General features: G+C 68.5%; 53 protein-coding genes (2 of these 53 cut by a window edge). 27 read left to right on the top strand and 26 right to left on the bottom strand.

The window, feature by feature from the left end:
• Positions 1–39, bottom strand: partial view of a pantoate--beta-alanine ligase gene (gene panC, locus G1H10_RS01565; RefSeq protein ID WP_163731638.1) — the beginning only. The gene continues 864 nt to the left of window position 1, outside the view; only the first 39 of its 903 coding nucleotides appear in the window; the start codon lies at positions 37–39; its stop codon lies beyond the left edge, outside the window.
• Between the two features lie 300 nt (positions 40–339).
• On the opposite strand from panC, the gene G1H10_RS01560 reads away from it, so the two are divergent.
• From G1H10_RS01560 to G1H10_RS01550, 3 genes are read left to right on the top strand one after another with little or no spacing between them, the layout of a single operon-like run.
• The gene (locus G1H10_RS01560; RefSeq protein ID WP_163732083.1) at positions 340–1,107 is read left to right on the top strand and encodes an ABC transporter permease; all 768 of its coding nucleotides are present in this window, start codon (positions 340–342) and stop codon (positions 1,105–1,107) included.
• Complete coding sequence (locus tag G1H10_RS01555) at positions 1,100–1,903, top strand: ABC transporter permease (RefSeq protein WP_163731635.1); 804 nt, start codon at positions 1,100–1,102, stop codon at positions 1,901–1,903. The genes G1H10_RS01560 and G1H10_RS01555 overlap by 8 nt, the downstream gene beginning before the upstream one ends.
• Positions 1,904–1,936: 33 nt before the next feature.
• Positions 1,937–2,929 carry an ABC transporter ATP-binding protein gene (locus tag G1H10_RS01550; protein ID WP_163731632.1) on the top strand — a complete coding sequence of 331 codons (993 nt, stop codon included), beginning with the start codon at positions 1,937–1,939 and terminating at the stop codon, positions 2,927–2,929.
• Between the two features lie 84 nt (positions 2,930–3,013).
• Here G1H10_RS01550 and G1H10_RS34365 read toward each other — a convergent pair whose 3' ends face one another.
• Both G1H10_RS34365 and G1H10_RS01540 read right to left on the bottom strand, forming a co-directional pair.
• The gene (locus G1H10_RS34365; protein WP_163731629.1) at positions 3,014–3,916 is read right to left on the bottom strand and encodes a Rossmann-like and DUF2520 domain-containing protein; all 903 of its coding nucleotides are present in this window, start codon (positions 3,914–3,916) and stop codon (positions 3,014–3,016) included.
• Positions 3,913–4,992, bottom strand: coding sequence for a LacI family DNA-binding transcriptional regulator (locus G1H10_RS01540; RefSeq protein ID WP_216852777.1), 1,080 nt, complete (start codon positions 4,990–4,992; stop codon positions 3,913–3,915). The genes G1H10_RS34365 and G1H10_RS01540 overlap by 4 nt, the downstream gene beginning before the upstream one ends.
• 211 nt (positions 4,993–5,203) lie before the next feature.
• Between G1H10_RS01540 and G1H10_RS01535 the strand changes: the two genes are divergently transcribed.
• Complete coding sequence (locus G1H10_RS01535; RefSeq protein WP_163731624.1) at positions 5,204–6,439, top strand: MFS transporter; 1,236 nt, start codon at positions 5,204–5,206, stop codon at positions 6,437–6,439.
• Between the two features lie 286 nt (positions 6,440–6,725).
• Positions 6,726–7,364 carry a lipoprotein gene (locus G1H10_RS33720; RefSeq protein ID WP_163731621.1) on the top strand — a complete coding sequence of 213 codons (639 nt, stop codon included), beginning with the start codon at positions 6,726–6,728 and terminating at the stop codon, positions 7,362–7,364.
• Here the strand turns inward: G1H10_RS33720 and G1H10_RS01525 are convergent.
• The 9 genes from G1H10_RS01525 to G1H10_RS01485 all read right to left on the bottom strand — a co-directional run bounded on the left by G1H10_RS01525 (position 7,354) and on the right by G1H10_RS01485 (position 14,009).
• Positions 7,354–7,755, bottom strand: a complete 402-nt coding sequence (locus tag G1H10_RS01525; protein WP_163732081.1) for a hypothetical protein — start codon at positions 7,753–7,755, stop codon at positions 7,354–7,356. The two genes, G1H10_RS33720 and G1H10_RS01525, sit on opposite strands and share 11 nt — an antisense overlap.
• Positions 7,756–7,882: 127 nt before the next feature.
• Positions 7,883–8,251 (bottom strand): hypothetical protein, encoded by a 369-nt coding sequence (locus G1H10_RS01520; RefSeq protein ID WP_163731618.1) that lies wholly within the window; start codon positions 8,249–8,251, stop codon positions 7,883–7,885.
• Positions 8,252–8,391: 140 nt separating this feature from the next.
• Positions 8,392–8,817 (bottom strand): aspartate 1-decarboxylase, encoded by a 426-nt coding sequence (gene panD / locus G1H10_RS01515; RefSeq protein WP_163732080.1) that lies wholly within the window; start codon positions 8,815–8,817, stop codon positions 8,392–8,394.
• A 42-nt stretch (positions 8,818–8,859) separates the two neighbouring features.
• Positions 8,860–10,242, bottom strand: coding sequence for a PH domain-containing protein (locus G1H10_RS01510; RefSeq protein ID WP_163731615.1), 1,383 nt, complete (start codon positions 10,240–10,242; stop codon positions 8,860–8,862).
• Positions 10,239–10,727: a PH domain-containing protein gene (locus G1H10_RS34360; protein ID WP_163731612.1), complete on the bottom strand. Its 489-nt coding sequence runs from the start codon at positions 10,725–10,727 to the stop codon at positions 10,239–10,241. The genes G1H10_RS01510 and G1H10_RS34360 overlap by 4 nt, the downstream gene beginning before the upstream one ends.
• Before the next feature lie 102 nt (positions 10,728–10,829).
• The gene (locus tag G1H10_RS01500) at positions 10,830–11,399 is read right to left on the bottom strand and encodes a DUF1684 domain-containing protein (RefSeq protein ID WP_216852775.1); all 570 of its coding nucleotides are present in this window, start codon (positions 11,397–11,399) and stop codon (positions 10,830–10,832) included.
• 41 nt (positions 11,400–11,440) lie between these two features.
• The gene (locus G1H10_RS01495; RefSeq protein ID WP_163731609.1) at positions 11,441–12,406 is read right to left on the bottom strand and encodes an ABC transporter substrate-binding protein; all 966 of its coding nucleotides are present in this window, start codon (positions 12,404–12,406) and stop codon (positions 11,441–11,443) included.
• Between the two features lie 151 nt (positions 12,407–12,557).
• Positions 12,558–13,304, bottom strand: a complete 747-nt coding sequence (locus tag G1H10_RS01490; protein WP_163731606.1) for an ABC transporter permease — start codon at positions 13,302–13,304, stop codon at positions 12,558–12,560.
• Positions 13,305–13,307: 3 nt separating this feature from the next.
• The gene (locus tag G1H10_RS01485; protein ID WP_163731603.1) at positions 13,308–14,009 is read right to left on the bottom strand and encodes an ABC transporter permease; all 702 of its coding nucleotides are present in this window, start codon (positions 14,007–14,009) and stop codon (positions 13,308–13,310) included.
• A gap of 24 nt (positions 14,010–14,033) precedes the next feature.
• Here G1H10_RS01485 and G1H10_RS01480 point away from each other — a divergent pair, with 24 nt between their 5' ends.
• Positions 14,034–15,188: an ABC transporter ATP-binding protein gene (locus tag G1H10_RS01480; protein WP_163731600.1), complete on the top strand. Its 1,155-nt coding sequence runs from the start codon at positions 14,034–14,036 to the stop codon at positions 15,186–15,188.
• A 16-nt stretch (positions 15,189–15,204) separates the two neighbouring features.
• On the opposite strand, the gene G1H10_RS01475 is transcribed toward G1H10_RS01480, so the two are convergent.
• Positions 15,205–15,783, bottom strand: coding sequence for a hypothetical protein (locus G1H10_RS01475; RefSeq protein WP_163731597.1), 579 nt, complete (start codon positions 15,781–15,783; stop codon positions 15,205–15,207).
• Between the two features lie 114 nt (positions 15,784–15,897).
• Here G1H10_RS01475 and G1H10_RS01470 point away from each other — a divergent pair, with 114 nt between their 5' ends.
• From G1H10_RS01470 to G1H10_RS01460, 3 genes are all read left to right on the top strand, one after another.
• Entirely contained in the window at positions 15,898–17,424 is a 1,527-nt protein-coding gene (locus G1H10_RS01470; protein ID WP_163731595.1) for a helix-turn-helix domain-containing protein, read from the top strand.
• A gap of 148 nt (positions 17,425–17,572) precedes the next feature.
• Positions 17,573–19,057, top strand: coding sequence for an AlkA N-terminal domain-containing protein (locus G1H10_RS01465; RefSeq protein ID WP_163732073.1), 1,485 nt, complete (start codon positions 17,573–17,575; stop codon positions 19,055–19,057).
• A complete protein-coding gene (locus G1H10_RS01460; protein ID WP_163731592.1) occupies positions 19,054–19,548 on the top strand; it encodes a methylated-DNA--[protein]-cysteine S-methyltransferase in 495 nt (164 codons plus the stop codon). Before G1H10_RS01465 ends, G1H10_RS01460 begins: the two co-directional genes overlap by 4 nt.
• Positions 19,549–19,639: 91 nt before the next feature.
• On the opposite strand, the gene G1H10_RS01455 is transcribed toward G1H10_RS01460, so the two are convergent.
• Positions 19,640–19,957, bottom strand: coding sequence for a hypothetical protein (locus G1H10_RS01455; protein WP_163731590.1), 318 nt, complete (start codon positions 19,955–19,957; stop codon positions 19,640–19,642).
• 182 nt (positions 19,958–20,139) lie between these two features.
• On the opposite strand from G1H10_RS01455, the gene G1H10_RS01450 reads away from it, so the two are divergent.
• Positions 20,140–20,658 carry a mycothiol transferase gene (locus tag G1H10_RS01450; protein WP_163731587.1) on the top strand — a complete coding sequence of 173 codons (519 nt, stop codon included), beginning with the start codon at positions 20,140–20,142 and terminating at the stop codon, positions 20,656–20,658.
• A gap of 6 nt (positions 20,659–20,664) precedes the next feature.
• Here G1H10_RS01450 and G1H10_RS01445 read toward each other — a convergent pair whose 3' ends face one another.
• Positions 20,665–21,357, bottom strand: a complete 693-nt coding sequence (locus G1H10_RS01445; RefSeq protein WP_163731585.1) for an EcsC family protein — start codon at positions 21,355–21,357, stop codon at positions 20,665–20,667.
• A gap of 99 nt (positions 21,358–21,456) precedes the next feature.
• On the opposite strand from G1H10_RS01445, the gene aat reads away from it, so the two are divergent.
• The 6 genes from aat (at position 21,457) to araA (ending at position 28,133) form a co-directional block, all read left to right on the top strand.
• Positions 21,457–22,170 (top strand): leucyl/phenylalanyl-tRNA--protein transferase, encoded by a 714-nt coding sequence (aat, locus tag G1H10_RS01440; RefSeq protein WP_163731582.1) that lies wholly within the window; start codon positions 21,457–21,459, stop codon positions 22,168–22,170.
• A gap of 7 nt (positions 22,171–22,177) precedes the next feature.
• Positions 22,178–23,041 (top strand): Fpg/Nei family DNA glycosylase, encoded by an 864-nt coding sequence (locus G1H10_RS01435; protein ID WP_163731579.1) that lies wholly within the window; start codon positions 22,178–22,180, stop codon positions 23,039–23,041.
• 26 nt (positions 23,042–23,067) lie between these two features.
• Positions 23,068–24,108, top strand: a complete 1,041-nt coding sequence (locus tag G1H10_RS01430) for a LacI family DNA-binding transcriptional regulator (RefSeq protein WP_216852774.1) — start codon at positions 23,068–23,070, stop codon at positions 24,106–24,108.
• A 91-nt stretch (positions 24,109–24,199) separates the two neighbouring features.
• Positions 24,200–25,897 carry a ribulokinase gene (gene araB, locus G1H10_RS01425; RefSeq protein ID WP_163731577.1) on the top strand — a complete coding sequence of 566 codons (1,698 nt, stop codon included), beginning with the start codon at positions 24,200–24,202 and terminating at the stop codon, positions 25,895–25,897.
• A gap of 4 nt (positions 25,898–25,901) precedes the next feature.
• Complete coding sequence (locus tag G1H10_RS01420; RefSeq protein ID WP_163731574.1) at positions 25,902–26,600, top strand: L-ribulose-5-phosphate 4-epimerase; 699 nt, start codon at positions 25,902–25,904, stop codon at positions 26,598–26,600.
• Between the two features lie 24 nt (positions 26,601–26,624).
• On the top strand, positions 26,625–28,133 hold the full coding sequence (gene araA, locus G1H10_RS01415; protein WP_163731571.1) for an L-arabinose isomerase: 1,509 nt from the start codon (positions 26,625–26,627) through the stop codon (positions 28,131–28,133).
• Between the two features lie 129 nt (positions 28,134–28,262).
• On the opposite strand, the gene G1H10_RS01410 is transcribed toward araA, so the two are convergent.
• Positions 28,263–28,664, bottom strand: coding sequence for a pilus assembly protein CpaE (locus G1H10_RS01410; protein ID WP_163731568.1), 402 nt, complete (start codon positions 28,662–28,664; stop codon positions 28,263–28,265).
• Between the two features lie 152 nt (positions 28,665–28,816).
• On the opposite strand from G1H10_RS01410, the gene G1H10_RS01405 reads away from it, so the two are divergent.
• A complete protein-coding gene (locus tag G1H10_RS01405; RefSeq protein ID WP_163731564.1) occupies positions 28,817–29,443 on the top strand; it encodes a GNAT family N-acetyltransferase in 627 nt (208 codons plus the stop codon).
• Positions 29,444–29,455: 12 nt separating this feature from the next.
• Here the strand turns inward: G1H10_RS01405 and G1H10_RS01400 are convergent, their stop codons facing one another.
• Complete coding sequence (locus G1H10_RS01400; protein WP_163731561.1) at positions 29,456–30,070, bottom strand: PadR family transcriptional regulator; 615 nt, start codon at positions 30,068–30,070, stop codon at positions 29,456–29,458.
• A gap of 209 nt (positions 30,071–30,279) precedes the next feature.
• Here G1H10_RS01400 and G1H10_RS01395 point away from each other — a divergent pair, with 209 nt between their 5' ends.
• The 3 genes from G1H10_RS01395 to arfA all read left to right on the top strand — a co-directional run bounded on the left by G1H10_RS01395 (position 30,280) and on the right by arfA (position 33,998).
• A complete protein-coding gene (locus G1H10_RS01395) occupies positions 30,280–31,266 on the top strand; it encodes an ATP-binding cassette domain-containing protein (protein ID WP_216852772.1) in 987 nt (328 codons plus the stop codon).
• Positions 31,263–32,138, top strand: coding sequence for an ABC transporter permease (locus G1H10_RS01390; protein WP_163731555.1), 876 nt, complete (start codon positions 31,263–31,265; stop codon positions 32,136–32,138). Before G1H10_RS01395 ends, G1H10_RS01390 begins: the two co-directional genes overlap by 4 nt.
• A gap of 345 nt (positions 32,139–32,483) precedes the next feature.
• The gene (gene arfA / locus G1H10_RS01385; RefSeq protein ID WP_163731552.1) at positions 32,484–33,998 is read left to right on the top strand and encodes an arabinosylfuranosidase ArfA; all 1,515 of its coding nucleotides are present in this window, start codon (positions 32,484–32,486) and stop codon (positions 33,996–33,998) included.
• A 30-nt stretch (positions 33,999–34,028) separates the two neighbouring features.
• Here the strand turns inward: arfA and G1H10_RS01380 are convergent, their stop codons facing one another.
• The 4 genes from G1H10_RS01380 to G1H10_RS01365 are packed head-to-tail and all read right to left on the bottom strand — an operon-like array spanning position 34,029 to position 39,608.
• A complete protein-coding gene (locus G1H10_RS01380; protein WP_163731549.1) occupies positions 34,029–36,440 on the bottom strand; it encodes a glycosyl hydrolase family 95 catalytic domain-containing protein in 2,412 nt (803 codons plus the stop codon).
• Positions 36,401–37,327: a carbohydrate ABC transporter permease gene (locus G1H10_RS34355; RefSeq protein WP_216852771.1), complete on the bottom strand. Its 927-nt coding sequence runs from the start codon at positions 37,325–37,327 to the stop codon at positions 36,401–36,403. The genes G1H10_RS01380 and G1H10_RS34355 overlap by 40 nt, the downstream gene beginning before the upstream one ends.
• Entirely contained in the window at positions 37,324–38,277 is a 954-nt protein-coding gene (locus G1H10_RS01370; protein ID WP_163731546.1) for a carbohydrate ABC transporter permease, read from the bottom strand. The genes G1H10_RS34355 and G1H10_RS01370 overlap by 4 nt, the downstream gene beginning before the upstream one ends.
• A complete protein-coding gene (locus G1H10_RS01365; RefSeq protein ID WP_163731543.1) occupies positions 38,274–39,608 on the bottom strand; it encodes an ABC transporter substrate-binding protein in 1,335 nt (444 codons plus the stop codon). Before G1H10_RS01365 ends, G1H10_RS01370 begins: the two co-directional genes overlap by 4 nt.
• A 345-nt stretch (positions 39,609–39,953) precedes the next feature.
• Here G1H10_RS01365 and G1H10_RS01360 point away from each other — a divergent pair, with 345 nt between their 5' ends.
• Entirely contained in the window at positions 39,954–41,150 is a 1,197-nt protein-coding gene (locus G1H10_RS01360; protein ID WP_163731540.1) for an ATP-binding protein, read from the top strand.
• A gap of 127 nt (positions 41,151–41,277) precedes the next feature.
• Here the strand turns inward: G1H10_RS01360 and G1H10_RS01355 are convergent, their stop codons facing one another.
• Complete coding sequence (locus tag G1H10_RS01355) at positions 41,278–42,408, bottom strand: globin domain-containing protein (RefSeq protein ID WP_163731537.1); 1,131 nt, start codon at positions 42,406–42,408, stop codon at positions 41,278–41,280.
• Between the two features lie 844 nt (positions 42,409–43,252).
• Here G1H10_RS01355 and G1H10_RS01350 point away from each other — a divergent pair.
• Together G1H10_RS01350 and G1H10_RS01345 are read left to right on the top strand one after the other, a co-directional pair.
• Entirely contained in the window at positions 43,253–43,711 is a 459-nt protein-coding gene (locus G1H10_RS01350; protein WP_163731534.1) for an ATP-binding protein, read from the top strand.
• 11 nt (positions 43,712–43,722) lie between these two features.
• The gene (locus G1H10_RS01345; protein ID WP_163731531.1) at positions 43,723–44,643 is read left to right on the top strand and encodes a DUF5926 family protein; all 921 of its coding nucleotides are present in this window, start codon (positions 43,723–43,725) and stop codon (positions 44,641–44,643) included.
• A 105-nt stretch (positions 44,644–44,748) separates the two neighbouring features.
• Here the strand turns inward: G1H10_RS01345 and G1H10_RS01340 are convergent, their stop codons facing one another.
• Positions 44,749–45,984: an arginine deiminase gene (locus G1H10_RS01340; protein WP_163731529.1), complete on the bottom strand. Its 1,236-nt coding sequence runs from the start codon at positions 45,982–45,984 to the stop codon at positions 44,749–44,751.
• 250 nt (positions 45,985–46,234) lie between these two features.
• Between G1H10_RS01340 and G1H10_RS01335 the strand changes: the two genes are divergently transcribed.
• Positions 46,235–46,987 carry a glycosyltransferase family 2 protein gene (locus G1H10_RS01335; RefSeq protein ID WP_216852770.1) on the top strand — a complete coding sequence of 251 codons (753 nt, stop codon included), beginning with the start codon at positions 46,235–46,237 and terminating at the stop codon, positions 46,985–46,987.
• Here the strand turns inward: G1H10_RS01335 and G1H10_RS01330 are convergent.
• Positions 46,970–49,291, bottom strand: a complete 2,322-nt coding sequence (locus tag G1H10_RS01330; protein ID WP_163731527.1) for a cytochrome d ubiquinol oxidase subunit II — start codon at positions 49,289–49,291, stop codon at positions 46,970–46,972. The two genes, G1H10_RS01335 and G1H10_RS01330, sit on opposite strands and share 18 nt — an antisense overlap.
• Positions 49,292–49,465: 174 nt before the next feature.
• Between G1H10_RS01330 and G1H10_RS01325 the strand changes: the two genes are divergently transcribed.
• On the top strand, positions 49,466–50,122 hold the full coding sequence (locus G1H10_RS01325; protein ID WP_163731525.1) for a class I SAM-dependent methyltransferase: 657 nt from the start codon (positions 49,466–49,468) through the stop codon (positions 50,120–50,122).
• On the opposite strand, the gene G1H10_RS01320 is transcribed toward G1H10_RS01325, so the two are convergent.
• Positions 50,119–51,978: an acyl-CoA dehydrogenase gene (locus G1H10_RS01320; RefSeq protein ID WP_163731522.1), complete on the bottom strand. Its 1,860-nt coding sequence runs from the start codon at positions 51,976–51,978 to the stop codon at positions 50,119–50,121. The two genes, G1H10_RS01325 and G1H10_RS01320, sit on opposite strands and share 4 nt — an antisense overlap.
• Positions 51,979–52,187: 209 nt before the next feature.
• On the opposite strand from G1H10_RS01320, the gene G1H10_RS01315 reads away from it, so the two are divergent.
• Positions 52,188–55,202, top strand: a complete 3,015-nt coding sequence (locus G1H10_RS01315; protein ID WP_163731519.1) for a hypothetical protein — start codon at positions 52,188–52,190, stop codon at positions 55,200–55,202.
• 91 nt (positions 55,203–55,293) lie between these two features.
• Positions 55,294–55,881 carry an META domain-containing protein gene (locus G1H10_RS01310; RefSeq protein ID WP_163731516.1) on the top strand — a complete coding sequence of 196 codons (588 nt, stop codon included), beginning with the start codon at positions 55,294–55,296 and terminating at the stop codon, positions 55,879–55,881.
• Between the two features lie 90 nt (positions 55,882–55,971).
• Here G1H10_RS01310 and G1H10_RS01305 read toward each other — a convergent pair whose 3' ends face one another.
• Positions 55,972–57,671, bottom strand: the 3' portion of a protein-coding gene (locus tag G1H10_RS01305; RefSeq protein WP_163731513.1) for an ABC transporter permease. The gene runs 940 nt beyond the window's last position; only the last 1,700 of its 2,640 coding nucleotides appear in the window; its start codon lies beyond the right edge, outside the window; its stop codon occupies positions 55,972–55,974.

The following is a 57,671-nucleotide window of genomic DNA, read 5'->3' as shown; positions in this document are numbered from 1 at the left end:
AACCCTCTCGTGCTCGCCGTACGTGTTCGTCGAACCCATGAGTCTCCCGCTCTGCCGTCCCGGACGCCAGATGTCCGGCCCCGCAGCCGGCAGGCCGGTTGACGCAGAGGACGCGTGCCAGTAGTATCACGTCCCCATCGCGACCGGACCGGGCGCACGACTCGGGCCGTCGGAATGTGCATCATCTTCCGCCGAGCCCGAGGAGGTTTGCTACGCGTGTGCGCTGCGCACCACACACTCGATGTCCCGGATTCCGCCCGTCGTTCCTTCCGTCGCCGCACCACCGCCACCGCTCGACGCGTCGTCGAACGATGGCGGCTGTTCGCCGCGTACGTCGCCATGGGGTTTCGCCGATGGTCGACATACCGTTTGGCGATGGCCGCCGGGGCCTTCACCAACACGGTCTTCGGACTGATCAAGGCCTACATCACGGTCGGCGCGATCGGCGCGGCCGGGGGTGCCGTAGGCGGGTACGACGCCGCCACCGGCGCCACCTATGCCTGGCTGGCGCAGGCCCTGATCGGCCCGGTGAACGTCTTCGGCTGGCGTGATCTCGCGGAGCGCATCCGCACCGGCGACGTCGCCGTCGACCTCGCCCGCCCGATCGACCCTCAATTCGCCTTTCTCGCCACGGACCTCGGCCGAGCTGCGTACACCTTCATCCCGCGCGGTGGCCCGCCGCTGCTGGTCGGTGCGCTGGTGACTGGACTGGCACTGCCGTCGTCTCCGCTGCCGTACCTCCTCGGGACGGTGAGCATCGCGCTGGCGGTCATGGCGTCGTTCGCCGGCTGGTGGCTGCTCAACCTCGCCGCATTCTGGCTGCTCGACCTGCGTGGCGCGACGACGCTCTACCTAGTCGCCTCCAATGTCTTGAGTGGAATGATCATCCCGGTGCACTGGTTCCCCGACTGGCTGTGGACCGTCGCGTCGTGTACCCCGTTTCCGTCGTTGATTCAGACGCCGATCGACGTCGTCATGGGTCATGTGACCGGAACGGAGGCGCTGAGCGTGATCGGCGTCCAGTGCGGCTGGCTGGCCGGAATGCTGCTCACGGGGCAACTGCTCTTCCGGGCCGGAGCGCGGAGGCTGGTGGTGCAGGGTGGCTGAGCGCCTTCGCCCGTATCGGGTGCTACTCGGCTCGCAGATCCGGTCACAGACGGCGTACCGGCGTTCGTTCGTCATGGAGCTGCTCGGAAGCGTCGCCATCGGCGTGCTGGAGTTCACCGAGGTGTATGTGATCTTCGCCAACGTGGAGTTCCTGGGCGAGCTGGACTTCGCTGCGGCGGCGTTACTCTTCGCGATCGCGAACATCGCGTTCAGCCTGGCCGACCTGGTGGTGGGGCACGTCGACCGGATCCCGATCTATCTGCGCATGGGAACCCTGGACGCGTTCCTGCTCCGCCCGCTTCCGGTTCTCGCGCAGCTCATCACCAGCGATATCTCGCTCCGGCGGCTCGGCCGCACCGCGCTCGGCGTCGCGGTGCTGGCGGTCGCGCTGCCCCTGAACGACATCGCGTGGTCGCCGGCGAAAGTGCTCCTGCTGGTGGTGGCGACGGCCGCGGGCGCGGCGATCTTCGCCGCCCTGTTCGTATGCGCGGCGGCACTGCAGTTCTGGTTGGTGGAAGGATCCGAGTTCGCCAACTCGTTCACCTACGGCGGTGCCTACGCGTCGCAGTACCCGGCCAGCATTTTCGCGCTTCCGGTGCGGGTGCTCTTCGCATTCGTCGTACCGGCGGCCTTCGTCGCTTACCTACCCACGCTCGCGCTGCTGGATATCCCCGGCCCGCCGGGGCTTCCGGCGTGGCTGGGCTGGTGTGGTCCGCTGATGGCGACGGCGATCTGGGGCGTCGCGCTGCTCAGCTGGCGCGCCGGCGTCCGCCACTACACCGGGACCGGTTCATGACAGCCGACGACATCATTGGAGTGCGACTCGCTCATGAGTGAATCCATCATCGACGTCCGCGACCTGCGTCGCGAGTTCACCGTCCGCTCACCCTCCGGACGAGTGCGCCGGACCAAGCGCAGCGTGCACGCCGTGGACGGGCTGACGTTCAGCATGCCCGCCGGCGCGGCCATCGGATATATCGGCGCCAACGGTGCCGGCAAGTCGACCACCATCAAGATGCTCACCGGCATCCTGGTGCCCTCATCCGGCACCGTCCGGACGTGCGGGCTGGAGCCGATCCGTCAGCGGCGGACACTGGCCCGGCGGATCGGGGTGGTGTTCGGCCAACGGACGCAGCTGTGGTGGGACCTGCCGCTGCGAGAATCGTTCCGGACGCTAGCGGCGATCCACCGGCTGCCGGAGAACGTGTGGGTGAAACGCCGCGACGAGCTCATCGACCGACTGGACCTCGCGGCGTTCGTACACACACCGGTCCGGCAGCTGTCTCTCGGCCAGCGCATCCGGGGCGAAATCGCGGCAGCGCTGCTGCACTCGCCGTCGTTGCTGATCCTGGATGAGCCGACGATCGGTCTGGACGTGCTCAGCAAGGAGCGGTTACGGCTCTTCCTCACCGAGCAGCGTGAGCTGCATGGGACGAGCCTACTGTTGACGACCCACGACATGGACGACGTCCAGCGCCTGACGGAGCGGGTCATCGTCGTCGATCATGGCCGGATGGTGTATGACGGGAACCTGCCTGGGCTGGTCGGACGCGTCGGCGCTGAACGGGTGATCGTGCTCGACCTGGTAGAGCCGTCGCCGCCGCTCTCCGGCATCCCGGAGGCCGAGCTGGTCGGGGTCGAGGCCGACGGACTGCGTCAGCGGCTGTCGTTCTCGCCTGAACGGACCACAGCGGCCGCCGTTCTGGCCGCCGTCGGGGAACGTGCGAGCGTGCGCGACCTCAGCATCGAGGAACCCGACATCGAGGACGTCGTCCGCCGCCTCTACCTCTCCACGACGGCCCTAAATGATCATGTGAAGTAGGTTTTCTCGTGCCGCAACAGGGCTGCAGACATGGTAGTGCTGGAGAAAACCCACTTCACATGATCATTTAGGTGGGGTGTGTGGTTAGTGGGGGCCGGGTGGCGTGGCCAGGATCTCCAGCAGCGGTTCGGCGTCGGTGGCTTGCAGGCGTCCGGAGGCCAGCGCCCGGCCGGCCGTCCGCCGGGCGAGCGCCGTGTACACCGCCGTCGCTTCCGGCATGGCGGCGTCTACCACACGCAGGTGGTCCGCCACCGTCCCTGAATCGCCACGCGAGACCGGCCCGGTCAACGCCTCGTCGCCCTGGCGGAGGGTGTTATCCAACGCCGCCGACAGCAACGGCGCCAGCGACCGGTCCGGATACTCCACGCCCGCGGCTCGCAACAGATCCATCGCATCGTTGATCAGCGTGACCAGGTGGTTGGCTCCGTGCGTCAGTGCCGCGTGGTAGAGCCCGCGCTGCTCCTCAGCGACCCGGACCGGCTCCGACCCCATCTCGATGACGAGCGCCTCCGCCACCGGCCACAACGGCTCCGGGGCGGTGACGCCGAACGTGGACGTGGACAGCCGCTGCAGATCGACCGACGTACCGGTGAACGTCAACGCCGGGTGCAAGGCCAGCGGAAGTGCGCCCGCCCGCGTCGCCGGTTCCAGCACCGACACGCCGAAGCGACCGCTGGTGTGCACGATGAACTGACCGGTCCGGATCGCCCCGGTCGCGGCCAGGCCTTCCACCAGGCCGGGCAGGGTGTCGTCGGGGACGGACAGCAACGCCAGATCGGACTGCTCCAAGACCTCAGGCACGTCGACCAGGGGGACATCGGGCAGCAGCGCGTCCGCACGCGACCTACTGGTGACGGAGACGCCATAGCCGGCGACGACCCGGTGCCCCGCCCGTGCGAGCGCGGCACCGAGGACCGCTCCGACGCGACCGGTTCCGACGACGCCGACGTCCAGCCTCGCCGGCCGGGTGCCCGGTTCTTCGCTCACGGCGCCAGCGTACCCGCGGCAGCGGGTGGCGCAGTGGTGGTGCCGATCCGGACCTCGATCGGCAACCGCACGTCGTCCGGGCGCCGGCCGGCCAAGAACTCCGCGACCATCCTCCCCGCGACACGGCCCTTCTCGACGTACGGCTGCTCGACGGTGGTCAGCACGTAATGGTCCAGCCACGGAGTCTCGATCCCGTCGAAACCGACGACGCTGAGATCGTCCGGTACCCGCAGCCCGGAGTCCAGGGCGGCCCGAATGACCCCCACAGCAAGCAGGTCACTCTGCGCCACGATGGCCGTCGGCCGCTCCGCCGGCGGTGCGGCCAGCAGCAAGGCGGCCGCCTGCTGACCCTCCTCGATGATGTTGGTGGGTGTCTCCACCACGGGCACCCGGCCGAACACGTCCTCCACCGCCTTCAGGCGCTGCCGGACATCGGCGAATCCGACCTGCGCGCGCCGCTCGTCGCTCATCGGGCCGCGGTGACCGTCCAGACGGCTCGGCAGCGTCACGGTGGCGATCCGTCGGTGGCCGAGTTCTGCCAGGTGGCGGGCGAGCGCCATGGACCCGCCGTAGTCGTCGACGTCCAGCACGGCGACATCCTCGCGGTGCGGCCCGTCCACCGCCACCACCGGAATACCGCGGCCGATGAAGTGGTCCAGCAGCGGATCGTCGTCACGTCCGCACATCGCGAAGATCACCGCATCCATCGGTGTCCGCGCTACCTGATCCGGGGTCGGTCCGGTGCGCGTAGCATCGCCCGAGATCAGCAACAACCCGGAGTCGAGCGAGCTCAGCACCTCGGCGAGCCCGTCCAGCAGCCCTACCGCGACGGGATCGCGGAAGGCATACAGCAGGCGCTCGCCGATCAACGTCGCGACAATGCCCGACCTGCCCTGACGAAGTGAGCGCGCCAGCGGGTCGGGACCGGCATAGCCGAGTTCACGCGCCGCCGCCAACACCCGTTCACGGGTCTCCTGCGCCACCGGGCCCGCACCGCTGAACGCGAGCGACGCCGTCGACGGCGACACACCCGCACGAGCGGCGACGGCGGCAAGTGTGGGCCGCTGGCCACTCACTGCGCACACCCCCTCCGCATCTCGATCCGACAGCCTCGGCATGCCTCGATGAGAAGCCTTGGTACCACGACATCCCCGGACGACGCGCCATCGGTGGTCCGTACCCGCCGCCGTGGTGGATGGCACTTGCCGAGGGCAGTCATCTTTGGCATGATATCGAATCGATTCGATCGAATCGATTCGAGTCACACAGATCTACCAGGAACAGACCATGAGCACCTCTCGTGACACGATCACCACACGGCAGGCGACGCTGGCCCGCAACGCCGTCATGATCGTCTTCGCCGCCAACGGATTCGGTTTCGCGTCGTGGATGGCGCGCATCCCGCAGATCCGGGACGCGCTCGGCCTCCAGCCCAGCGAACTGGGACGCGTGCTGCTGGCGCTGGCAATAGGTGCCGTCATCGCGCTGCCCACGTCAGGCTTCGTGGTGAACAAGATCGGCGCCGCGCGGACCGTCGCCGGTGGGTCCGTCCTCGCCGGCGGCAGCTTGATCATGGCCGGCATCGGGGTGGATCCGATCGCGAGCGTGGTGGCGGTGGCCGCCTTCCTGGCCACCCTCGGGTACGGGACCGGCACCTGGGACGTCGCCATGAACGTCGAGGGCGCCGCGGTGGAGCGTCAGCTGGATCGGGCCATCATGCCGCGGTTCCATGCGGCGTTCAGTCTGGGCACGGTCCTGGGTGCGGCGCTGGGCGCGGCGGCAACCTGGCTCTCCATCGCCGTCCCGATTCACCTCGGTGTCACCGGTGCGGCCGTGATCGTCGTCACCCTGGTGAGCACGCGCAACTTCCTGCCGCGGCAAACCGAGGAGAGCCACGACGACGCGACCCCGGCCGCGCCGAAGGTCCCGGTATGGCACGCCTGGCGGGAGCCGCGCACGCTGCTGATCGGTCTGCTGGTGCTGTCGTTCGCGCTCATCGAGGGCATCGCGAACGACTGGCTCGCGGTCGGACTCGTGGACGGCTATGAGGTCAGCAACGCCGTCGGTTCGGCGGGCTTCGCCGTCTTCGTCGCCGCGATGACGCTGGGCAGATTGTCCGGGCCGTGGTTCCTGGACCGATACGGGCGAGCGCCGGTGGTGCGGACGAGCGGTCTGCTCGCCGCGACAGGAGCGTTCCTGGTCGTGATCAGCGGCAATCTCGTGCTCGCCGGAGTGGGGATCCTGCTCTGGGGAATCGGCGCATCGCTCGGGTTCCCGGTGGGGATGAGTGCGGCGTCCGACGAACCGCACCTCGCGCCGGCGCGGGTCAGTGTCGTCGCTTCCATCGGCTACACGGCCTTCCTGGCCGGACCACCGTTGCTCGGATGGATCGGCGATCACGAAGGAGTGCTCACCGCGCTTGCCGTCGCCACCGGAGCCGGCCTACTGGGCACCTCCGTCGCGTCCGTCCTTCGGGAGAAGAAGACCAAGACGCCGGAACGCGTCGACGCCGACCGTCGCTGACGGCCCGCAGCGGGCCCGCGCGCAGCCGGACTCCTCCACCAGAGAGATCATGAACACTTACCGTGCTATGTGAACGGCAAGTGTTCATGATCATCAGCGCATTGGGCGGCACGGTGAGGACGGCTGCTCGGCTCAGCGAGTGGCCGGTGGAGAGATCCATCTCACGTCGGCGAGGCGTGAACCGATGCGATCGAGCGGCCGTCATAACCGCAGCGCCCACGTCGTTGGATGTGGCTGGGCGGCCGGCGACCGTCGGCAGCCGTCGGGTAGTAGAGATAGGAGTGACGTGAAGATTTCCGCCGTCTTCGGAATCACCGCAGTGGTGTTGATCGTGGCCGGGTGCGATGGCTCCGGCGGCTCCGACCCCGGCGACGAGCGCACGGCCACCCCCATCGATACGCCGACGAGCACCACCGCCGCGGATCCGTTCGACGAAGGCGCGGTGGCGACCGAGCCCGCCATGGACCTCGCCGACCAAGGCGAGTGTGACCTGCCGATCACCTTCGACATTCCCGAGAAGTGGACCTCGGAGACCGTCCTGGCCGACCACGACTTCGAGCAGGGCGGCCTCATGCCGGCGTGTGAGGTCGATGCGAAACCCGCTGGCTGGCTCGGCTACATCCGGGTATGGACCGGGCCCGCCGACGACGCCGGGCAGGCCTTGGAGACATTCCTCGCCGACAGCGCCGGCGAGATCGAAGAGCCGGAGACGCGTGAGATCGAGATCGCCGGTGTCCCCGGCGTCGAGACGAGCTACGTGCAATTCCTGCCCGCCGTCGACGAGCGCAAGCGGGAGCGCGCGTTCGCGATCATGACCGGCGACGAAGCCGCGGTGGTGACCGTCAGCGGGTTCGACACCGAGGAGTACCTCGGCATGCTGCCCGCGTACATCCTGGCCCGGGAGACGGCCCGGCTCACCGGTTGAGCACACGGCCGGTACGCCGCAGCCACAGCAGGCCGAAGACCGGAAGCACAAGCGGGATGAAGAGGTATCCACGGCCGTAGTCCGACCACACCGTGTCCGCAGGGAAGTCGACGACGCCGGCCACCGTGATGGTCCCGATGACGAGCACACCGGTCATCTCGACGACGACGGCCGCCAGCGCGATCCACCAGGATGCCGCTCCATGGCGGGTGAGCGCGACGGTGGCCACGACGTACACGGCCGCGGCGAAGGCAGACAACACGTACGCTGCCGGTGCCTCGTCGAACTTGGTCAGGATCTGATACAGCGCCCGGGACGTCGCGCCGACGGCGAACACCGCGTACACCGCGATCAGCAGCCTGCCCGGGCCCTTGTTCCGCACGGCCGGCATATCGCCGCCCACAGGCCGCTCGCCGCCTGGCCGCCGCTCGCCGCCTGGCCGCCGCTCGCCGCCTGGCCGCCGCTCGCCGCCTGGCCGCCGCTCGCCGCCTGGCCGCCGCTCGCCGCCGAGCGATCGCTCAGACACCACCGACCCCTTCCCAGATGTCCTGCAGCCGCACGACGAGGGCCGGTACGACCAGCGCGGCGAAGACCAGCACGGAGGTGCCCCAGCGCGACTTCTCCGCCAACGCCCAGAACAGCGCGACCGGCAATAGCAGCACGGCGAAGAGCAGGTAGCTGACGAACAACGCCGTCTCGCTCGGCCCGTCCCCGATGATCATCGCGACGAACGCGACCACCATCTGGATGAGCAGCAGCAACTCGACGACCCCGGCGCCGATGACGAACGGCTCGCGCGGGTTCTGGTCACGCACCACGGCGACCATCGCCCAGGCGGCATACAACAGGGACAAGACGATGATCGGGTACGCCAGGAAATCGACCACGGCTCAACCCGCCACGGCGACCGGCACGGTAGCGGCGCATGGCGCGGCACCGTGGCCCGGCACAAAGACACTGTTGACCACGATGTCATCCTGCCCGATGCCGGATTCCGTCCGGCAGGTCGGGTCGGCGATGCGGCCGTTCAGTTGGAGGCGACCACCAGCGTGCCCGGCAGCTGTTGCTCGGCACCGGGCACGGGTTCGGCCGGGTCCGAACCGGTGGCGACGATCTGGTTCAGCTCGTCGACGTGGACGATCCTCGGCTGCAGCTCGGCGACCTCGGCTTCGTCGAACATCCCGTAGCTGATCAGGATCACCAGGTCCCCGGGCTGGACCAGCCGGGCCGCGGCGCCGTTGATCCCGATGACGCCGGATCCACGTTCCCCAGGGATCGTGTAGGTGGTCAGCCGAGCACCGTTGGTGATATCGACGATGTCCACCTGCTCGCCCGGGAGCAGATCCGCTGCGTCCAGGAGATCCTCATCCACCGTGACGGATCCCACGTAATGCAGGTCCGCCTGGGTCACGGTCGCCCGGTGGATCTTGCTCTTCATCATCGTGCGGAACACGTTTGTCACTTATCCTTTCGGCCTCACTCGCTCGATGCACTCTTAAGGAGCGTCACCGTCGGTGTCACCTAGGGGAACACGCGGAGCGTGCTGCGCCATCCATTGTTCCCGAACATCTTGCTTGCGCGCCAACCGGGCCCGCTCAGTCTGCTCCTCGACGAACCGGAACGCCTCGTCTGGCGGCCGGTGCCGGATGATCGCGTTCACCGGACCAGGCGTCGTGTCCACATGTGCGCTCGCCAGCCGCAGCCGACGCTGCAGCGGCCCCTGGGTCACCCGTACGCTCTGCGTCTTCGCGTGCGGCACCACGGTGAGCCGCCGGGTCAAGCGACCGTCCCGGACGACGACGATCCGGTCGTCGGCGCCGTAAGCCAGACGCGGTTGCTGGATCGGGCGCAGCCATCTGGCGCGCCGCGGCGTCGGACGCAGCTCGACGTCGGCCGGGTCGGCCTCCAGCACCTGCCGCGCGATCGCCATCGCCTCGTCGTGTGGTGCGACCGGTAACAACGTCGACGTCGTTGTCGTCGAGTCAGACGAATTGTTGCCGGCATAACCGGCGACGTCCACATGCACCTCGGCCCAGCCCTTGATCCGCCAGAGCAGCGGTTGCCGGATGAGCACTCCCTGCACCCGCCCAGGCGGGACGGTCTGGTGCACGGTGTCGAGCAGGCCCTTGCGGATCCGGTAGCCGTCCGGCGAATGCGCCAATGTGAATCCGAAATTCTGCCCCAGTTGCGTCCACAGCGCATACCCCGTGGCCAACAAGCCGGGCAACATCGCGCTCATCAGGCCGAACCGCGCCTGCGACGGAACAAGGACCAGCGCTACGACGAGCGCCAGAACGAACAACATGCCAGAGACGAACCCTGCGGACAGGATGGTGGACCACACCAGCATCTGCAACGGCGTCTCGTGGATCCTCCGCTCCGGTGCCTCCGGCGTCTGCGCGTCGATGCCGGCCGCGCGCGCCAGCAACTCGGCCCGCAGCCGGACCGCATCGTCGACGGATAGGTACTTCAGCGGAGCCTCCGATTTTCCTCCGCCGGCGACCTCCATGCGCAGCTCGGCGACGCCCAGCAGCCGCCCGACCAAGGGCCGGTTGACGTCGACGGCCTGTAGCCGGTCCATCCTGACCCGGCGGGAGCGCCGCATCAGCACGCCGGAGTCGATCCGCAGCGCGTCGCCGTCGAAACCGTACCTGGTGAACCACCACGACACCGCGCCGGCGAGGCTGGCCAGGACGACGAACGCGGCACCACCCGCCAGGTAGTAACCGATCGGCGCCGGCTCGCGCAGCGCGTTCTGTCCGATGATGACGACGACCGCGGCGAAGTACCCCCACCCACGCAGCAGCGGAGTCAACGGATGCAGGCGCCGGAAGTGTTCCGGCGTGCCCGTCCCGGGCACCGGCGACTGAGTACTCACAGCCCTGCTGCCTTGGCCTCACCGAGCGCCGAGAGTCGGTCCCGAAGCCGCGCCGCCTCGTCCGCGGGCAGGCCGGGGATCTTGGCGTCCGTCGCCGGCGAGGCGGTGTGCAGCTGCACCGTCGCCAGCCCGAACTTCCGGTCCAAAGGGCCGGAGTCGACGTCCACGAACTGCATCCGGCCGTACGGGACGACGGTCAGCTTGCGAAACATCACGCCGTGCGTGACCAGCAGGTCGTCCTGCCGCTCCGCATAACCCCAGGCTCGCCAGATGCGCGGGATGAGCCACACTCCCCAGCCGGCGCCCACCAATCCGACCGCGGCCGCGACGACGATGCTCCAGCCGCCCCAGAGGAACCACAGTCCGACAGCGAGCACGGGTACCACCACTCCCAGCGTGATCGCCAGCGAGATGTAGCGCACAGTGATCAACTTGGGCGACACCTGCTGCCATTGGTCGCCGGAGGGTGCGAAGAGTTGGTCCACGTGAGCACAGGCTACCCCCAGCCCACCGCATTTCCCACGGCTTGGGCCGATCCGGCGGCCAGGCGCGTCGCCGATGGCGGCGAGGTGACGTCGTCGACCAGCTCACACGTGCACGTCGCCGGGCACGGCCAACTCGCCCACGTCGATCGCCGCGCCCACGGTATTTCCCGGTGGAGCCAGTGGGCATGCCCAGGCCGGGTCGTATGCGCATGACGGGTTGTAGGCGAAGTTGAGGTCGACCACCAAGCCCGTACTCGGGTCGCCTCCCAGATCGGCACCCTTGACCGTGTCCAGCAGGTACCGACCGCCGCCGTATGTCGCGCGCCCGGCCGACGCGTCCTTGATTGGAACGAACACGCCACCCCCGTACGATCCGAGCCACCACACATCAAGGTCGCCGATGGGCAGTCGCAACGTGCCGATGCGGTCGAACGGCACCACGCCGTCCGTGCCGGTCGCGATCTCCAGCCGGCACGGCGCCACGTCGGTGTCGATTCCGGCACGGAACCGGAGACGAGGATCGTAGGGGCCGTACCGTCCGCCTGGGTAGCTGGATCGAGCCGAGGCAGGCACGGGCGACGCCGGGTGATCACGCAACAGCCGCTCGCGACCCTGGACCCACCATCTGTGCCCGGCCGCCGGGTCGCCGTGCGCACGCACCTCCGCGTACAACTCGGCGATCCGGCGACGCCAGTCGAGTACGTCCAGCGGGCTCAGAGCAGACCCTTTTCCTCAAGGTAGGCGACCGCCACGTCTTCTGGGCGCTGCCGCTCACCGTCGACCTGGGCGTTCAGCGCAGCAAGATCTTCAGTGGTCAAGACGCCGGAGAGCTCGTTGAGAGCATCCACTGCCGCCTGGTCCTGAGCGACCTCTTCATTCACGACCGGGACCAGGTTGTCCGCCAGCTGGAGCCCTTGGTCGTCCTCCAAGAGCACGAGTCCGAACCCTTCGAGAGTGCCGTCCGTCGTCCCCACCAGGCCGAGGTCGGCTTCGCCGTCGGCGACGGCCTGCTTGGTCTGCGGCGTACTGAACCCGAGCGGCAGCATCTCGCTGAACTCGAGCCCGTACGTCTCTTCCAATCCCGGCTGGCAGAACGGCCGGTCAGGGCATTCCTCGACCGCCGCCAACACCAGCGGCTCGCCAAGCGCCGCCAGATCGGACAGGGTCTGCAGGCCGTTCTCGTCGGCGAAGTCGGCGGCGACGGCGAACCCGTTCTGGCTGGCCGCCTCAGCGGGCTCCAGCAGCACGAGGCCTTCCTCCTCGGCCAACGGCCGGATCGCCTCGACCGTTTCGGCCGCGTCCGTCGTCGCAACCGGCGACTCCGTGGGCGCATCTGGGCCGTTGGCCTGCACGTTGAGATACTCGCCGAAGGTGGCGGCATACTCCGGGACGACGTCGACCTCGCCCGAGGACAGTGCGGGCGCGTAGATCTCCCGGTTGGCGACCTGCTGGATCGACACGTCATAGCCCGCGTCCTCCAGCAGCGCCTTGTACATCTGCTGCATGACGGACATCTCGGTGAAGTCGGCGCCGCCGACGGTCAGCTGTCCCCCGCCGCCCGCCTCGTCACCGGACTCGGTCTGAGTCGAATCGTCCCCGTCATCGTCGCCGCAACCGGCGAGGAACAGGGTGAACGCGGCACCGGCCGCAAGGGCGGCGAAGCTACGTCGCTTGGTCATGGCACTGAACCAACCTCTCTGTGGTGTGTCGCCTTCTGTGTCCCGTGGCGGCCGCCGTGGCCACCACGCGTGTCCGGCGAGCACCGCGACGCAGCGCCCGCTAGCTCCCAAGTCAACTACTCGGCACTGACAACGTCTTCCCGATTCCGCATCACAATCGGCTCTCGATAGCGGATTGCTCGTGCGGCACGGCTTGCGGCACGGCGACCTGATCGATCGTCCGGCGGCGTGTGATACGGCGCATCGGGTCGACCCGACGCTGCAGCCACTCCATGGAGCCCTCCACCAGCAGCGCCGTCGCCGCCACCAGAATCGCCCCGGCGATCAGCTGCGGGTAGTCGCCGCGGCCGAACCCACTGGTGATGATCCGCCCGAGCCCCCCACCTGCGACCAGCGCCGCGACCGTGGCCGTCGCCACGATCTGCACTGCGGCCAACCGGACACCGTTCATGATGAGCGGGATGGCGAGCGGGAACTCGACCTTGCCCACCACCTGCAGAGCCCCCATGCCCATGCCCCGCGCCGCCTCGACGGCGTCCCGATCGACCTCGCGCATCCCGACGTAGGTGTTGGTCAGCAGCGGCGGCATGGCGAAAAGCACCAGCGCGATGATCGTGGTCCAGTCCGACAGACCGAGCGGCGTCAGGAACAGCAGCACCATCACCGCGAACGTGGGCACCGCCCGGCCGACGTTGCTGATGTTGATCGCGAGCGTTCCTCCGCGGCCGATGTGTCCGAGCCACAGGCCGATCGGTACCGCGACGGCACACGCGATCAATAGGGATACCCCGGTAAGCCACATGTGCTCGGCGAACCGCACCGGCACTCCGTCGCCGCCGCGCCAGTTCGCCCCGTCACCCAGCCACCGGATGGCGTCGATGAAGTCGTCTGTGTTCATGCCTCAGCTCACCGCCCGTCGCCATGGCGTGCTCAGCCGAAGCACGGCCACCAAAACCAGGTCGGCCAGCAGTGCGAGCAGCACGCACAGCACCGACGCGGTCAACACCTCGGCCCGGAAGTTGCTGTCCAGGCCCTGCTTGATGAGCTGGCCGAGACCGCCGTGACCGACCAGCATCCCCAGCGTGGTCAACGCCACCGTCGAGACCGCGGTGACGCGGAGGGCCGCGACGATCGTCGGCAGCGCCAGCGGTAGCTCTACCCTGAACAGCAGCCGGAGTCCGTTGTATCCCATCCCCACCGCAGCCTCCCGCACGTCGGCGGGAACCCCGTCCAAGCCGGTCAGCACCCCACGCACCAGGATGGTCAGCGAATACAGCACCAGACCGACGATCACCGTCGTGGTCGTGAGCCCGGTAATGGTGAACAGCAGACCGAACATCGCCAGCGACGGGATCGTGTACAGCACGGTGGACGTGCCGAAGACGGGCGCCGCCAGCCGACGCCACCGGCGCACGACGAGCGCGAGGAATACCGACAGAACGAATCCGATTGTGACTGATGCGACCGTGATGACGACATGTTCGCGAAGCGCGTCAACGATGAGGTCAGAGCGTGTCTCGACATAGTCGGGACAGATCCAATCGTTGCGGACCATGCAATTGTCGGGGAGGCTGGCTCCATGAACGGCCTGGGGAAGTCCCATTCACACGACAGTACCGAAGACTCGATGATCCGGCTCGACGGCGTGTCGAAGCGCTACCCGGACGGAACCGTCGCGGTCCACGAACTCTCTCTGGATGTCGCCAAGGGCGAGCTGGTCGTCCTGGTCGGACCGTCGGGATGCGGGAAGACCACCACCATGAAGATGGTCAACCGGCTGGTCGAGCCGACCGGCGGGCGGATCTTCGTGGACGGCGCCGACGTCACGCACACCGACCCGGTCAAGCTCCGTCGGGGCATCGGCTATGTGATCCAGAACGTCGGACTCTTCCCGCACCGGTCCATCGTGGACAACGTCGCCGTGGTCCCCGAGCTCAGCGGGTGGTCCAAGGCCCGCCGGCGGGAGCGCGCACACGAGCTGCTGGAACTCGTCGGGCTGCCGCCGGACACCTACGCCCGCCGCTACCCACACGAGCTCTCCGGTGGGCAGCGCCAGCGCGTCGGGGTAGCTCGTGCACTCGCCGTCGACCCACCCGTGCTGTTGATGGACGAGCCGTTCAGTGCGGTCGATCCAGTGGTACGGGGACAGCTGCAGGACGAGTTCCTGCGGTTGCAGGAGGATGTCCGCAAGACCATCCTGTTCGTCACCCATGACATCGAGGAGGCGGTCCGGCTGGGTGATCGAATCGCCGTGTTCGCGCAGGGTGGCCGACTGGAGCAGTTCGACACACCAGCGTCCATTCTCGGTGCTCCGGCCACCCCGTTCGTCGCCGATTTCGTGGGGTTCGATCGAGGATTGAAGCGGCTCTCCGTGACCCCGGTGACCGAGGCCGATCTTGACCATCCTCCCGTGGTCCGGGCGGACGATACGCTGCGTTCGGCCGCGGCGACGATGGGAACGTCCAGGTGGGCCGTGGTACTGGACTCCAAGGGCGGGCTAGCCGGCTGGATCAGCCAGGACACGGCCACCGGTGATGGCGTGGTCAGCGATCATGCACGCCGCATGGAAGCGTGGGTCGAACTGGGCGACAGCCTCAAGGTGGCGTTCGCCGAGATGCTGCAATGGAACGCCGGGTGGATCGCGGTGCTCGGGGACGACGATCGCTACCTCGGCGTGTTGACCCCGTCCACTCTGCACGCGGCACTCCGTCGCTCGGTGGAAGCGGACAACCGGTCCATCGAGCCGAGCCAAGTCGACCTGGTCACCGTCAGCGACGCTTAGGCCGTACGCTCGACGCTTAGGCCGTACGCTCCTCGGGCGGCTCGAACGCATCGCCGCCCTCGGACGCCTCCGGCAGCAGATCCCGGTGCTTATCCTCCCAGGCGACGAGATCGACGACGGTCGGCGCGTCGGAGAGATCGGGCCAGAGGTCGTTCCAGTCCGCTTCGGCGCGACGCGCCATCTGATCACTGGGGGTCGACGCGCTCTGGCGCGCATTGCGCGAGTATGTCAGCTCGACTTCGAGTTCATTGACCTGCCGGCGCATCGTGTCGATCCGTTCACCGGCCACGTCCAGCAGACCGACCATATGGTCGGTGAATTGGCGGTGCTCATCCGAATATCGTGCATGCATCTCCGAGTACTCGGCGGCCTGGTCCGCCCGGACCGTAGCCACCTCCACCCGCAACTGTCGTTCCAGGCGGAAGACGATCACACCCAGGACGACGGACGCGACCCCGCCCGCTCCGGCAGCGATCAGCGGCCAGTCTCCACCCACCACAAAAGCGACCGCTGCCAATGCAGCGGCCAGCACCGGGGTGACGACGGCCAGCACACGGACAACGGCAAGGCGGCGACGGTGACGGACAGAGGCCATGCGGGCCACCGTACCCTCTCGCATCACAAGAAACGTGCGTCACACGCCGACAAATCCGGAAAGATCGGTGCGGCGCACAAGCGGTAACTCACATGTGAGATAGGGTCTCAGCTCGTGGCAGATGACTACTTGCGCCGAATCGGCTCCTTGATACGCGACTCACGGTTACACCACGGGTGGACTCAAAACCAACTCGCGGAACAGCTTGGTACCAGCCAGAGTGCCGTCAATCGGATAGAGAAGGGACACCAGAATCTCAGCCTCGAGATGATCGCCAGGATCGGCGAGGCTCTGGACAGCGAGATCGTCACGGTCGGCCAGCCCGAGCCGTCGCACCTACGCGTCACCGGCGGTCAACAACTGTCCGGCAACATCACAGTCAAGTCCAGCAAGAACGCCAGCGTCGCTCTACTCTGCGCGAGCCTGTTGAACAAGGGCCGCACAGTGCTGCGCGGTGTCGCGCGCATCGAAGAGGTCAATCGGATCCTTGAAGTGCTGGAGAGCATCGGCATCCGAACCCGCTGGCTCGGGGGACGCGATCTGGAGATCATTCCCCCGGAACGGCTGGAACTGGATTCCATGAACGTCGACGCCGCTCGTCGCACCCGGAGCGTCATCATGCTCCTGGGCCCGCTGCTGCACCTCGAAGCGCAGTTCAAGCTCCCCTATGCGGGCGGATGCAACCTGGGCACGCGCACGGTGCGTCCGCACATGGCTGCCCTGCTCCCCTTCGGCCTGGAGATCAAGGCCACCGGGGGCTTCTACCACGCCGAGGTGGACCGCGCCGCCAAGCCGAACCGTCCGATCGTGCTCACCGAGCGCGGCGATACCGTCACGGAGAACGCGCTGATGGCGGCCGCCCGCTACGACGGGGTCACGGTGATCCGCAACGCCAGCCCCAACTACATGGTCCAGGATCTGTGCTTCTTCCTGACCCGGCTGGGAGTCCGGATCGACGGCATCGGCACCACCACCCTGACCGTGCATGGCGTGGAGGACATCGACCGCGACGTGGACTACGCCCCGTCCGAGGACCCGATCGAGGCGATGAGCCTGCTCTCGGCGGCGATCGTCACGTCGTCGCAGATCACCATCGAACGGGCACCGGTGGAGTTCCTGGAGATCGAACTCGCCCTCCTGGAGGAGATGGGCCTCGATTACGACCGCTCCGACGAGTACACGGCCGCGAACGGCGAGACGCGGCTGGTGGACCTCACCGTGCGACCGTCGATCCTCAAGGCGCCGAACGACAAGATCCACCCGATGCCGTTCCCCGGTCTGAACATCGACAATCTCCCGTTCTTCGCGCTGATCGCGGCGACCGCATCCGGCTCCACCCTGATCCATGACTGGGTGTATGAGAACCGCGCTATCTATCTCACCGAGCTCACCCGGCTCGGCGCCAACGTGACGCTGCTGGATCCGCATCGGGTGCTGGTGGACGGACCCACCCGGTTCTCCGGAACCGAGGTGATCTGCCCGCCCGCGTTGCGTCCCGCTGTGGTGGTACTGCTGGCGATGCTGGCCGCGAAGGGGACGTCGGTGTTGCGCAACGTCTACGTCATCAACCGCGGATACGAGGACCTGGCGGCGCGGCTGTCGCTGCTCGGGGCACGCATCGAGACCTTCCGCGACATCTGACCGATTCCGTCGATGTCCCCGTGATCATCAACCGCCGGCCGTACCGTCGCCGGTCCCGCCGTTGGTGATCATGGGGACATGCGCGTCCGTTTTCCGCTAGTAACGACCGAGGCGGACGGGTCACACTGGACGCGTGCTTGACGATGACATGCGCTATCGCGCGGTGCGCAGCCGTGATGAACGGTTCGACGGCGTCTTCTACATCGGCGTGACGTCGACCGGAATCTACTGCCGGCCCAGCTGCCCGGCGCGGACCCCGAGGCGTGAGAACATCCGCTTCTACCGATCCGCGGCCGAGGCTCAAGCGGCCGGGTTCCGTGCGTGCCGGCGATGCCGGCCCGACACCACGCCCGGCTCGCCGGAGTGGAATGTCCGAGCCGACGTCACCGCCCGCGCCATGCGGCTCATCGGCGACGGCCTCGTGGACCGCGCGGGGGTGACCGGGCTGGCCGAGCAGCTCGGCTACAGCGAGCGGCAGATCCACCGGATGCTCGTGAGCGAAGTCGGGGCCGGTCCGTTACGGCTCGCCCGCTCGCAACGCGCGCACACCGCACGGACCCTGCTGGAGACGACGGATATGCCCGTCACCGAAGTCGCGTTCGCGTCCGGCTTCGCCAGCGTCCGCCAGTTCAACGACACGATCCGGGAAACGTACGCGTACACGCCCAGTGACCTGCGGCGACGCATGCGTCGCCGAGCCGTCGGAGCCGGGCGTGGCCCCACCGACGCGCACGGCGCCCAACCGGCCACCGGGACCATCGCGTTGCGGCTGGCCCATCGGCGCCCGGCCGACCTCCGGCGGGTCATCGACTTCCTGTCCACTCGCGCGGTGCCCGGCATCGAGGAGACCATCGGCGATACGTACCGCCGGAGCATGTCACTTCCGCACGGCCCGGCGGTCGTCGAACTGACCCCCGACGATGGGTGGGTGCGCACAGTCCTCCGGCTGGCAGATCCGCGCGATCTCACCGCCGCGGTGGCGCGGTGCCGACGGTTGTTGGATCTCGACGCCGATCCGCAGGCCGTCGATGCCGCGCTCGGTGCCGACCCGCCGCTACGCGCACGCGTGGCCGGGATGCCAGGCGTCCGGGTCCCCGGCGCCGCGGACGGTGCGGAACTCGCCGTCCGGGCTGTCATCGGGCAGCAGGTCTCGGTGGCAGCGGCCCGGACGGTAGCGGGACGCCTGGTGGCCGCATACGGTAAGCCGCTCGACGCGCCGGTCGGTTCGGTCACCCATACCTTCCCCAGCGCAGCGGTGCTCGCCGACGTCGACCCGGCGGCTTTCCCCATGCCCGGGCGCCGGCAGCGCACCCTCCACGAGCTCACGAGCCGGCTCGCGGCAGGACGCATCCGGCTCGACATCGGCGTCGACCGGGACGAGGCGGAGCGCGAACTGCTCACGGTGCCCGGCATCGGCCCGTGGACGGCGAGCTATATCCGGATGCGCGTCCTGCATGACCCGGACGTGTTCCTACCCACTGATCTGGGCGTCCGACATGGATTGGCCGCCCTCGGGCTGCCCGGCGACCCGCGCGCGGCAGCCGCCCACGCACAGCGGTGGCGACCATGGCGGTCGTACGCCTTGATGCACGTGTGGACGGCGATAGAGACGAAGGAGACGACGAAAAGATGACGACGTACTGGACCACCACCGACAGCCCGGTCGGACCGCTCCTGCTGACGGCCGACGACGGCGGCCTCACCGGCCTCTACATGGAAGAACGCCGGCACGGGCCGCACGACGTCGACCCGAGCTGGGTGCGCGATGACCGCCCGTTCGACAGCACCGTACGGCAGCTCGACGCGTACTTCGCCGGCGACCTGAAGGAGTTCGAGCTGCCGCTGAACGCCGCCGGCACACCGTTCCAGCGCGAAGTGTGGGCCGCATTGCGCTCGATCCCGTACGGCGAGGTTCGCAGCTACCGTGAGATCGCCGAGCAGATCGGGCACCCGACCGCGTTCCGGGCGGTCGGCATGGCCAACGGCCGGAACCCGATCTCCATCATCGTTCCCTGTCACCGAGTCATCGGTACGTCCGGGGCGCTGACGGGATACGGCGGTGGTGTGGAGCGCAAGCGGGCCCTACTTGACTTCGAGGCCGGCCGGTCGACGACCGGGGCGTAACGGGTACCGGGCAGGCTGTACGACCCCCGCAGGCCGGCCCGGCCCCTCAGCGCCTGCGGCTCGGTCCCACCCGTATCCAGCGGTTCCGCGGCTACCAGTTCCAGCCGGCGCGGCGGAGTTCCGGTTCGAGCATCAACCTGCGCACGGGCGGGTCGGCGTCCGGAACCGGCACCCCCGACATCCGTGCGGCGTCACACAGCAAGCCGTCATAGGCCGCGGTGGCCGCGACCAGATGGAATCCCCGAGCCCAGCGACGGTTGTCCCGCTCCAGCGTCTTGATCTCGGCCGCCAGGCTGGTCAGCCGGTATTGGACCGAGAGCGTATCGAACGGGTCTGGACCGGGAGCAGCTTCCTCGACGGGGCGTCGCCGCCGCAGCGCCCGGACTAAACCTGCGAAAGTTGTACCCATTTGGCCTCCCACATCTGAGAATAGCCAAGATAGGGACGCCGATGTGAGCCATTTATTACCGGAAGATCACGGCCCACGACCGCGTGCACACCACTTGACGTGGGTACACGGGCACGTGCGTGACCATACCGTGACCTGCGCGGAATGGTGATCATGGCGGATGAGCAGAGAGGGTGATCCCGGTGCGAAGTGCCGAGCTTCTGATCGATGCGTACGGACGGGTGCGTGAGGAGGTTCACAGCGTCGTCGACGGCCTGACGCCGGATCAACTCGCCCACCGCGTCGACGAACAGGCCAACTCCATCGCCTGGCTTGTGTGGCACCTCACCCGGATCCTCGACGACCACCTGGCGGAGGCGGCCGGCACCGAACAGACCTGGCTCGCCGGAGGATGGTCGGAGCGGTTCGCGCTACCGTTCCCGCCGACGTCGACCGGTTTCGGTCACAGCAGCGCCGACGTCGCCGCCGTACGGGTCGATTCCGGTGATCTTCTGACCGGATACCACGACGCCGCCCACGAGACGGCGGTCAGCTACGTGAACCGGCTCTCCGACGCGGACCTCGACCGCATCGTGGACGACCGGTGGGACCCGCCCGTCATGCTCGGGGTGCGGCTGGTCAGCGTGGCCAACGACGCCGCACAGCACGTCGGCCAGGCCGCGTTCATCCGTGGAGTGGTGCTTCGAGCCGCCGAGCGCTGAGCCGGGTCAGGCGCGCTCGACCATGACGTTGGTGGGGAACTGGCTGTCGGCGTAGCGCCCGACCGACCACGTCGAGACGGCATCCACGCCCGCGCTCACGGCGCCGCCGATCACCGGCACCCGCTTGGCGATCATCAAGGTGGCGTGCTTTCCGCCGACGCGTGCGGTGAGCTCCTGCCCGACCCGCGCCGCCACCCGCTCGATCGTGACGTGTTCAATGGGGTTCCGCGCCACGGCGACGTCGTGCGGCAGCGTGGACACGGCGCCGTCCTGGCGGAACGCACCCGCGCCATCCCTGCCCAGCAGTGTCATCAGCGCCGCCGTACGGACCCGGCTGTCGGCGAGGTCGTAACCGCGCAGGTACGCGATCGCCGCGGCCATGCGCAGGTGCAGGACAGCGATACCGGCGATGTTGGCTGGGATCGCGACCGGCAACGTCACCACGCCTCCGAGGTTGGCGACGAAGCCCTGCACACCCGCCAGGCGCACGTGTTGTTCGATCACATCGCGCACAGCCCGGTCGACGTCGCGCCGACGCTCCAGATGCTTGCGAGCCACCTCGCGCGCGCCCGGAAAGCCGGGGAACCCGTCGATCGCCCGGTCGACGAAATGTTGCGCACCACGGGTGGCCACGGCGGGTGCCGCCCGCCGAGCCGCATGATTGCCGGCCCACATCGCCATGTTCGCCCGAAGACCCATGCCACCACTGTACGCCGAGAGCCGTCGGCCCAGGGCGCCATACAGGGACGCGCCACACGGCATACGCTGTGAGCAGAGGCGAGACGTAAGGAGGTCCACGTGCCGGTCGAACCACCGCCGACACGGTGGGATCTACCCGTCGTTCACACCGATAACGGCGACCTCGTCGCCGTCGGCGCTGACCTCGAACCCGGGACTCTGCTCGCGGCGTATCGCTCCGGTCTGTTTCCGATGCCGGTCAGCCGTTTCTTCGGCCGCGCCACCGAACTCGCCTGGTGGTCCCCGGACCCGCGCGGCGTGTTGCCGCTGACCGGTCTGCGGGTCTCGCGCTCGCTGCGGCAGGCGATGAAGAGGTTCGAGATCACCGTGGATGCGGTCTTCGACGAGGTGGTCGACGCGTGCGCTGACCCGAACCGGCCAGGAGCGTGGATCACCGATGACATCCGCAGCGCTTACAGCCGCCTGCACCGGCTCGGATGGGCGCACTCGGTGGAGGCATGGACACCCGATGGCCGGCTGGCCGGTGGACTCTACGGCGTAGCTGTGGGCGGCTTGTTCGCCGGCGAATCGATGTTCCACGCTCCGGAGCGATGGGGGCGAGATGCGTCGAAGGTCGCGCTGGTCGCGCTGGTGGAGATGCTGACAGCCGACGGCGCCGCCGGACGCTTGCTCGACGTCCAGTGGGGGACGCCGCACCTGGCCAGCCTGGGCGTGGTAGAGATCTCCCGGCAGGAGTACCTGAGCCGACTGCGCGCTGCGCTGCGGCTCGACCTTCCGCCGGCCTTTACCGGCACGGACCAGAACAGGGCATGATGGCACCATGCCGGAACTGCCGGAGGTGGAGGCGCTGGCCGCGTTCCTGCGCGAGAACGCGGTCGGCAAGGCGGTGGCGCGTGTCGACGTCGCCGCCATCAGCGTATTGAAGACGTTCGACCCGCCGATCACCGCGCTGGGTGGGCTCGCGGTCTCCTCGACGCGGCGTCATGGAAAATTCCTGGACATCGACTGCGACGGCGTACACCTCGCCATCCATCTGGCCCGGGCCGGATGGCTGCGCTGGAGTGACTCACTGCCGCAACGGCCGCCGAAACCGGGGAAGGGTCCGCTCGCGCTGCGGGTACACCTCTCCGACGGCTCCGGCTTCGACCTGACCGAGGCGGGAACGCGGAAGAAACTCGCGGTGTATGTCGTGCGGGAGATCACCGAGGTACCGGGCATCGCCCGCCTGGGCGTGGATCCGCTCTCCGATGAGTTCACCGTCGAGCGCCTGCACCGGCTGCTCACCGACGCGGGACGGGCGCAGATCAAGGGCGTCCTGCGCGATCAGTCCACCATCGCCGGTATCGGGAACGCCTACTCGGACGAGGTGTTGCACGCGGCGAAGCTCTCTCCGTTCCATCCGGCTTCCACCTTGACCGACGACGAGGTGGCCCGCCTGCATGGCGTCATCATCGGTGAGCTGACGTCAGCGCTGGAGCGAGCCGAAGGGCTGGCCGCGCGGGACCTGAAGGACTCGAAGCGGAGCTCGATGCGGGTGCACGGACGGACCGGCCAGCCGTGCCCGGTCTGCGGCGACGTGGTGCGCGAGGTGTCGTTCGCCGACTCCAGCCTGCAGTACTGCGCGACCTGCCAGACATCCGGAAAGATCCTCGCCGACCGTCGCATGTCCAAGCTCCTGAAGTGACGGCCCCGCCGGGTTACGCTTCGAAAATGGATCCTGAAGTCTCCGCGCGCAGCCCTGTGATGGTCGACGTGGCCAGGATGGCGGGTGTGTCCCATCAGACCGTCTCCCGGGTGCTGAACGACCACCCGAACGTCCGGCCCGCCACCCGGGAGAAGGTGCTGGCGGCGATCGAGCAGCTCGGATATCGACGCAACCGGACCGCCCGGGCGCTGGTCACCCGCCGGACCAACACGCTCGGCGTGGTGGCGTTCGACACCACGCTCTACGGTCCCGCCAGCACATTGTTCGGGATCGAGCAGGCCGCGCGGGAGGCCGGCTACTTCGTCAGCATCGTCAGCCTGAAGAACATCACCCGGCAGGGCATCGACGAGGCGCTGGACTACCTCGCGGAGCAGTCGGTCGATGGCCTCATCGTCATCGCACCGCAACGCTCCGCCGTGGATGCGCTGGCCGGGCGACCGCCCAAGATGCCGGCGGTGGCGGTTGAGGGAGGCGAGGCCGGGGAGCTGCCGGTCGTCGCGGTCGATCAGGTAGAGGGCGCGAAGATGGCTACGCGACACCTTCTCGATCAAGGCCATCGAACGGTATGGCATGTGGCCGGTCCGGCCGAGTGGCTGGAGGCCGAGGGCCGGGTACGCGGCTGGCAGCAGGCGTTGGAGGAGAGCGATGCTCCGGTTCCCGAGTTCATTCGCGGCGACTGGAGTCCGCTGTCCGGATACCAAGCCGGGCAGGAGCTGGTGAAGCGGCGGCGCGACGGCGCGGCACCGGTGGTCGACGCGGTCTTCGCCGGCAACGACCAGATGGCGCTCGGTCTCTTGCGCGCCTTCGGCGAGGCGGGCATCCGGGTTCCGGACGACGTCCGCGTCGTCGGCTTCGATGACATCCCGGAAGCGGAGTTCTTCAGCCCGCCGCTCACCACCGTGCGCCAGGATTTCGCCGAAGTCGGCCGGCAGAGCATGAGCATGCTCCTGGCGGAGATCGACAGTGGTCCGCGGCGGAGCTCGGCTCGCCGGTCGATCGTCGCCGCGGAACTCGTCGTCAGGGCCAGCTCTGCAGCGTCCGGCTGACTCGGTCGGGTGAGCAGGCCCGGTGGTTTCGCGAATCGGCTCGCCCGGACCCCTACCGTTCGGGGGAACGGTACGCTAATCTGTGTACATTGTGAACGCTAACAACCAGTCTCCCCCCGCGGCCGGATCCGCCGACGACCGCTACGTCGTCGGCGTCGACTTCGGCACGCTGTCCGGCCGTGCGGTCGTCGTCCGGGTGTCCGACGGTGCGGAGCTGGGCAGCGCCGTACATGAGTTCAGCCATGGCGTCGTCGATCAGACCCTCCCGGGCACAGGTGAGCGGTTACCACCGGACTGGGCGCTGCAGGTGCCGTCCGACTACGTCGACGTGCTCAAGACAGCCGTGCCGGCGGCGGTCGCCGAGGCCGGGATCGACCCCGCGCGCGTGATCGGCATCGGCACGGACTTCACCGCCTGCACCGTGCTGCCGGTACGAGCCGACGGGACGCCGCTGTGCGAACTCCCGGCGTTCGCCGACCGCAGACATGCCTACGTCAAGCTGTGGAAGCACCACGCCGCACAGCCCCAGGCGGACCGGATCAATGCACTGGCCGCAGAACGCGGCGAGAGTTGGCTGCCGCGCTACGGCGGGCTGATCTCCTCCGAATGGGAATTCGCCAAGGCCCTCCAGGTGCTGGAGGAGGATCCGCAGGTCTATGAGGCGATCGACCGCTGGGTGGAGGCGGCCGACTGGATCGTCTGGCAGCTGTGCGGACAGTACGTCCGCAATGCCTGTACCGCCGGGTACAAGGGGATCCTGCAGGACGGCGCCTACCCGAGCCAGGACTACCTCGGCGCGCTGAACCCCGGGTTCGCCGGGTTCGTCAAGGACAAGCTGGAACACCCGATCGGGCGGCTCGGCGACCGGGCCGGCGGGCTCACCGCGCAGGCGGCGGCCTGGACCGGCCTTCCCGAGGGCATCGCCGTGGCGGTGGGCAACGTCGACGCGCACGTGACCGCACCCGCCGTACAGGCCGTCGACCCCGGGCAGATGGTGGCCATCATGGGCACCTCGACCTGTCACATCATGAACGGCGACGTGCTGCGTGAGGTCCCCGGCATGTGCGGCGTGGTGGACGGCGGCATCGTGCCCGGGTTGTGGGGCTACGAGGCAGGACAGAGCGGCGTCGGCGACATCTTCGCCTGGTTCGTCGATACGTCCGTACCGCCGGACTACGTGGCGGAGGCCGACCGGCGCGGCGTCTCGGTTCACGAGTACCTCACCGAGTTGGCCGCCCAGCAGAGCGTCGGCGAGCACGGGCTGATCGCCCTGGACTGGCACAGCGGCAACCGTTCGGTGCTGGTCAATCACGAGCTGTCCGGCGTCGTCGTCGGGCAGACGCTGGGCACCCGCCCGGAGGACACCTATCGAGCGTTGCTGGAGGCCACCGCCTTCGGCACCCGCACCATCATCGAGGCCTTCCAAACCTCCGGTGTCCGCGTCGAGGAGCTCATCGTCGCCGGCGGACTGCTCAAGAACGCCTTCCTGATGCAGACCTACGCCGACGTGACCGGGTTGCCGCTGAGCACCGCCGTCTCCGAGCAGGCGCCGGCGGTCGGGTCCGCCATCCATGCCGCGGTCGCCGCCGATGCCTACGACGACATCCGCGTGGCGGCAGCCGCCATGGGCAGGGTGAACCGCGCGGTCTACACGCCGGATCCGGAACGTGCCAAGGCGTACGAGGCCCTCTTCGCCGAGTACACGAGACTCCACGACTACTTCGGCCGGGGCGAGAACGACGTCCTGCGCCGTCTTCGGGAGATCCGGCGGAAGGCGCTGAGCGCATGACGCCATGCGCGCGTACACGGGAGACGGAGACGTGAACGAGGAGACGACCGCAGCGATCGCCCGCATCCGTGAGGAGGTCTGCGTCCTCCACGCGGAACTCGTCCGGTACGGGCTGGTCGCCTGGACCGCGGGCAACGTCTCCGGGCGGGTGCCCGGGACGGACCTGTTCGTGATCAAGCCGAGCGGGATCAGCTACGACGATCTCACACCCGAGTCGATCGTCGTCTGTGACGCCGATGGCGTGCTCGTCGACGGTGACCTGTCCCCGTCCAGCGACACCGACGCGCACGCATACGTCTACCGGCACATGCCCGACGTAGGTGGTGTCGTGCACACCCACTCGACGTACGCGACCGCGTGGGCGGCTCGGGGCGAGTCGATACCGTGCGTCCTGACCGCGATGGGCGACGAGTTCGGCGGCGAGATCCCGGTGGGGCCGTTCGCCCTGATCGGCGACGATTCCATCGGCCGGGGCATCGTCAAGACGCTGTCCGGGCACAACTCGCCCGCCGTGCTGATGCAGAACCACGGTGTCTTCACCATCGGCAAGGACGCCCGGGCCGCGGTGAAGGCGGCCGTGATGTGCGAGGACGTCGCCCGTACCGTCCACATCGCACGGCAGCTCGGCGAGCCCATCCCGATCCCGCAGGACGACGTCGCGCGGCTGTACGACCGGTACCAGAACGTCTACGGCCAGCGCTGAGCACACGGACACGAAGGAGACGAGATGGAGCTGAGGTCGGCCGAGCAAGAGGTGTGGTTCCTCACCGGCAGCCAGGGATTGTACGGAGAGGACGCGCTGCGCCAGGTCGCCGAGCAGTCCCAGCAGGTGGCGAAGGAACTCGACGGCGCCGGCTCCATACCGGTGCGGGTGGTGTGGAAGCCCATCCTCACCGATGCCGAAGCCATCCGTCGCATCTGTCTTGAGGCCAACGCGTCGGACGCCTGCATCGGTGTGATCGCCTGGATGCACACCTTCTCGCCCGCCAAGATGTGGATCCGTGGGCTGCGGGTGCTGGACGTGCCGATGCTCCACCTGCACACCCAGGCGAACGTCTCACTGCCCTGGTCCGAGCTGGACATGGACTTCATGAACCTGAACCAGGCGGCGCACGGCGACCGCGAGTTCGGTTACATCCAGACCAGGCTCAGGATGGCCCGCAAGACCGTCGTCGGTCACGTCAGCGATCCCACGGCGCTCTCCCGCATCGCCAGCTGGATGCGGGCCGCGCGCGGCGTCGCCGAGATCCGGTCGCTGAAGTTGGCTCGGTTCGGCGACAACATGCGCGACGTCGCGGTCACCGAAGGCGACAAGGTCGACGCCCAGGCCAGATTGGGCGTATCGGTGAACACCTACGGTGTCAACGACCTGGTCGAGGTCGTGGACTCCGTGTCCGACGCCGAAGTGGACCGCCTCGTCGCCGAATACGACGACTCTTACGCCATCGTGCCCGAGCTGCGCAAGGACGGCGAGCGGCGGGAATCGCTGCGGTACGCGGTCCGGATCGAGGCGGGCCTGCGGCAGTTCCTCACCAGCGGTGGGTTCCGGGCTTTCACGACGAACTTCGAGGATCTCGGCGGCCTTCGCCAGCTGCCCGGGGCCGCCGTGCAGCGGCTGATGGCCGACGGCTACGGCTTCGGCGGCGAGGGCGACTGGAAGACGTCCGTGCTGCTGCGTACTACGAAGGCGATGGCGGAAGGGCTGCCCGGCGGAACGTCGTTCATGGAGGATTACACCTACCACTTCGGCCCCGGCGAACCGAAGATCCTCGGTGCGCACATGCTCGAGGTCTGCCCCAGCATCGCGGCCGGTCGACCGTCCTGCGAGATCCACCCGCTCGGAATCGGTGACCGGGAGGACCCGGTCCGCCTCGTCTTCGATGCGGAGCCAGGGCCGGGGGTGGTCGTCGGGCTGGCCGACATGGGGGACCGCTTCCGGATGGTCGCCAACGAGATCGACGTGGTGCCGCCGGACGAGCCGCTGCCGAACCTCCCGGTCGCGCGGGCGGTCTGGAAGCCGCGGCCCGACCTGGCGACGTCGGCCGAGGCGTGGATCACCGCCGGCGCCCCGCATCACACGGTGCTGTCGTCGGCCGTGGGCGTCGAGGAGCTCTCGGACTTCGCCGACATGGTGGCCACGGAGCTACTCGTCGTCGATTCCGCCACGACGTCGCGCCAGTTCGCCAAGGAGCTCCACTGGAATCAGGCATATTTCCGCCTCGCCCAAGGCCTCTAACCACGCCTAAATGATCATGTGAAGTAGGTTTCTTCGTGCTCCAACAGGTCTGCAGGCATGGTAGTGCACGAGAAAACCCACTTCACATGATCATTTAGGGCCGGCGGGGAGCGTTGTTGGGGTGGAGGGTTAGGTGCCGGTGGCGAGGTAGAGGAGGGCGCGGCCGTAGGCCTCGTCGGCCCGATCCGCCTCCCGTGTGACCTCGCGACCGTCGACGTCCAGCACGACGATGTACCGACCGTCCTGACGGACCAGCTGTGAAAAGGTCCCGCCGAGGCGCTCGCGCAGCTGCGCCTCCGTCGGCAGCCACAAGACCTTCTCCTTCTCGATGCTGTCCAGCGCCCACTCCACCGTGCCGTTGAATCCGATGACGCGGCCGGACGGGAAGTCATGGACGTCCACCACCATGGTGCTGACGACGAACACATCGTCGTCCATATCGCGATCCGGGATGATGAAGTGGTCTCCGGCCTGCGGCTCCCATTTCAGGCCCGCGTCCCGGAGCCGGCGAGCGAGATCGACGGAGATCATCCTTCCATTCTGCACCGCCGTGTGGCAGCCTTCCCAAGGCAGACCGGCCCGGGGTGCCGTCGGAAGCGATCACGGGATCCAGCCATCGGGCACGTGCGCCTGGCCCTGACGGTACGCAAAGATGGACCGGACGACGAGCGAGAGGGAGTTCCGTGCACATCAGGTCCTACCGGTCGGGTGACCTGCCCGCGCTTTACGACATCTGTCTGCGGACGGGCGACAGTGGCGAGGACGCCACCGGGCAGTTCGCTGATCCCAAGCTGATCGGCGAGATCTTCGCGGCTCCGTACGCCGCACACGATCCCGGCCTGATCTCGGTGGCCACCGACGACGACGGAGTGGCCGGCTACGTCATCGGGTGCCTGGACACGCTCGCTTTCGAAGACTGGTGCGAGCGCGAGTGGTGGCCGCCGTTACGCAAGCGGTATCCCGAACCCGCCGACGACGACACCAGCCGCGACGCGCGGATGATCCGGATGATCCACGCCCCGGTCCCGACACACCCGCGCCCGTACCTGGAGGTGCCTGCCACGCACCCGTCGCATCTGCACATCGACTTGCTTCCCCGGGCGCAGGGGCACGGCGTCGGCCGGCGGCTGATCGAGCGCCTGTTGGACCAGCTGACGGCGCTGGGGTCGCCCGGCGTGCACCTGGGGGTCTCGGCGCGCAACCACCGGGCGATCGGCTTCTACGAGCGGTTGGGATTCACCCGGCTGGTCGAACCGCCCACCGACCGCCCGCCGGCCGGGTACACGCTCGGGATGAAGCTCCCGCGCTGATTCGGCCTTCCGCTACGGCGCGTACGGGTTCTCCACGCCGTCCGGGAGGGTGTCGACGGAGCGTTCGCCTTCTCCGGCCATCACGTACGCTCCGGCCTCCAGCCGCGCGATCAGCCCACGTGTCCACTCCGCACTGCTGTCGGCGTTGTGCAGCCACAGCCGCATGATCTCGCCGATGTGTCCCCACTCTGGCGGTGGTTCGCCGGGCGACCAGTACGTGACGACCTCGTGCCGCCAGCCTTCGAGCGCAGCGACCCGCTCCTTGAGCAGCGCGATCGCCTCCGCGCGCGGCAGGTCGACGATGAAGCCCACGCCGGAGGTCAGTACGTCGAGCCGCTGATCATGGGCGCGCAACGCCTCTCGTAGCAGGTGCAGGTAGGTGGCGTCACCTTCGGGCGTGAGTTCGTACTCGGTCCGCGGAGGACCGCCGGCCGTACTGGGCGCGGTGTCGAAGGCGTGTAGCCGCCCCTCCTTCGCCAGCTGCTTGAGTGCATGGTAAATCGAGCCGGGCTTCGCGTTGGACCATTGATGCGCTCCCCAGAACTCCAGGTCGTTGCGGACCTGGTAGCCATGGGCGCGCCCGCGCTGACGCACCGCGCCGAGCACCAGCAGCCGCATCACCGACACGCGGATCTCCTCACCGTCACCCCGGGGACGGCCCACCCGTCCTCACGTCCGCCAGCGTATCGAGTGAGCGCGAAACCTGAAGACTACGCCGTCGCCTCCGTGGGCGCGGGGCAACCCTCGTCGCCCACTTTACTCATCAAGTTTGACTAGACCGCCACGCGGGGTATACATTCGAGCGACTGGTCAAATTTGATTAGATGGAGGTGCCAGTGTTCAGTCGAGACGGTACGGACGCCGTCGCGGTCCAGGCGCTCACCAAGTCCTACGGCGACAAGCAGGCACTCGCCGGAGTCGATCTCACCATTCCGCGCGGGGTCGTGCATGGCCTGCTGGGCCCTAACGGCGCCGGTAAGACCACCATGGTCCGAATACTGGCCACGTTGCTCCGGCCCTCGACCGGCCACGCCACGGTAGCCGGCTTCGACGTGCTGCGCGAGCCGGACGAGGTGCGCTACCGGATCGGCCTGCTAGGCCAGCACGCCGCGCTCGATCAGGACCTCAGCGGACGCCAGAACCTGGAACTGTTCGCCCGGCTGTACCACCTGGGTGCCGACGGAGCCCGGGGGCGCACCCGTGAACTGCTGGAACGGTTCGATCTCACCGACGCGGCCGCGAAACCGGTGAAGCAGTACAGCGGCGGCATGCGGCGACGCCTCGACCTGGCCGCCAGCCTGATCACCGCACCGGACGTGCTGTTTCTGGACGAGCCGACCACCGGGCTGGACCCGCGTGGCCGAGCCGAGGTGTGGGATGCGGTGCGATCCCTCGCCGACGGCGGCACGACCGTGCTGCTGACGACGCAGTACCTGGAGGAGGCGGATCAGCTGGCGGATCGGATCTCCGTCGTCCAGCGCGGCCGGATCATCGCGGACGGTACCGCGGACGACCTCAAGGGCCGGCTCGGGGCGGACCGCCTCGACGTCGTGGTCCACGACGCCGCCCAAGTGTCGTCGGCGGTCCCGCTGGTTCAGGCGGCGGCCCAGGCCGACGACGTCGTCGCCGATCAAGACCGCCGGCTGATCAGCGCCCCGGTGACCGATCGGATGTCGGCGCTGTCGACGTCCCTGCGGAGCTTGGAGGACGCGGGGATCGAGATCGAGGACGTGGCGTTGCGGCGTCCCACCCTCGACGAGGTCTTCCTGCACCTGACCGGCGACGAGCCCATTGAACACACCACACCGGAGGTCTCTGCATGAACGACCACCTGACCGTTCCGGGTGACCGGCCGACCCGCACCCGCCTAGCGCCCACCCCCAGCCGCTCGGCGCCCACCTCGGCCGCGCAGCACGTCGCACGATTGCTCGCCGACTCCGCCACCATGGTTCGCCGGGGACTCGCACAATGGGCCCGCACCCCCGGGCAGCTTGTGGTGGGTCTGCTGTTCCCGGTGATGATGCTGGTGATGTTCGCCTACTTCCTGGGCGGCGGCATGGCGGTCGAAGGCGGCGACTACCCGGACTACCTCGTTCCCGGCCTGCTCGCATTGACCATGGCGTTCGGCCTGGAAGAGACGATGGTGACGCTGACCCAGGACATCAACAAGGGTGTACTGGACCGGTTCCGGTCGATGCCGATCGCCGAGTCCGCGATCCTGGTCGGCCGGAGCCTGCTGGATATGCTCAGATCCACCATCGGGCTGCTGATCATGATCGGCGCCGGCCTGCTTGTGGGATGGCGCTGGCACGGCACGTTCGCCGCGGCCCTCGGCGCCGTCGCCCTGCTGCTCCTGCTCCGCTTCGCGATGCTATGGATCGGCATCTACCTCGGGCTGGTCGCCGGCAAGCCGGAGCTGGTGCAGGCGGTGCAGATCCTGGTGTGGCCGGTGGCGTTCCTGTCGAACGCGTTCACCTCCCCGGACACCATGCCCGGATGGATGGGAAGGCTCGCCGAGTGGAACCCGATGTCGGCGACCGCCGGCGCGGTCCGCGACCTCTTCGAGAATCCGAACTGGTCGGCAGGATCGTGGGTCTCGGACAACGCCGTGATGATGGCGATCGGCTGGCCGTTGGCGTTGCTGGCGATCTTCGTCCCGCTGGCGCTGCGACGGTTCGCCGCACTCGGCAAGTGATCCGTCGGCGCAGCCGGCACGACCGGTGGGTCCCAGGCATGGCACGCTGAACGCCTCCACAAACGGCACTGAACGGACGCGAGCACCGTCCCTGAGCGTGCCATGCACGTGCGTTCAGCGTGCCAGGCCTGCGCGGCCGGCCTCAGCGGCATGGCCTGCCGGCCGCGGCCCAGAGGGCACGTGGTCCTCGGGCCACTACTCACCCGGAGCGGCCGCCCCCGGGGGGAAGTGGCCTCGGGCGGCTACTCATCCGGAGCGGGACGATACTTCCGCGGCAGAGACAAGCACGATACTCTGTTAACGCTCACATTACCTATCGATGTAGACCGAGGCAGGAGTTCCCGCATGCTCAACGCGACCGTGACCCTCGACCCGGCGTTCCGGGTCGCACCGGTCAACCGCCGCACGTTCGGCTCGTTCGTCGAACACCTCGGGCGCTGCGTCTACACCGGGATCTTCGAGCCTGACCATCCACTCGCCGACGAAGACGGCCTGCGCAAGGACGTCCTCGATCTGACCCGCGAGATGGGCGTCTCTCTGGTCCGCTATCCCGGTGGGAACTTCGTCTCCGGCTACCGCTGGGAAGACGGCGTGGGCCCGGTCGCGGAGCGTCCCCGGCGGCTCGACCTCGCCTGGCACAGCACCGAGACGAACGAGTTCGGGCTGAACGAGTTCGCCCGCTGGGCCGCCAAGGCGGGCGTGGAGCCGATGATGGCGGTGAACCTCGGCACGCGCGGTGTCCAGGAGGCACTGGACATCCTGGAGTACAGCAACCATCCGTCCGGCACCCGCCTCTCGGACCTCCGGCGCCGACACGGCGTGGCCGACCCGCACGGCTTCGCCCTCTGGTGCCTCGGCAACGAGCTCGATGGACCCTGGCAGATCGGACACAAGACCGCACGCGAGTATGGGCGGCTCGCCGCCGAGACGGCCCGGGCGATGCGCATGATCGACCCGAATCTGGAGTTGGTGGCGTGCGGCAGCTCCAGCTCCAGCATGCCCACCTTCGGCAGCTGGGAAGCCGACGTGCTCGATGAGGCGTTCGACTACGTCGACTACATCTCGTGCCACGCCTACTACCAGGAACACGACGGCGACATGGCCTCGTTCCTGGCCTCCGCGGTCGACATGGACCACTTCATCGGTTCCGTCGTCGCCACCGCGGACTACGTCGCCGCGAAGAAGAAGAGCCGCAAACGGATCGGGATCTCCTTCGACGAGTGGAACGTCTGGTACCAGACCGCGCATCGCGACGCCGGTAACCCGGTCGACTGGCCGGTCGCTCCCCGGCTGCTCGAGGACGAGTACAACGTGGCGGACGCCGTCGTCGTCGGCAACCTGCTCATCTCCCTGCTCCGGCACAGCGACCGGGTCGCCGCCGCCTGCCAGGCGCAGCTGGTCAACGTGATCGGTCCCATCCGCAGCGAGCCCGGGGGCAGCGCCTGGAGGCAGACCACCTTCCACCCGTTCGCCATCACCTCGCGGCTGGCCACCGGCGACGTGCTGCAGGCCGAGATCACCTCGCCGGCGACCGACACGCAGCGATTCGGCGACGTGCCGGTCGTCGACGCGGTGGCGACCTACGACGACGACGCCGGCGACATCTCCGTGTTCCTGGTCAACCGGTCCACCGCGGACGACGTCCAGGTCGACCTGGACGCCCGGGCGATCGGCCCGCGACGCGTGGTGGAGGCCGTCGGCATCCACGGCGACGACCTGTACGCGTCGAACACGGAGACTGCTCCGGACCGCATCACGCCGCAGCCGAACACGTCCGCGCGGCTCGACGACGGTGGCCGCCTGTCCGTCACACTGCCCAAGGCCTCGTGGACCGCGCTGCGCCTGTCCACCACAGCCTGAGCACGCACCGCGCGGCCGGGGCGGACACGATCACGGAACGTACTCCACGACCGTGCCCGCCGGCAGCGTCAGCCGGGTGCATGCATCGCCGTAGACCAGCTCCACCTCGGTCTCGGCCGGCGCACGCAGACCGGCCCGGCGCAGCCGCCCACCGGACCATTCCAGGTCGACCCGGACCGCTTGCCGGGTCCGCAGGCCGCTGACCCGGCCCTCGGCGAGCTCCGGCGGCAGTGCCGGCAGCAGCACGATGCGACCGGTATGGCTCTGCACGAGACATTCGGCGAGCGCGCCGGTGAAACCGAGGTTGCCGTCGATCTGGAACGGCGGGTGCGCGGAGAACAGGTTCGGATACAGCCCGCCCGCGAACTGTCCGCGGGCGGCGCCCGGGACGGCCGGCACCGGACGGAACGCCAACGAGATCAGCTCGGACACATGCGAGCCCTGGCCCAGCCGAGCGCGGAGCGCGAGTTTCCACGCCAAGGACCAGCCGGTGGAGTCCGCCCCGCGCAGGTCGAGAGAACGTCCGACCGCCGCCAGCTGCTCGTCACTGAGCGAGGCCGTCCCGGGATAGGCCGCATACAGGTGCGAGACGTGCCGATGCGCGGGCTCGTACTCGACGCGCTCGGTCTCCCACTCCAGGATCTCCCCGCGGGCGCCGACGGCCGGCCCCGGCAATCGATCTGCCAGCCGACGCACCGTGTGCACGAGATCCGTGTCCTCACCCAGCGTGTCGGCGGCTGCGGAGACGATCTCGAACAGGTCCCGGCACAGCGCCATGTCCATCGCCGACGACGTCGCCACCGCCCGCGGCTCGCCGTCTTCAGCGACGAAATGGTTCTCCGGTGAGACCGACGGCGACGTGGCCCGCGCACCGTCCGGGGTCTCGACCAGCCAGTCGACGAGGAACTCCGCGGCACCGCACAGCAGCGGCCAGATCCGCCGCAACAGCGCCGGTTCTCCGCTGAACTGGTAGGCGTCCCACAGCGACCGGCACAACCAGGGCCCGGCCATCGGCCAGTGCGCCCAGGCCGGGTCTCCGCGCCCCATCCCGACCGGTGACGTGTACGCCCAGGCATCCGAGTTGTGGTGCGCGACCCACCCGCCGGCTCCGTACAGCCGGCGCGCCGTCTCCCGCCCTGCCTCGGCGAGCGCCTCCACCAGGTCGATCAGCGGCTCGTGGCACTCAGCCAGCGCCGTGACCCCCGCCGGCCAGTAATTCATCTCGGTGTTGATGTTCAAGGTGTAGTTGGAACTCCACGGCGGTTGCATCGCCGCGTTCCAGATTCCCTGCAGATTGGCCGGTAGCCCGCCCGGCCGCGACGACGAGATGAGCAGGTACCGGCCGTACTGGAACAGCAGGCCGACCAGGTCCGGTTCGCTCCGCCAGGCATCCGGATCCTGCAGCCGGCGCTCGATCGGGCGGCGCGTCGGCGTCTTCGCGCCGGCCGGCCCGAGCTCCAGCACCACCCGGTCATACAGCGCGCGGTGCGCGGCCACGTGCTCCGCGCGCAGCTCGCCGAGGTCCCGGGCCGCTGCTGCCCGCACGCGCGCGGCGGCCTGCTCGAAGCAGTCGTGCTCGTCCCCCTCGGGCGGGGAACCGATGGCGGTGAATGTCGTCGCGGTCGCGAGGTACAGGGTGGCACCGCCCGGACGTCCGCGGGTGATCATCGCGGCCGCGCCGCGCAGGGCGGCGCCCGGTTCATCCGAGTACGCGACGGGGACCTCGACGTCTTCATGTGTGGGAGCGACGTCCGACGGCAGCTGCACCAGCAGTCCTGCGACGTCCGCACGCTCTGTGCCGCCCAAGCTGCGCAGCGGCGTGGTCAGCGCCGGCACCAGTTGTATCTCGTCGGGATGGTCCGACGCGACGTCGATCACCAGTACACCCGCCGGACGGCTGGCGAAGACGGTGTGGGTCAGGGTGTACCCGTCGACGGTGTATCGGTGCACGGCAACCGCCTGCCCCAGATCCAGCCGGCGACGATACCCACCGGCCGAGCCCGTCCGGACCTGCCGCCCGCCCGCCAGGACCCCGAGCTCGAGGTCGACGAACGGAAGGTAGGCCTGCGTGTAGCGCTGTTGGAGGCGCTTGAGCCGGCGCTCGGCCGCGCCGTGGTCGGCGCGATCGAGAGCTTCCCGGGCGGCGGCGAGTTCCCGCCGTGCCACATCGGCGGAGACCAGGCCACCGGCCGCCTCGCTGCGCGGCGACCCGGACCACGCAGTCTGGTCGTTGATCTGCAGCCGGTCGACACCCGGCCTGCCGAAACACATCGCTGCGATGTGGCCGTTTCCGACCGGCAACGCCTCCAGCCAATGCTCGGCCGGCCGGTCGAACCAGAACGGCGATTCACCGGCCGTCGTCGGACCGGTGACGGCGGCGGTAGCGGAGTGCGGCGAAGCGCTCAGAACCGCACACCCCCAGCGGCCAGCCCGCTGCGCCAATAGCGCTGCAGACCCAGGAAGACCAGCACCACGGGGACGATCGAAACGAGCGCGCCCACCACGGTCAGGGTCTGCAACTCCGGCACCGTGATCGAGGCCTGGCTCCATCCGTTCAGCCCTACCGTCACCGGCATCAGGCTCTGGTCGTTGAGAACCAGCAGCGGCAGCATGAAGTTGTTCCAACTCCCGATGAAGGCGAACAGCAGGATGGTCACCGTGCCGGTGCCCATCAGCCTGCTGCCGATCGACAGGAAGATCCGCCACTCACTCGCGCCGTCCAGCCTCGCCGCCTCCAGGATCTCGGTCGGGATGGACGAGCGGGCGTAGATGAACCCCAGCATCACGCCGAACGGGTACACCAAGCTCGGGATGAGCACCCCGGCGTACGTGTTGTTCAGCCCGATCTCCACCAGCAGTTGGTACGTCGGCTGAGCGAGCACGGTCTGTGGCACCAGCATGCTGCCCATCACCGCGCCGACCACCAGTGCACGGCCGCGGAAGCGGTAGACCGCCAGCGCGTAGCCGCTGATCACGCTGACGAACGTCATCAGGACCGAGCCGACGCCGGAGTAGATGAACGAGTTGAACATCCACCGCCAGAAGATTCCGCCGTCATACGTGCTCAGCCGGGACAGGTTCCCCCAGAGGTTCATCTCGGAGAACCAGAGCCCGGGCGTGGAGAACAGGTCCGACGCCGTCTTGGTGGACGCCACCACCAGCCAGTAGACGGGCAGCATGAAGTAGACCAGAACGCCGATCATGAAGACCGACACGACGGCGACACCGAGTTTCGACGGACGCTCACCGTGGCTGCTCCCGCCACCGCGACGCCGGGTGCGCACCGGCGCGGAGGCAACCCGTTGCTGTTCGACTGCGGACACCGTCACCGCTTCCCTCCTCGACGGTTCGACGCCACGGAGACCGCCACCGAGAGCGCGAAGGTCACCAGGCCCAGCAAGATCGCCATCGCCGAACCCAGGTTGATGTTCCCGCCCTGCGTGGTAGTGGAGAAGATCATCATGTTCGGCGTGTACTCGCTGGAGACGTTGGAGGTGACCGACCGCATCACCATCGGCTCGTTGAACAGCTGGAGCGTGCCGATGACGGAGAACAGCGCGGTCAGGATGATCGCCGGCGCCACCATCGGAATCTTGATCCGCAGTGCGGTGCGGAACTCGCCGGCTCCGTCGATCCGCGCAGCCTCGTAGATGTCCCGCGGCACGGTCTGCAATGCGGAGAAGATGATGATCATGTTGACGCCGGTCACCGACCAGACCGTGACGTTGGCGATCGACCAGAGCACGGTTCCGGGCGCAAGGAAGTCCGGGTCGGCCCCGAGCGAACGCAGCACGTCGACGACGGGACTCACCTGCGGCTGGTAGAGGAAGCCCCAGAGCAGTGCGGCTACGACCGCCGGTACCGCGTACGGCAGGAAGACGCTCAGCTGGAGGAACCGCTTGAACCGCACGGCGGCGGAGTCGAACAGCAAGGCCAGCGTGAGCGCCAGGGCGAGCATGACGGGCACCTGCACGACGCCGTAGAGCAGGACCCGGCCGAGGCCCGCGAGAAACTCCGCATCGGTCAAAGCCTCGGTGTAGTTGGACAGGCCGGTGAAGACGGTCTCACTCGCGGAGCCGAATCCCAGACCACTGCGCCGGACGGTGTGCAGGCTGTTCCAGATCGCCAGCCCGATCGGCACGACCAGGAAGCCGATGAACAGCAGCACGAACGGCGCGAGGAAGACGTACGGCGCGGTCCGTTCGCCGCCCCCGCCGCCGCCGCGCAGACGGCGGCGGGGGCGGGTACGGCTTGCCGTGGATGCGGTGGCCGCACTCACTTGACGCTGAGCCCTTGGTCACTCAGGCGCTGAACGGTGTTCTCCTGGGCCTCGTCGAGGACCTCGCTGAACGTGGTGCTGCCGTTGGCCACCTGCGCGAAACCGTCCAGCAGGTCGTTCTGGATCAGTTGGTATCCAGGACCTTCCTGGTTATCGCCGGGCACCCGAAGCGCCGCCTCCTTGTAGACCTCGAGGATCTCCTGGCCGCCGAAGTACTCGTCCGGCTGTACCAGTTCCTCGTTCTCCAGGCCGATCTTGGCCGCCGGGAAGATGCCGCCGCCGGTGACCAGGTGGTCGACGCCCTCCTCGGAGCTGTTCAACCACGTGATGAACGCGGACGCGGCCTCAGGGTGCTCGGCACCCGCCATCACCGCCGTCACGGCACCTCCGGTGTCGCCTGCGGCGTCCGAGCCTTCGAAGACCGGCCCCGGTGCCACGGCCCACTGCCCGGTCAGGTCAGCGGCGTTCTCCTTCAGCAGGGCGGGGAACCATGCGGCGTAGGTGATGGTCGCGATGTTGCCGTTGTTGATGTCGGCCCAGTACTCGGGCGTCCACATCTGCACGGTCTTGACCAGCTCTTCGTCGACCAGCGTCTGCCATTTGTCCGCGACCTGCCGGCCGGCCTCGTCGTTGATCGACACCGTCCAGGAATCACCGTCGATGCCGAACCAGCTCCCGCCGGCCTGCACCATGTCCTGGTACCACAGGCCCATCTCGTTCGGAGAGAACTGACCGATGTACACGTCTGGATCGGCCTGCTGCAGTTTCCGCCCGGCCTCGACGTACTCGTCCCATGTGGCCGGCACCTCGATGCCGTGTTCATCGAAGATGTCGGTGCGGTACATCATCGCCGCAGGACCGCTGTCCTGGGGAAGGCCGTAGATGGCGTCGGCGAACTCGACTGCCGCCCACGAGCTCTCCGTGAACAGATCCTCGGCATCCGCGACGTATTCGCTGATGTCGATCACGCGCTCGTTGATCACATAGTCCGGAAGCTGATGCTGACTCATCTGTGCGATGTCCGGCCCGGTGCCCGCGTCGACCGCGGACGGGATCTTGTCACCGTCGTCGCCGGTCATCCTTGTGAAGTTGACCTGGATGTCTGGGTTCGCCTGGTTCCACTCCTCCACCGCGGCCTCAACATCAGGAACCCAGCCCCAGAACTCGAGCGTCACCGGCCCTGAATCACCGGCTGCTGCCTGGCCTTCGTCGTCATCATCCGATCCGCAGGCAGCCAGCGCCAGGGCCGCGGCCGCGACCACGGCTGTCACACCGGCATACCGGCGGGATGGGTGGCCCGCGCGCGTGGTCGCGCTCGTGAGGCGTGCCATAGGTGACGTCCTTTCGTTGACATCGGCGTCGGTCGAAGCGCTTCGACGTTCGGCACTCCAGAACATCGGACGTTTCGAGGGGTTCAGGCCGATTCAATCACGGAAGCCTCCGTCAGTTCCATCCCAGTCATAGGATGTCTACGAAACGTGCTGGTAACGCTCCCAAACAACCTCACCCACTGCCGCTTGTGCGCCGCCACTGCTGCAGTCGAGGAGCGGAGTCTGGGGGAGTATAGCGTCATCTAGCTCAGCGACTAGAGAAGCGAAGAAATATCGAGCGGCACGACGATGCCCCAATCTAGAGCGGTCTAGCGCCTGGACTAGAAAGCCCGATAACATCCGACAATGGATCCGGTACGCAACCCCTATGCGCCTGGCGCAGGTCAACGCCCACCCGAACTTGCGGGCCGCGACCGCGAACTGCAGCAGTTCGATGTGGTCCTGGAACGGATCGCACGCGGCCGGCCGGAGCGGTCGCTCGTGCTGACCGGCCTGCGCGGAGTCGGCAAGACGGTTCTGCTGAATGCGCTGCGGTCACAGGCGATCCGGCGATTGTGGGGAACCGGCAAGATCGAGGCACGGCCGGATCAGTCGATCCGTCGACCTCTGGCCAGCGCTCTGCACATGGCCGTACGGGAGCTCACACCCCGGCACCGTGACCCCGAGCAGGTCGACCAGTTTCTCTCCGTCCTGAAGGCGTTCGCCCTCAAGTCCGCGGCTGACGGCGCCAAGCTTCGCGATCGCTGGCATCCGGGGATCGACGTGGCCGCCGCCTCCGGCCGTGCGGATACCGGCGACATCGAGGTCGATCTGGTCGAGTTGCTCGTCGACGCGGCCGGGGTCGCGCGGGATGTCGGCGTCGGCATCGCCGTGTTCGTCGACGAAATGCAGGACATCCCGCCGACGGATGTCTCCGCGCTCTGCGCGGCGTGCCACGAGCTGTCGCAGCAGGCATTGCCGCTGGTGGTGGTGGGCGCCGGCCTGCCCCATCTGCCGGCCGTGCTGTCAGCCTCCAAGTCGTACTCGGAGCGGCTGTTCCGGTATGTGCGGATCGACCGCCTCGACCGGGACGCCGCCGACCTCGCACTGGTCGCGCCGGCCGCCGAGGAAGGCGTGGAGTACGAGCAGGAGGCGCTCGACGCGCTGTACACCGCTACCGAGGGTTACCCGTATTTCGTCCAGGCGTACGGCAAGGTCACCTGGGACCATGCTCCGGCCGTGCCGATCACGGCGGACGATGTCCGGGTCGCCGCCCCGGACGCCGAGGCGGAGCTGGCGGTCGGGTTCTTCGGCTCCAGGTATGAGCGCGCGACGCCCGCCGAGCGGGAGTACTTGCAGGCGATGGCCAGCCTGTCCGGAGAGGTCGACGGGACGGTCGCGACCTCGGACGTCGCCGTCCAGCTCGGCCGCAAACCGTCCTCGTTGTCCCCCGCACGCGACTCGCTGATCAAGAAGGGACTGATCTACTCCGCAGAGCGCGGAACCATCGCCTTCACCGTCCCACACTTCGGCATCTACCTGCGTCAGCACGCCACCACCTAGGCGCCAGAGGCGGCTTGGACGTCCGCTACGTGTGTCTACCGCCGTATAAGCGTGAGACTAGATACGACTAGAGGGCGCGAGAACGACCTCAAACGGCGGCCACGGAGCTGGCCGTCGAGCGTCCGGCTTACCAGGTGCCGTAGTCGTCGCAGACGATCTGCTCTTCGGGAATCTGCTGCTCTCGAAGCCGATCCAGGGCGGCCTGCACCATGCGGGTAGGCCCGGCGAGGTAGACGTCATGCTCCCGCCAGTCCCCGTATGCCGAGACGATGTTGCCCATCAGATCCGGACTGCGGTCTTCCGGCCCGTCCGGGGACACCACCGGCACCACGGTCAGGCGCCGGTAGCGCACGCCGATCGACTCCAGATGCGGCAACGCGTACAGGCTGTCGCGGTCACGCCCGGCATAGAACACGTGCACCCGGCGTCCATCCAGGCGTTGCTCCAGTTCCTGGAGGCCAGAGAGGATGGGAGCGATCCCAACACCGCCCGCGATACAGAGCAGGTCACGCTCCGACCGCGGATTGGCCAGGTCGAAACCCTGTGGTGCGCCGAGCCGCAGCACATCTCCGGCCTCGGTCCGCCACACCAGCGCACTGCTGACCCAGCCCGCACCGACGGCACGCACGTGGAACTCGACCAGGCCGTCGTCCCGAGGCGCCGAAGCCATCGAGTAAGCACGCCACATCTTCGGGCGCCGGGGCGACATCACATAGGCGTACTGACCCGGACGGTACGGATAATCCGTGTGTGGCCTGGCCTGGATGATGGCCAGATCATCAAGCAGGCGACGATGGAAGACGACCTCGGCATCCCACCATGCCGGCGAGATGACGGCGTCTCGCTCGGCGCTCTCCGCCATGATCATCGCCATCGTGTCGTACGCCTGAATCCAGGCCTTCTCATGCCGTTCGGTCCATTGCTCGCCGAGCTCCTGCCGGAAGGCGAGGACCAGGGCGGATCCCAGCGGTGCGTAGTGCTCCGTGATCACGCCGAACTTCCGGTGGTCCCGGCCGAGTCCCTCCAGGTAGGCGACCAGGTCCTCGCGGTTCTCGGCACTTCCGACGATCCGGATCAACGCCGAGACCAGTCGAGAGCGCTGCGTCTCCATGCTGGCGGGAAAGAGGTCGCGGAGCTCCGGATTACTGGCGAAGAGGTTGGCGTAGAACCGCTGGGCAAGCTGGTCATGACGGCCGTCGGCCAGGGTGATCGTGGCCCGCAGCGCAACCGAGTCGAATCCCAGCGGATGGCTGGGCACCGGGTGAAGTCGGGCCGGCGCATCAGTGGTTTGCTGTGACTCGGGCACCGGCCCTTCGGGCTCGGGTGGCGACGTCAACTCACCTGCCTCGTATTCCGCAGCGGTTTCCACCGCATTCGGTACCGCCGCGAGCGGCCCATTGGACTGCTCATGACTAACCCCATTGACTGTGCCGTCCGACCACGGGTGTTCCGCACCCCTGTGGGCTGGATGGGAAGCAACCATACCGTTGCCGACCTGCGGCGCGTCACCACCAAAGCGATCTCCGTCGACACGCGTGTTCTCGTCGGCAGGACTCGCCGGCGCCAGGCCGGGCGCACCCGGCTCCGACCCCTCTGCCGCGGCATCCTCCACATGGCGTGCCGTGGTTTCCCGTTTCCCCGCTGTCCGGGAGTGAGTCCACATCGTCATCCTCTCCGCCCCGGTGCTTAACCTAGCGCCCAACCCCCCGGTTACGTAAGGATGCTGTGAGGTCTGCGGGACATATGTAGGCGATGAGGGCATCGCGGATGGACAAACGGCATCGCCATGCCGGTCGGCGAGAAACCTGGATCCGCAGGTGAGCCGGTACTTTGAGAGCCTTTGGCAGCCGTCGCCGCCGACAACTATTTTCTTGTACAAAAAGTCGATGACCGTCTCAATATGCGGAAAGGTTGCTTCCGGCAATCTCGACAAAGTGGTCATTGTCACTATTCTTCTCAGATCAGATGGCACGCGCTGTACCCGTGCTACAGATGCAACTGTCTTCGAACAGTGCGCCTCTTGAGGTTTGACCGGACCGCTGAGCGGGCACCAATGCACACGGACGGCAGCGCACATCGACAGCTCGAAGGGAGGCGCACCAGTGCCTCAGACCGCGACCGCCTACCGCTCGGCCGAACCGACCCAGGCACGCGCCCTCGAGCTGGGAAACGTCGTCAGCAGCGTACCCAAGGCCCGCCATGCGGTGGCCGCGGATCTCCATTCCGTTGGGGTGCCGCAAAGCGTGCTGGACAACGTGCTGCTCGTCGTCACCGAGCTCGTCTCGAACGCGATCCTGCACGCCAAGCCGATCCAGCTCAGCGAGGCAGAGGTCGGGGTGATTCTGCGGTGGACGGTGAGTGATCGGCACGTGCTCATCGACGTGACGGACGGCGGCAGCGCGGACACGCCACGCGTCAAGCGGCCCGAGTCCGCCGAACCAGAAGGGCGCGGTCTGGCCATCGTCGAGGCCGTCGCGCGCAACTGGTCCGTCCGTTCCGCCGACGATCGGGTGACCGTACAAGCCGTCGTCGGGCCGTGGGAGCCGGGTAACGCGAGTTAGTCTCTGTACTCGTGAATGCAAGCGTAGAGATTCCCGTCGTCGGTCCGCGCGAGCCCTGCCCGTGTGGTTCCGGCAAGCGATACAAGGTCTGTCACGGCAAGAAGGCGAAGGCAGCCGGACGCCGCCACGTCACCCGCCCGTTTCAGGGCCTGCCCGGCGAGTGCGACTGGGTGGCTCTCCGCGAGATCGTCTCGGCCGCCACGGTGCCGATCCGGCTGCGTGCCCCCCACGCCGACCGGGACGTCGTCGTCGCCACCGTCCTGCCCGGTGCCTACCCCGCGTTGGTGCGGGAGAACGGGCAGGTGCTGCTCGGTCTGCAGACCGTCACGTCCAGCGGCGACCCGAGCGCCGATCTCGGACACGCGCTCAGCACGGCCCTTGAGGCCGAGCCGGGCGCTCCGGTGACGGTCGGTCCGCGGCCGGCGGATGCACCGCGCCTGCAGGATCTGGTGGCGGAGGAATCGCCGTTCGAGGTGACCGTCCACGAAGGGTTCGACTTCTGGACCGACCCGGACTCAGAGCCCACGGCTCAGGAGAGTTCGCTTCTGGAGTCGGCCAACGAGGCGGTCGTGCCCACTGCCAGGCTGTCCAGCGCGGAGGCCGCGTACTGGTGTCGGCTCGGCGACCGCGACCAGGTGCGCTGGGTGCTTCCCTACGACGAAGAACCGCTGCTGGATGCGCTCTCCCGGCTGCATGTGCGCGGCGACGACGTGCTGGCACCCGGGACGCGTCTGCTGGGCACGTTCCGCGCACACGGCTTGCTGGTGCCCGTCTGGGACCTGCCGGACGGTACCGAGGCCGCGGAGGTGGAGGAACCGGTCGCCGCCATGGAGAAGCGACTGGCCGAGGCGGTGGCCGACACGACGCCGCTCGACGGGGCACAGCGACGCGCCCGCGCCGGGCTGGCGAATCGGCAAGTCACGATCCGGTGACCACCGACCTGACAAGAGCCTCGACAGAGAAACCCCGGTCACACATGACGGGGGAACATGTGCGACCGGGGCTTGCACAAGATTACATTCTCTGGGCGTGATGCGTCATTTGCCGTAGCAACTTTTTTTCCATTCGTCGCCCAGGAAGTCACGTTCGAGCGGACATGACATGCATCTCGGTCCGCCACGTCCGGTTCCAAGTTCGCTGCCCGGGATTCTGAGCACCTCGATCCCTGCTTCCTCCAGGCGTGCGTTGGTTTCCACGTTCCGCTCGTACGCAACGGCCAGCCGGGGGGCGACGGCCAGGGTGTTGTTGCCGTCGTCCCACTGCTCCCGCTCCGCGGTGACCGGGTCCAGCCCGGTGTCGATCGTGCGCAGCCGGTCGATACCCATCGCTTCGGCCGCCACCTCGAGGAAAGCGCCCGGCTCACCCACCAGCAGCTCGTCATCCTCCAGCGTCAAGCCGATCGCACGCAGCTCATGGGCGACCTTCGGGTACATCACCACCGCACCCGTATCGACCATCGTGCACACCGTGTCCAGATGCATCGTCGCCCGATCCTGCGCCACCGGCACGGCCAGCACGGTATGCGCGAGACCGGCTCCCAGTACGTGCCTGGCCAGCCTCTCGACGCCGGCCGGCGTGGTGCGCTCGCCGGTGCCGACCGCGACGACACCCGGCGCGAGCAGAAGCACGTCGCCGCCTTCGAGACGTTCCAGATCCGGTGAGTAGATGCGCCCGACACCCGCGAAACGGGGATGATGTGCGTACACCGCCTCGGTCAGGCTGGTTTCCCGCCGGCGCGCATGCATGGCCAGGCTGCTGACCGCGACCCGATCACCGACCCACACGCTCGAATCGCGGGTAAACAAGAGGTTGGGTAACGGGTCAATGACGAATTCGCTACGTTCCATCAACACGTAACCGAGGCCACGACCGGAAGTGAACTCCTCGTGTGCGAGTCCGGCGATCAGCACGTGCGCCAGATCTTCCGGATGCAACCCTTCGAGATACACGCGCAGCCGACCTCGCAGGGTGTCGCCCAACCGTGGATCGGTCAGCACCACATCGATGCACTCCCGCCGAGCCACCTCCGACGCCAACGTCTCTACCAGCAGATCCCTCAGGTACAGCACCCGCACGCCCTGATCCCGCAAGGTCTGCGCGAAGACGTCGTGCTCATCCTGTGCCCGGCCGACCCAGGGAATCCCGTCGAAGAGCAGCGCGTCGTTGTTTCGCGGCGTCAGCCTCTTCAACTCGGCTCCGGGCCGGTGCAACAGCACCGAGCGCAACCGGCCGACCTCCGAGTCCGCACCCCACACCCTCGTCGTCTCATCCATCACTCGCACTCTAAGCGAGGTGCCACCCGCCCACCCGGACACACGTCGCGCGGGGAGCAGGGGAGCCGCCAACCGTCGGCCGACCCGCCCAGGTGGGATGGAGATTTCCCCGGCCAGGGTTGGCCGGGCATCGGCGTGGGAGGAGCCCCGCGACGACCTCGCCGCGGGCGGGGCCGGGGAAATCTCCATCCCACCGACACGATCGATCGTGGGGGCGGTTCCCGTGGACGGCCCGCTATAGAGTGGCCGGGTGAGCGAGACGGACACCTCCGACGTTGCCATTGTCATTCCCGCCAAGGACGAGCAGGATCGGATCGCGGCCACGGTACGGGCCGCGGCGGAGATCCCGGCGGCGGACATCGTGATCGTGGTGGACGACGGCTCCACGGACCGCACGGCTGCCGTCGCCGCGGACGCCGGCGCCACCGTCGTCGGTCATGCCCGGAACCGCGGGAAAGCGGCGGCGATGGAGACCGGCGCGATGGCGGTCAGCGCGATCGAGTCCCGGGAGCCGTCCCGCAACGCTCCGCGCGCGCTGCTGTTCATCGACGCCGACCTCGAGGAGTCGGCGGCTCGCGTCCGGCCGCTGATCGATCCGGTACTGGCCGGCACGGCAGATCTGACCATCGCCGTGTTGCCGCCGCAACGCAACCCCGGCGGCGGCCGCGGTCTTGTGGTGGATCTGTCCCGCACCGGGATCGAACGCGCCACCGGTTGGACGCCGCGCCAGCCGCTGTCCGGTCAACGCTGTCTGACCCGCGCCGCCTTCACCGCCGCGCTGCCGCTGGCGCCCGGCTGGGGGGTCGAGACCGGCATGACCATCGACCTGCTCCGCCAGGGCTACCGGGTGCTCGAGGTCGAGGCGGACCTGCATCACCGGGTGACCGGCACCGATTGGAAGGCCCAGCTGCACCGCGGCCGTCAGTACGCCGGGGTGATGCGCGCGCTCACCACCCGCGGGGTACGGCCGTCGCTGCCGGCACAGCTACGTCGCGGTACCTGAGACGCCGGCCAGTTCCTCCGGACGGTCGGTCTCGCCGTCCGCACGGCTCGCTGCGGCGATCGCCGAGACGACGAGCGGAACCCCCACCGTGAGCAACAGCGCCGGAATGATGATGCCCGAGTCGTTGGCGGCGAAGCCCGCGGCGCCGGCCAGCAGCGCCGACCACACGACATAGGTCATGGTCGGCCAGCTGCGGAGCGCCTCCCGCAGTCCACTGATCGGCGGACGCAGGGTCAGCCACAGGATGAGCGCGTAGGCGATCGGCACGGTCCAGGCGTAGTACGGCAGCCGGTCCAGCGTCCCGAGCGAGGCTTCGAACTTCCGCCACACCACGCTCCATGCCTCGCCGCTGACAAGGTCCTCGAAGAAGGCTCCGAAATGGGTCCGCGAGCCGGCCGGACGTTGCCAGTCGAGCCAGGCGACCGCGAGGAACACGCCCAGCGCCGCCACACCGGCGCCGACCACCTTGGTGACGGTCAGCCGGACGCCGAGGACGCCGATAGCCAGCACCGTGAACGCCGGGATGGCGGCCAGGATGCCGCCCACATCGGCACCGGCTTGCGGCGAGCCCACGACGACGGTCGCCGCCAATCCGATGGCGACGGTGGTGGCACCCGCGGCTCGCCGGGATGTGCCCCGATCGATCAGCCATTGCGCAAGCGCACCCGCCGCGACGAGGCACGCGACGATGAAGATGGCGAACGGGATGTTGCCCAGCCCGTAGAACCGGCCTGCCACCACCGGAGACAACCCGAGCAGGCTGAGCTGTTGCAGGTGGGACCCGGTGGACACGTCCAGCGCCATCACCCCGGCGGTGATCCCGCCTACCACCCCGGCCGGACCATAGGCGTGACGCCGCCAGGGGCCGCCCAGCGCGACCGCGGCCACCACCGCCGTCAGTAGCGTGATGATCGTCCACAGGGCGATCGCCGGGCGGTCGAAGCGCGCCCAGTCGAACGCATTGGCCAAGAACGACGCCACCGGGAAGGACGCCACCGTGATGGCCCCGGCGCGCACGAGACGCAACACGGGGGAACGTTCGGCCGGGCGCAGCCGGATCCACAGCAGCGCGAGGCCGAAGAAGACGAGTTGAGCGACCCCCAGCAACTGAAAGAACGGACCCGACTGCGTCCGGTAGATCTGCGCGGCCGTGTTGTTGCTCAGCAGTTTGTCCACGGTATCGGTCGCCGCGGCGGGGTGCTGACCGGCCGTCTGGAACGGCCGCCCGACGGACCCTTCCGTCGGCTCCTCGAGCCCGGCATAGTCCAGCAGCGTGGAGGCGACGTCGGTGAGCTGCACGATTCCGGACCACTGGGTGGAGCCGGAGGTGAGCCAGCGCGGCCCGTACTCGTCACCGTCCGCGGTCGGCCCGTGCGCGACGGCCACCCGCAGCGCCGAGCTGGCCACCCGGGTCGGGTCGTTGTGCAGGGGGATCGCGGTCGGTCCACTGTCCGAGACGCCGGCGATGATCAACGCCGTGTTCGCGGGTAGCCGGTCCAGAATCTGGTGGATCAACTCGTCGATGCCGCGGGCCACCTGGCGGCGTTCCTCGAGTGCCGACTGCCGTGCCGATTCGTCGCTGCCGGCAGCGGCGGGCGGGGGCAGGGCGCCGAGATCCACCACCGTCACCGGGCAGTCGTGCATCAGATCGCGGTTCACCTCGGCGGCGTTCGGGTAGTACGAGCCCACCCGGCCCGACTCGTCCGCCAGCGCGAGCGCCGCGCCGGGCCCGACGGCCGTGCCGCACAGTCCATGCTCGTTGAGCCGCTCACCCAGAAGTCCGGGGACGGCGCCGTAGGCGTGGTTCTCCTGTTCGGCGACGTACTGCTGCCAGCCTGGAACCGTCGCACCGCCCTGTTCGCCCCGGGACGGCGTCGGTGCCGGACGGCAGTACCGGTCCGCGCTGCCGTCGCCATCCGAGTCGACCACGTCGGTGGCCCGACGGCCGGCCCCCACGGTGAGCCACCCGTCGACCGCACACGTACGCGATCGGATCGTCCGGGCCGTCAGCGACGCCGCCGCGTCCGTACCGGCCAGGCCATGCAGCGTGGGCATGTCCTCCGCGGTGACGTCTTCCCAGGCCAAGCCGGCGACCCCGGCGAAGACCACGCGGGGCTGATCGGTCCCGGCCGGCTGCTCCGGCTGGTCGGATGCGATGGCCGGAGCGGCCAGCAGGACCGGGGCCAGAAGCATGGTGATCAGCACGACGAACAGCTGCCAACGTCCCGCTCCGGGGCGACCGCCCGCATGCCCGGCGCGACAGACCGGCCCCGGCGGACGACGACGTAAGAAGGACGGAACCACGGTGTCAGATGCTTCCACATGTCAGGCGTGGGACGACGTGCAGCCCGCGACAACGAGACCGAGCCGCGACCCGCACGTGACCACTTACCCGCGAACAACGCCCCACGAACCCACAAGGTTCCCGCGGCGTTTCGCCGCGCACCGCGGCCGCGGCCGGGTGTTAGCTTCTCTCCCGTGGTGGACCACCAGGACGAGACCAAGGCGGCCTACGACGGGGTCGTCGAGCTGTATGCGTCGATGTTCGCTGATCGGCTGGAGACTCGCCCGTTCACGCTGGCCATGGTCAGCAGCTTCGCCGAACTCGTGCGTGAGACGGGAAACCTGCGGGCGGCCGACGTCGGGTGCGGGCCCGGACATCTGACGGCCATCCTGCGCGACTCGGGGCTGAACGCCTTCGGGCTCGATCTCTCTCCGGCCATGGTCGACCACGCCCGGCAGGCCCATCCGGATCTGCGGTTCGACGAGGCCCGGATGGAGGCCCTGCCGGTGGAGGACGGCGCGCTCGGCGGCGTGCTGGCCCACTACTCGACGATCCACACCCCTCCCGGGGAACTGCCCGCTTTGCTTGCCGAGCAGGCGCGTGTCCTGGCGCCGGATGGCCTGCTGTTGGTCTCGTTCTACGCGACCGACAGCCCCGAACCGGTCTGGTTCGACCACAAGGTGGCGCCCGCCTACAGCTGGCCGGTGGATCGGTTCGCCGAGCTGCTGGCCGAGGCCGGGCTCGTCACGTTCGCGCGGTTGCTCCACGATCCGGCCTCTGAGCGCGGCTTCCTCGACGCCCACCTGCTGGCCCGCCTCGACGAGAACGGACAGGCCGCGGCCGTTCCCTAGAACGCCTGCTCGTCGATGTCCATCAGGGTGTTGTCCGTGCTCTGCACGATGGCCCGCTCCACGGAGAGCCGGGGCAGAACCTGGCGCGCGAAGAATCGGGCGGCAGCGACCTTGCCCTCATAGAACGCCCGATCCGCCGGTTTCACGGCGGAGGCCGACTTCTCCAGCGCGACAGCAGCCTGCCGCAGCAGCAGCCAGCCGACGACGACGTCCCCGGCCGCGAGCAACAGCCGCGTGGTGTTCTGCCCGACCTTGTAGACGTTGCGCGCGTCGCCACCCTCCGCGGACGGGTCCGCCGACATCAAGAAACCGATGAGCGCGGACAGCATGCCCTGCAGGTCTTCCGTCGCGGTAGCGAGCGCCTCCCGCTCGACCTTGAGCTCATCGCCGCCGATCTCCGCCGCCAGCGTGCTCTGGATCTGCTCCGACATCCAGCCGAGCGCCTGACCGTTGTCTCTGACGATCTTGCGGAAGAAGAAGTCCTGGCCCTGGATGGCCGTGGTGCCTTCGTACAAGGTGTCGATCTTGGCGTCGCGTACGTACTGCTCCAACGGGTAGTCCTGCAGGAAGCCGGAGCCGCCCAGGGTCTGCAGGGATTCCGAGCCGAGCAGCACCCAGGAGCGTTCCGACCCGTAGCCCTTCACAATCGGAAGTAGCAGGTCATTGACCCGCTCGGCCACGGCGTCGGTCTCCCCGCGTGCCTCGGCCTCCATCACCCTGTCCTGCATGGTGGCGGTGTACAGCGCCAACGCACGCAATCCCTCGGCGTACGCCTTCTGCGTCAGCAACGAGCGGCGCACATCCGGGTGGTGCGTGATGGTCACCCGCGGTGCCGTCTTGTCCGATGCGCGCGTCAGGTCGGCGCCTTGGACGCGCTCCTTGGCGAATTCCAGCGCGTTCAGGTAGCCGGTGGACAGGGTGGCGATCGCCTTGGTGCCGACCATCATCCGCGCGAACTCGATGACCTGGAACATCTGCGCGATGCCGTCATGCACATCGCCCAGCAGGTACCCGACCGCAGGCTCGGATTCGCCGAAGGTGAGCTCACAGGTGGACGAGACTTTCAGGCCCATCTTCTTCTCGACGTTGGTGGCGTAGACGCCGTTCCGGTCGCCGAGTTCGCCCGTCTGCGGATCGAATCGCACCTTCGGCACGACGAACAGCGACAGCCCCTTGGTCCCGGGCCCGCCCGCACCCTCGACGCCCACCGGACGGGCGAGGACGAGGTGGATGATGTTCTCCGCCAGGTCGTGCTCGCCGGAGGTGATGAACCGCTTGACGCCCTCGATGTGCCACGTCCCGTCGTCCTGGGCGTACGCCTTGGCACGGCCGGCACCCACATCGGAGCCGGCGTCCGGTTCGGTCAGCACCATCGTGGCCGCCCAGCGCCGTTCGATCATGATCTCGGCGAGGCGCTTCTGTACGTCCGTGCCGTTCTGCCAGATCACGCTGGCGAACGCGGGACCGCAGCCGTACATCCACACGGCCGCGTTGGACCCGGTGACCATCTCCGCGATGGCCCAGTAGACCGAGCGCGGCAGCGGGGTTCCGCCCAGCCCTTCGGGCAGCGCGAACCGCCATACCTCGGAGTCGATGTAGGCCTGGTAGCTCTTCTTGAACGACTCGGGAACCGTGACCGTCCGCTGCTGAGGATCGTAATGCGGCGGATTGCGGTCGGAGTCTTCATACGACTCCGCCAGCTCCTCCCGGCTCATCCGATCCACTTCGGCCAGGATGCTTCGCACAGTGTCCACGTCGAAGTCTCCGAACGGCTCGCGCCCCAGCAACTTGTCCCGTTCCAGCACGTCAAAGAGGGTGAACTCGATGTCTCGAAGGTTCGACCTGTAGTGGCCCATGCTTCCTCCGTGAAGGCCGCCGATGTTGGTTACTCGCCAGTAACCCCCCATGATGCTACCGGCGGGTAACTTTTGCAAGTGACGCGTTCCGCGTCCGCTGGGCCTTGATCATCCGGGGCAGGTCGGGGATTCTCAGTACAGGTTGCGCGGGTCAGACCGCGGGAAGCGGTTGCCACGCAGCCGGGATGGCCGACAACGGGGAGGACCGCGTGCCGCGCGAGAGGCTCACCACCGCCGAGAAACTGCTGCGCGACGCCGTGGAACAGGGCGACGAGGCCATCCTCGGCCTGGACATCGATCCCCGGTCGACCCGCGACGGCGCCGTCTGGTCCGAGGAACGCACCGTCCGCGCCGACTTCCTCGCCGAGCTGCTGCGCGACGGCACCGCGGCGTACGGCGCCGCGGTCCGGCTGGTCGGTGCCCGCATCACCGGCGACATGCGGTTCCGCTACGGACGGCTGGGACGTCCACTGCGGCTGGATCTGTGCTGGATCGACGAGTCCGTGGGGTTCTCCGAGCTCACCGCCGTCGGCATCGAGCTGGTGCGATGCCGGTTGCCCAGCCTGCGGACCGAGTCGATCGACATCGAGGGTGGCCTGACGGTGCGCGACTGCCACGTCGGCACCACCGTCATCGCCGACACCCGCATCCATCGCTCGATGTCGTTCGAGGACACGCGGTTCGTGACGACGGAGACGCCGTTCCGGGCGCACAACTTCAACGTCTGGGGCAACCTGCTCTTCGACCGCACCAGGATGTTCGCCACCAGTGGGGAGGCGCTGACCGCGGAACGGTTCGTGGTGGGCGGGCGGCTCGGCATGGCCGGAATGCGCGCTCGCGGCGCGATCATCTTCTCCGGGGCGTCGTCCGTCGACGGCAGGATCGACATGACCGACGCCGTCATCCGCAACGGCAACGGCACAGCACTCGACGCCAAACGGCTCAAGGCGGCCGGTCTGGCAGGCGACGGGATGCGCTGTACCGGCACGCTCGACCTCCGGCATGCCACCATCACCGGCACGATCTCGTTCAACCGTGCGGTGCTCGCCTGCCCGGGCGGATACGCCCTGTCGGCCGGCGACGTCCGCGCGGACCGGTTCGAAATCGAGCAGGGAGCCCGGGCGCACGGCGGGATCTCATTGCCGCGCAGCCTGATCCGCGACACGCTGGCACTGCGCGGGCTCAGCGTGCACGACACCGGCGGCCGAGCCCTCGTCGCCAGCGGTGCGCACATCACCAACATCGTCGCCGACGCCGCCTCCTTCACGGGACAGCTCGCGCTCGACGAGGCCGAGGCGACCTACATCCGGCTCTCCGACACCCGGATCAGCTGGCCACACGACGCCTGGTCGGTCAACCTTCAGTCCGCGACGGTCCGGCGCGAGCTCAACTGCGAAGGTATGCGGAACGAAGGCACCGTCAACGCCTACGGGCTCCGGGTCGGGACCATGATGGTTCTCACCGGCGCCAACCTCGACGGCGGCCGGGCGGCGTCGCTCAGTGCGTCCCGGATCGTCGTCGGCGGCCGACTGACCTTCGGGGACACCTTCCAGGCCAACGGCGACATCGATCTCTCCCATGCCGACATCGGCAAGAGCCTGGCGATGGACGGAGTCCGCGTCGTCGGCAGACTGCGCCTCTTCCGGGCCCGGGTTCGCAGCGATGTCCTGCTCCGGCACGCCCAGGTAGAAGGCCGCGGGATCGTCATCGACGCGATCGGGCTCCGGGTGGACGGCCGGCTGACCGCACGAGGCCTGAAAGCCGCCGGCGCGGTCCGGCTCACCGCGATCACCACCGACAGCCTCGTGCTGACCGGCGCTCGAATCGCCAACCCGCAGGCCAACGCGCTGATCGCATCCCGGGCTCAGATCCGCGGAGACCTTGTCGCCGGAGACGACCCGTACTCGGCCAACGCCGGCTCGTTCTGGGCGGACGGCAGGGTCATCTTCCGGGACGCCACCGTGGGCGGGGACGTCATTCTCGACGGTGGCGTACTCCGCACCCCCGGCCACCATGCGCTGGACTGCACCGGTATCGACGTCGGGGGGAAGGTGTCGCTCCGGCGCACCACGGTCACCGGCACCGCCGGCCTCGATCAGGCTCGGGTCCGTCGCCGCATCGTCGTGACCGGCTCCACCTTCACCGGCGACGGCGTGGAGTCGGCCGACGGTCCTGTGGTGTTCAGCGCGCTGCAGACCACCGCGGACGACCTGCTGATCGACGGCGGGACCTTCCACGGGGCGGTCCGGCTCAGCGATTCGGTGTTCGCCTCCGGGGTGAGCGTGAAGGAGGCGACGATCGATGCCGGGAACAGTACCGCCATCGCCGCGTCCGACCTCACCTGCGGGGTGATACGGCTGTCCGACCTCGCCGTCTCCGGCATCCTCGTGCTGGCGCGCAGCAAGGTGAGCGGAGACCTGATCTGCAGCGGCCTCTCCGTGCGCGGCGAGAACCGGCCGTTGATCGCGATCCGTGAGGCGGAGATCGCCCGCCGGCTCTCGCTGGACGGCGTCGAGGTCGCCGCACCGCGTGCGCTCGCCGGGCCCATGGACATCGACCTGTCCGCGGTCAGCGCCGGCTCCGTCGACCTCCCGCAAGGCGAGTGTGCCGTGGACCTCCGCGACGCCGTGATCCGCACGTTGGTCCTCGACCCCTCGGACACCACCACCGTGCTGCTCTCCGGGCTCAGTTTCGACGATCCTGGCGGTGCCGACGTGGCAACCGCGCTGGCCTGGCTCCGTCGCGACCCCACCGGCTACCAGCACCAGGCATACGAACAACTCGCCGCGCACTACCGGCGGGTCGGCGACGACGCCGCTGCCCGGACGGTACTGCTCGCCCGCCATCGGCACCGTCGTGACCTGCTCGGACGCAGATCCTTCGGACAGTGGCTGATGAAGGCCTGGGGATACCTCCAGGACGTCACGGTCGGATACGGCTACCGCCCCGGGCTCGCCGCATTCTGGTTCGCGGGCTTGGTCGCGCTGGGCACCCTCTACTTCTCCGGGCGCGAGATCGAACCGATCGAAGCGGACGCACACCCGACCTACAACCCGTTCGGCTACACCATCGACCTGCTGATCCCGGTGATCCGGCTGGGTCAGCAGGCCGCCTGGGATCCGCGCAGCACCGACCTGTTCGTCGCCTACGGATTGATGTTGATGGGTGCGGTCTTGGCCACCACGATCGGAGCCGCGGTCACGCGCGTGCTGGGCCGCCGCTGACGAGTCCATGATCGAGCCGGCGATGCGCGCAAATCCGATGGAACGGGACGCGCCCGGGGTACGTCTCAAGGACATGAGACGACTTGGACTTATGGTTGCGGCGGTTGCCACATCCGTCGCTCTGACTGCGTGTGGAAACGGCGAAGACGACGACACCACAGTCGTCCCCGAGGACAACGGCTCCGGGTCGGAGACGGAAGGCGTCCCGGTGGTGGGCACCACCTGGAAACTGCACAACGTCGCCTCCGTCGACGACCTGCCGTCGGATCCCCCGGCCGAGGCGATGTTCGTGATCGAAGACGGCGAGGTGTCCGGCAACACCGGATGCAACAGCTTCGGTGGAGATGCCGAGGTCGACGAGGAGGCCGGCACGGTCACCTTCAGCCAGGTGATCGCCACCACCAAGGCATGCACCGGAGAGCGCGGAGAGATCGACCAGGCGATGCTCGGCGCGCTGGAGGGCGAGGCGACCATCGAGATCAGCGGTGACGTCCTGACCCTGACGCCGGAGAGCGGGAACGCCCTCGAGCTGCGCGCCACCGATCAGGAGCCGCCGACGGACGCGCCGGAGGACGAGGGCTCCCCGGACGCCGACAACGCCGTCGACGATTCCGAGGACGGCGACGAGGAGCCGCCGACCATCTCCTTCAACGAAGACGTGCCCTCCGACGACGAGTAGGGCACCCGGTACACGCGCACATCGACCGGTTCGTGGCGGTGGGGTCGCGCCCGTGACGGCTGCGACCCCACCATCACCACGCCTGGATGGTCACTCCGCCGCGAGCGCCGCGACCGGAGCCGCCTTCGCGGCCCGGCGCCCGGGAAGTGCGCTCGCCACCAGGCCGGCCAGGATCGCGATCACCACGATCGCCGCGAGCCTGGCCCACGGCACGGTGAGCTGTGTCTCCCACACGGCGCCGAGCGTCGTCGCCGTGCCCAGCCACCCGTAGACCAGACCGAGCCCGATCCCCAAGATGGCTCCGGCCAGTGCCACCAGCACACCTTCGAGCGCCAGCATCGATCGGAGCTGCCGCCGGGTCAGGCCGAGCGCCCGCATCGTGGCCGATTCCCTGGTGCGCTCGATCACGGACAACGACAGCGTGTTGCTCACACCGATCAGCGCGATCAGCACCGCGACCGCGAGCAGACCGGTGACCACGGCCAGCATGGTGTCCAGCACGTCCGAGATCTCCGCGCGCTCCGCGGCCGCCCCGTCCACCGGAACCGACTGATCCGACCCCACCGCCAGGCTCACCGCGTCCTGCACGTCGCGGATCACCACACCGGGGTCGGCCGTCTCCGACAGCCCCAGCCACACCCGGGTGAGCGGGGGCTGCGTGTCCAGTGCCCACAGGTCCTGCTCGGTGACGAGCACCGCCGAATCCGGCACGGGGGCGACGGCGACGTCGAGCTCGATCGACGAGCCGCCCGTGCCGTCTGTGCCGGCCGTACCCCCGGAACCACGCGTGTCGCCGCTGCTCACCGTGATCGTGTCGCCCGTACTCACCCGGAGGTCGTCGGCGATGCTCGTCGGCACGACCGCCGTCCCGGATGCCAGCTCGCTGAGGCTGGACTCCGAACGCACCACTCTGCGGGCGGCGTCCGGATCGAGTCCGTGCACACTCACATCCGTTCCGGCCGTCTCGGCTGTCTCGCCCGCGCCGACCGGTGCCACCGTGGCGCGGACACCATGCAGCGCGACCATGCCGGTCACGCCACTGATCCCGCCCGCCGCCTCCGCGGCTGCCCGGGACAACTCCGGTTCGGCGCGGAGCTCGCCCATCCCGGGCCAGACCGGTTCCTGACCCACCGAGATGTCGACCGCATATCGCTGGTCGAGTTCGTCGTCGAGCGTGGCCTGGGTCGACGCCGCACCCACCGACATCATCGCCACCAAGGTGACCCCGATGAGCAAGGCGGCAGCCGTCGATGCGGTCCGGCGCGGGTGCCGCACGCTGTTCGCGGCCGCCATCCGAGCCGGCACGCCGCCCACCCGGGCGAACAGACGCCCCAGCGCGGCCACCGCGGGTGGCACGATCACCACCGCGCCGACCACCACGCCCAGGAACGACACCGCACCGCCGAGCATGCCGGTGGCCAGCGCCAACCCCACGCTCGCTCCGCCGGACGCCATGACGGTGCCCAGCGCCAGCAACGCGCCACCGGTCAAGAGCAGCGCAGTGGTGATCGCGATACGACGGCGCGAGGCCTTGGACCGGAACGCCGGCGGCAGCAGCGGCCGCAATGCCGCCAGCGGCGCCACCCGGGTCGCGGCCCGCGCGGGCGAGAGCGCGGCGAGCACGGTCACGCCGGTGCCGGTCACGAGCGGCACCACCACGGCGATGAGCGGCACCGGCACGCTGTCCGGTAGCCATGAGGCACCGGACACCTGGTTCAACACGGCCACCGCGGCTTGCGCAAGCCCCAATCCCGCGCCCAATCCCAGCAGCGACGCCACAGCGCCGGTCA

This window comes from Phytoactinopolyspora halotolerans (assembly GCF_010550675.1).
In the GTDB taxonomy this organism is placed as follows: Bacteria; Actinomycetota; Actinomycetes; order Jiangellales; family Jiangellaceae; genus Phytoactinopolyspora; species Phytoactinopolyspora halotolerans.
This window is presented reverse-complemented; position numbering and strand designations above follow the sequence as displayed.

Coding starts and splice junctions, on each gene's coding strand:
- G1H10_RS01560 (WP_163732083.1), top strand. CDS start 340: ATGGGGTTTCGCCGATGGTCGACATACCGTTTGGCGATGGCCGCCGGG.
- G1H10_RS01550 (WP_163731632.1), top strand. CDS start 1,937: ATGAGTGAATCCATCATCGACGTCCGCGACCTGCGTCGCGAGTTCACC.
- G1H10_RS01535 (WP_163731624.1), top strand. CDS start 5,204: ATGAGCACCTCTCGTGACACGATCACCACACGGCAGGCGACGCTGGCC.
- G1H10_RS01525 (WP_163732081.1), bottom strand. CDS start 7,755: ATGCCGGCCGTGCGGAACAAGGGCCCGGGCAGGCTGCTGATCGCGGTG.
- G1H10_RS01495 (WP_163731609.1), bottom strand. CDS start 12,406: ATGACCAAGCGACGTAGCTTCGCCGCCCTTGCGGCCGGTGCCGCGTTC.
- G1H10_RS01490 (WP_163731606.1), bottom strand. CDS start 13,304: ATGAACACAGACGACTTCATCGACGCCATCCGGTGGCTGGGTGACGGG.
- G1H10_RS01485 (WP_163731603.1), bottom strand. CDS start 14,009: ATGGGACTTCCCCAGGCCGTTCATGGAGCCAGCCTCCCCGACAATTGC.
- G1H10_RS01480 (WP_163731600.1), top strand. CDS start 14,034: ATGATCCGGCTCGACGGCGTGTCGAAGCGCTACCCGGACGGAACCGTC.
- G1H10_RS01475 (WP_163731597.1), bottom strand. CDS start 15,783: ATGGCCTCTGTCCGTCACCGTCGCCGCCTTGCCGTTGTCCGTGTGCTG.
- G1H10_RS01465 (WP_163732073.1), top strand. CDS start 17,573: ATGCGCTATCGCGCGGTGCGCAGCCGTGATGAACGGTTCGACGGCGTC.
- G1H10_RS01460 (WP_163731592.1), top strand. CDS start 19,054: ATGACGACGTACTGGACCACCACCGACAGCCCGGTCGGACCGCTCCTG.
- G1H10_RS01455 (WP_163731590.1), bottom strand. CDS start 19,957: ATGGGTACAACTTTCGCAGGTTTAGTCCGGGCGCTGCGGCGGCGACGC.
- G1H10_RS01445 (WP_163731585.1), bottom strand. CDS start 21,357: ATGGGTCTTCGGGCGAACATGGCGATGTGGGCCGGCAATCATGCGGCT.
- G1H10_RS01435 (WP_163731579.1), top strand. CDS start 22,178: ATGCCGGAACTGCCGGAGGTGGAGGCGCTGGCCGCGTTCCTGCGCGAG.
- G1H10_RS01430 (WP_216852774.1), top strand. CDS start 23,068: ATGGATCCTGAAGTCTCCGCGCGCAGCCCTGTGATGGTCGACGTGGCC.
- G1H10_RS01420 (WP_163731574.1), top strand. CDS start 25,902: ATGCGCGCGTACACGGGAGACGGAGACGTGAACGAGGAGACGACCGCA.
- araA (WP_163731571.1), top strand. CDS start 26,625: ATGGAGCTGAGGTCGGCCGAGCAAGAGGTGTGGTTCCTCACCGGCAGC.
- G1H10_RS01410 (WP_163731568.1), bottom strand. CDS start 28,664: ATGATCTCCGTCGATCTCGCTCGCCGGCTCCGGGACGCGGGCCTGAAA.
- G1H10_RS01390 (WP_163731555.1), top strand. CDS start 31,263: ATGAACGACCACCTGACCGTTCCGGGTGACCGGCCGACCCGCACCCGC.
- arfA (WP_163731552.1), top strand. CDS start 32,484: ATGCTCAACGCGACCGTGACCCTCGACCCGGCGTTCCGGGTCGCACCG.
- G1H10_RS01365 (WP_163731543.1), bottom strand. CDS start 39,608: ATGGCACGCCTCACGAGCGCGACCACGCGCGCGGGCCACCCATCCCGC.
- G1H10_RS01360 (WP_163731540.1), top strand. CDS start 39,954: ATGGATCCGGTACGCAACCCCTATGCGCCTGGCGCAGGTCAACGCCCA.
- G1H10_RS01340 (WP_163731529.1), bottom strand. CDS start 45,984: ATGGATGAGACGACGAGGGTGTGGGGTGCGGACTCGGAGGTCGGCCGG.
- G1H10_RS01320 (WP_163731522.1), bottom strand. CDS start 51,978: ATGGGCCACTACAGGTCGAACCTTCGAGACATCGAGTTCACCCTCTTT.
- G1H10_RS01310 (WP_163731516.1), top strand. CDS start 55,294: ATGGTTGCGGCGGTTGCCACATCCGTCGCTCTGACTGCGTGTGGAAAC.